Consider the following 44905-nt stretch of genomic DNA (forward strand, 5'->3'; position numbering starts at 1 on the left):
CGCCCACATGGCGCGCCAGACCGGCTTTGCGCCGGAAAAGATCGTCGACATCTCGGCGCGCTACGGGAACCAGATCGCCGCCTCCATTCCCTTCGCGCTCGATATCGCGCGACGGCAAGGCCGGGTCGAAGCAGGCGCGAAGCTGCTGTTCCTGGGCACATCGGCCGGCGTGTCCTTCGGCGGCATGGCGCTGGAAGCATGAGCATGGGACATGTGCTCGTCACCGGCGCCAGCGGCTTCCTCGGCGCTCATGTCATGGCGCGGCTGGCGACATACGGCATCCCGGCACTTGGCCTTGGTCGTGATGCGGCGCGTTGTGCCATGCTGGAGGCAGAAGGCCATCAAACCATTCGTCACGACCTGTCGATGCCGTTCGACGTGAAACTCGATCCGCGACTCGGCAAGGTCGACCGGATCGTCCATTGCGCCGCGCTCTCGGCGCCGTTCGGACGCCTGGCGGATTTCGAGGCGGCCAATGTGACGGCAACCCGCAACCTCCTCGATTTCGCGACGCGGCAAGGCATCGGCCGCTTCGTCCATATCTCCAGCCCTTCGGTGTGCTTCGCCTATCGCGATCAGCTCGATCTTGCCGAAGACGCGGCCTTGCCCGACCCGGTCAACCACTATGCCCGCACCAAGCGTGAGGCCGAGAGGCTCGTGCTGGCCGCGCCTGTCAGCCACCCGGTGGTGTTGAGACCGCGCGGCATCTATGGCGCCGGCGATCGTGCACTGCTGCCGCGCCTGCTCAAAGCCGCAAAAAGCCGCCCGCTGCCGCTGTTTCGCGACGGCCGGGCGCGCATCGATCTCACCTATGTCGGCGATGTCGTCGACGCCGTGCTGGCCGCCTTGTCGGCGTCGGGCCAAGCCGAAGGCCAGATCTTCAACGTCTCCGGCGGCGAGGTGCTGCCGGTGCGCCGCATCGCCGACACGGCCTGCGCGCGGGCCGGTTTTGCGGCGCGCTGGCGCAAGATGCCGCTCTGGCCGGCGATGCTGGCGGCCGGTGCGATGGAGGCCGTGGCGCTGCGACTGCCCGGTCGTCCCGAGCCGCCGGTGACGCGCTACGGCCTCGGCCTGTTCGCCTATGCCCAGAGCCTCGACCTTGCGAAGGCGAAGCGCGTGCTGGGCTGGGCGCCGAAAATCTCCTTCGAGGCAGGGCTCGACCGTACCTTCACCGGGGGAGGCCTGGCGTGAAGATCGTCTTTGCCAACAGCGCCTGGGTGAGTGCGGCCGAACGGCTGATCCTGCGTGGCGGCACCTGGAAGAGCGTGCGGCTGCGCGTCCGCTACGGGCTGATCCTGCATCCCGTCGCCGGGCCGGTGCTGGTCGACACCGGCTACACGCCCGAAGCGGTCACCGGGTTGGGACGCGGCACGATGCTGCGCCTTTACGGCGCGCTGCTGAAGCCCGAACTCAATGCGGCCGAGCAGGTGCTGCCGGTGCTGGCGCGCTTTGGCCTCGCGCCCGGCGACATCAGCGCCGTCATCGTCACCCATTTCCATGCCGACCATATCTCGGGCCTGTCCCTGTTTCCAAAGGCTCGCTTCATCGCCAGCGATGCGGCCTGGGCGCGGCTGAAGGCGCGGACAGCCTGGCAGAATTTGCGCCATGGCGTATTCACCGAACTGTTTCCGGCGGATTTCGAGAGCCGGCTCGATGGATTGTCGTCCAAGCGGCAGGTAGCACCCCATGATGACGTGCCCGGCGGGGCCGACCTGTTCGGCGACGGCAGCGTGGTGGCGGTCGACCTTCCCGGCCATGCCGACGGCCAGTTCGGCCTGCTCTTCCCCAACATGGAGCGTCCGCTACTCTACGCCGTCGACGTGCAGTGGTTGCTCGGCGCGCTGAAGCAGGAACGCACGCCGGGTTTTCCGACAAGCCTGCTGGCCGAGGATTTTGCCGCCATCGAGCCGACCAGCGCCATGCTGCGCCGCTTTCTGGCGGCCGGCGGCGAGGTCATGTTCTGCCACGATCCGGCGCCGACGAAATATGATCTGGGCGGCGAGGGCGGATGAACGGGCTCGCCGAAGCGCTCCGGTCGTTTGCCGTCACCCGATGGGTGTCGCGCAAGAGCCGTCCCGCCTTCGAGCGCTGGCAGGCGCGCACCTTGCGCCGTTGGCTCGACCGCGACCTGCCGCTGGCACCATTCTACGGCAAGGTACCGCATCACCTCGGCGAGCTGCCGGTGACCGACAAGGCGCAGCTGATGGCGAATTTCGAGCGCTTCAACATCGGCGGTGTGTCGGCCCGCGATGCCTGGGCCGCCGCTTCCGCCGATGGCCGCCTCGGCGACCTGACGGTCGGAGCAAGCACCGGCACATCGGGCAATCGCGGCCTGTTCGTCATTTCCGAGGTGGAAAAATACCGCTGGCTGGGCACGATCCTCGCCAAGGCGGTGCCGGACCTGCTCTGGCGCGGCATGCGCGTCGCCGTCATCCTGCCGCAGAACACCGGCCTCTACGACAGCGCGCGCAAATCCCGGCGTATCGACTTGCGCTTCTTCGACCTGACGCTCGGACCCGAACATTGGCGCGCAGCACTCGAGGATTTCGCGCCGACGGTGATCATCGCGCCGCCCAAGATGCTTCGGCATTTTGCCACTACAGGCTTTCGTCTCGCGCCGCAACGCATCTTCTCGGCGGCTGAGACGCTGGATCCGGTCGATCGTCCTGTTATCGAGGCCTTCTTCCGGCTACCGCTCGACCAGATCTACATGGCGACCGAAGGACTGTTCGCGGTGACCTGCCGGCAGGGCGGGCTGCACCTTGCGGAAGACTCGGTCTTCTTCGAATTCGAGCCGGCTGGCGACGGTCTGGTCACGCCTCTGGTCACCGCCTTCCGCCGCCAGACCCAGATCATGGCGCGATACAGGATGAACGACCTGTTACGGCTGTCGGATGCCCCATGCCGTTGCGGCTCGCCGCTGCGCACCGTGGACGAGATCGTCGGCCGCATGGACGATGTCTTCCGGCTTGCCTCGGCGGATGGACCGATCCTGCTGACGCCCGACATCCTGCGCAACGCCGTGCTCAAGGCCGACCGCCGCATCGATGATTTCCGCCTGATCCAGATCGCGCCCGATGCGATCGAGCTCAGGCTCGCGCCCGATCTCGATGACGAAGCCGCAGCCGCCGCGCATCACGCTGTGCAGGCGCTGCTGGCGGCGCGAAAGTCTGCCGCGACGGTCGCTCTTATCCGCGTGCCGCTGCTGCTCGAAACCAGCCGCAAGCTGCGGCGCGTCGAAATGCCGGGTGCCGCCGTGAGCCGGCCGGATGCTGCCACGTTGGACGGCCCGCTTCAGCAGGCGGACCGCGTCGAGAACAGCCCCGCCAAAGTCCGGGCATTCGTCGAGCTTTTCAACGGCATCCCGGTGCATGATCTCGTTGCCAATCTGACGGTCTCGGTCGAGACGCTGGAGATCGTCGGCCGCACCTTCCCGCTGACGCTGAACGATGCCAGCGAGGCGCCGAACTGCTACATCTGCTGCCCGTCCAGCGCCTACATCGACTACGCCGTCGACGAGACACGCAATTTCGTCGCGCAGCCCTTGCTGCGGCGAGCGCTTCGAGCGCTGATCGGCGCCTGCGCGCCGCTGGTCAGGGCGAGCGGTCTCGACCATCAGGTGCAGGTCAACAACTGGCTCTATTCGACCAATCCGGTGCCCATGCTCGACCGCGCCGCGGTCATCGCACTACGCGCCAACCTTGCTGCGCGGTTTCCCGACCGCGCGATCGTCATCCGTTCGTTGAACGAGATCGCCGATCCCGCGACCATCGCGGCGTTGAAGGCCGAAGGCTTTCGCATGCTGGCGGCGCGCCAGATCTACATCTTTGCCGACCGCAGCACCGCGCCGGCCATGACAAACGACATGAAGCGCGACCGCAAGAGGCTGCGCATGACCGGCTTCGAGAGGGTAAACGATGCCGGTTTCGGCGAGGCCGACTATGTGCGCAGCGAAGAACTCTACCGCATGCTCTATCTCGACAAATACACGCCGCTCAATCCGCATTACACCGCCCGCTATATAGCGGAGATGCACCGCCGCGGCATCCTCAGCCTGGCAGGTCTGCGCCGGCCGGGTGGCGAGCTCGTCGCCGTCACCGGCCTGTTCGAGAACGGCCGCACGCTGACCCAGCCGATCGTCGGCTACGATACCGGCCTGCCGATCGAGGAAGGCCTCTACCGCATGGTGATGGCGATGGCGCAGGACCATGCCACGGCGCGCGGCCTGTTCTTCAACATGAGCGCCGGTGCCGCCGACTTCAAACGCCGGCGCGGCGCCGTGCCGGCGATCGAGTACAACGCCGTCTATGCCGGCCATCTGCCGCGCCGTCGCCGCATGGCGATCCGCATCATGGAAACCGTGCTGGCGCGGATCGGCATCCCCCTGCTCAGGAGGTTCGAACTATGAGCGAGCGCCAAAAAAGCAAGAATCATTGGCAGGCGGTGGCGCTGTCAGCCGACATCAGGGGCAAGCCGAAGCGCATCCTGTTCGACGGCGCGCCGCTGGTGCTGTTCCACTCGGCGCAAGGCATTGCAGCGCTTTTCGACCGCTGCCCGCACCGGCTGGTCGAACTGTCGACCGGCAAGGTGGTCGGCGGCGAGATCGAATGCCCCTATCACGGCTGGCGCTACGATGGCGAAGGACGCTGCACCGCCATTCCCGGCCATGTCGGCGAGATGCCGCATTACCGGGTGCGCAGCTTTAGCGCCATCGAGCGTGACGGCGTCGTCTTCGTGTCGTCGGGCGCGCCGGAAAGCGAACCCTATCTCCACTGCATGCAGGGCAAGGACATCGTCGTGCGGCGGGTGCGCTCCTCGACCCAATCGACGGTCATCGACGCGGCCGAGAACATCCTCGACGCCACCCACACCCACTTCACCCACAAGGGCCTGCTGCGCGGCCTGAGTTCGAAGCGTCATCTGGTCCGGGTCGAGATCACCGGCGGCGAGGGCTGGGTCGAGGCCTGCTACACCGGCGAGGAGCGCCAGCAAGGGCTGATCAGCCGGCTGCTGGAGGGAGAGCGGGCGAAAACCATCGGCCGCTTCCGCCACCCCGGCATCGCCGAGCTGGAATATTGGGGCAAGGGTGGGCTGGCGCTGGCCACGACCTTCCATTTGCGCCAGGTCGACGAGCGCACCGTCGAGGGCGTCGGCTGGCTGATCGGCCCGCGCCAGGGATGGCTCGGCGAGATCAAGGCGCTCGCCTTCAAGCCGCTGTTCAACATCGCCCTCGAGCAGGATCGCCGCGTGCTGAAATCGGCAAGCGACAATGCCCGCTTCGAGCCGCCGGCGCGCCCGGCGATCGGTCCGCTCGATTTCTTGCGCCGCGACATCGCCGCCATCATCGACGGCGAGATGCCGGCATCCGCGGCCAGGCCGCGCATCCACCAGATTGAACTCTAGCAAGGCCGGATTTTGGAATGACGCCTGTTTTCGAGTCTCCGACTGGTGCTAGCCTCGTTGGCAATGTCCTTCCTGGAGTGCCCAAGACGTGATCGATCACATAACCATCGCGGTCAGCGACCTGCAGACGAGCAAGCTCTTCTACGAGCGAGCGCTTGAGCCATTGGGTTATCGCCTTTCCTTCGGCAAGGAGGGCGTGTTCTGGGCCTTTGACGTTGGCGACCGCGCCCTGTTCGAGATCCAGACATCGGACAGCAGACCACCTCTGACGCATTTGCACGTGGCTTTCCGGGTCAACAGCAAGGCAGAGGTCGAGGCGTTTTATCGGGCTGCTCTCGACGCGGGTGCCACCGACAATGGCGCGCCGGGCCCGCGCCCGGACTATGCCGCGAACTACTACGCCTGCTTTGTTCTCGATCCAGATGGCTACAACATCGAGGCCATGGTCAATGAGCCTGTGACGCCGGCGTGACCGAAACCACTTGCGGAAAAATCCAGACGCGGCAATGGGATAGCCTGGTTTCCTGATTCAGCTGATTCAAGTCTGGAGCGGGCCGTTCCATTCCATGTCGCGGGTCGAGGCGGTCTGCAGGCTGATGCGCTCGCGCCATGCCGTGCCTGCGATCTCCGCCAGCGCCCGCCACTGCGCTTTCTTCGGCGCGGGGTCGTCCGGCCAGTCGAGCAGGTCGTCGGCCTCGCGCATCGCCTGGCGGAGGCCACGAAGCCCACCGGAACGCAGCGCCGCCGGCAGCCCGTAGATCCACATGGCCAGCCGCACCGTCTGCGGAGCGACAACATCGGGCTTCACCTCCGCGCCGTCCCCCAGCATGGCGTCGGCAAAGCGCGACGGGTCGCGAAAGAAATGCAGGCCGCTGACGGCGCGCGGATTGCACTCCAGCGGCAACACCCGGCCATCCTCCGCGCGCATCAGGTCGAAGGAGATCTGCCCGTTCCAGCCCGTTGCCGCGACGATGAGTTCGACCAGGTGTCGTGCGGCCGCATCCTCGACCCGCTCGAAGTAGATGCCGGCGCCCCTGCCGGCGCGATAGAGCGAGCGGTAGAGCGAGAACGCCTTGAGGGCACCGTCGCGCGCCACCGCATAGGCGCTGATCTCGTCGCCGGGCACGAAACGCTGCGCCACCCAGGGTGCGGCGGGCGACGGGCTGATGGCGTCGAGCGCGCCGGGCGAGGGGCGGAGCAGCACCTGGCTGGCGAAGCGCGACCAGACCGGCTTGAACACCAGCTCGCGCGAGCGGCCGCGCACCGCCTCCAGATCGGCGGTCGATTGCAGCAGCGTCGTCTCCGGCACGGCCAGGTCAAGGCTCTCGGCCAGGCGGATGAAGGCGTGCTTGTCATGCACCTGTGCAAGCCGGTCGATGCCGGGCGCGAAGAGGCGGGCAGGGATGGCACGCTCGCGCCAGGCAAGGGCGAGATAAAACACTTCCTCGCAGGTCGGGATGACCAGATCGACGCCTTCGGCCCGCACCAGCACCTCGACCGCTTCGGCATAGGCCGCCGGCTCGAAGCGCGGCGGCGGCAGGCGGTGATAGCGCGCGCAGGCGCTGCTCGCGGCGGCGATCGGGTGGGCCGGGCTGTCGGCCAGGATCACCCGGCGTCCTGCGCCGTGCAGCAGACGCGCCAGATGCAGCGCCACCGGCGCGCGAGCCCCGGTGACGAGTATGGTGTTATCGGGCCCCGGCATTGGCAGGCTATTCGCAATCGTTACGGTCGCCGCGAGGCTTGCTCGAAATCCGAGCGCTTGGCAACGGGCGCTTGCCGGTTCAAGCCACCCGCGACGTTGTCATCCGCCAGGGGGCAGCGCGCGCTCGACGACGTTGAGGAAAAAGCGGATGCCGATCGGGATGACGGCGTCGTTGAAGACGAAGCGGTCGCCATGCAGCCCGGCGCCAGGGCCGACATCGCCGGCGCCGATCCAGGCATAGGCGCCGTCGCCGACGGCTTGCAGCAGATAGGCAAAATCCTCGCAGCCCATGCTCGGCTGGAACTCGGTAAGGACACGATCCGCGCCGACTGTGTCGGCGGCGGCTTGCGCGGCAAGTGCCGCCCCATCGGGCGAATTGACGACTGGCGGATAGCCACGCTTGTAGGTGAGCGCGGCGCTCGCCCCATGCATTGCCGCGCAGGCCTGCGCCACGCGCTCGATCTCCGCGGCGCAATGATCCGACAGCGCCTGGTCGTAGAAGCGGCAGGTGCCCTCGACCTTCACCTCGCCTGGTACGAAATTGTTGAAGCGGCCGCCATGGATTTGCGTCACCGACAGCACAATGGGCGACAGCGGATCGACGCTGCGGCTGACCAGGCGCTGGATGGCGGTGACGAAGCTTGCCGCCGCCAGCAGCGGATCGTCGCCCAGATGCGGCATCGCCGCGTGGCAGCCGTTGCCGCGAAAGGCGATCTCGAAATCGTCGACCGCCGCCATTTGCGGCCCGGCTCGCACGCCGACATGGCCTTCCGGAAAGCCCGGCCAGTTGTGGACCGCAAACACCTGTTCGACCGGAAAGCGGGTAAGCAACCCGTCCTCGATCACCTTCTTGCCGCCGCCCAGCACCTCTTCGGCCGGCTGGAAGACGAACACCACCGTGCCGTCGAAACTGCCGCTCTCGGCAAGCAGCTTTGCGGCGCCGAGCAGCATCGCCATATGGCCGTCATGGCCGCAGGCATGCATGACGCCGTCCTTGCACGAGGCATAATCGACACCGGCGGCTTCCTTGATCGGCAAGGCGTCGAGCTCGGCGCGCAGCGCGATTGACCGTCGGCTGGTGCCCTTGGTCAGCGTGGCCACCACAGCGGTGGCGCTGACGTCGGTGTGGACAGCGAGGCCGAATTCTCTAAGCTTTCCCGCGACGAAGGCCGCCGTCTCGATCTCGGCAAAGCCCAGTTCCGGATTGGCATGGATGTGTTGCCGCCAGCCGATCGCCTCCGGCACGATTGCCGTCACCCTGTCGTTCTCGTGCATTGTCGCTCTCCGCGTCATCCTGTGTCACCTGGGATATCCGGTTGCCTGGTTGCCGGTCTTGAACGGGATTGACGGGCCGCGTGCTTTCGAGAAGGCTGGGGCACCATGAGCGACGCCACCGAACAGAGAGAACGCCAAGCAGCGCGGCTGACGCGGCATGCTGGCCTTGGCGGTCTCGAAATGCTCGCCGCCCGCTACCGCGACCATGCCTATGCGCTGCACACACACCCGACCTATGTCTTCGGTGTCGTCGTCGGCGGCGTCGAAAGGCTGAGGATCGGCCGCCGCAATCATCTGGCGCCGGCGGGCTCGATCATCGCCGTCAATCCGGAAGAACCACATGACGGCGAAAAGGGCTGCGCCTCCGGCTGGGCCTACCGCACCTGCTATCCCGATGCGGCCCTGATGCGCGAGATCGCCGACGATCTCGGGCTGCAGGGATTGCCGATGTTCGCCGAGGGGATTTTGCAGGCGCCCGACCTGGCGCGCGGCTTCGTGCGTGCGCACCGTCTGGCGGGGCAGCCGCTTGAGCTGGAAGCAGCGATGCTGGTGGTGCTGCGCGAACTCGTCAGCCGCTTCGGCGACGGCAAGGGCAACATTCATCCATCGGACGGCGGCGAGGCGGTCAGGCGCTTCCGGCTCTATGGCGAGTTGATCGAGTCCGATCTCGCCACCGGCTTCGATCTCGCGCGCCTGGCCAGCGCCGCCGGCGTCAGCCGCTTCCAGGTCATCCGCGATTTCCATCGCGCAACTTGCATGACGCCGGGACAATATCTGCGCGACCGCCGTATCCGCGCCGCGTCAGCGCTGATGCGGTCCGACATGCCGCTGGCCGAGATTGCCGTCGCAACCGGCTTTGCCGACCAAAGCCATCTCACCCGAGTGTTCAAGACCATCAAGGGCCTGTCGCCGGGCGCCTGGCGCGCTGCCGCATAAGGCAACAACCACAAGTCGAAAATGAACCAGCCGATATAGGGAACCCAACACGCATCTTCGCAGTTCAATGCGGGAGAGGGCGGGGCGCGTCGTGAGCAGCCGGGATGGTCAGGCATGGCCTGTCCGTTTGGTCGACTGCCGGAGGAGACCCGCCGCCATGAAGTTCTTTCACGCATTGCTTGCGTTTGCCGTCGCCGCTGTGCTCGCTGCCAGCCCGGCACGGGCTGTCGACCTCTCCATCGTCTCGGGCGACACAGGCAACGGCCTGAAGGTGCTTCGCGACATCCTCGACCAGTACGAGAAGAAAAGCGGCAACAAGGTCACCATCATTCCGATGCCGACCTCGACCACGGACCAGTTCGGCCAATACAGGCTCTGGCTCGCCGCACACAACAGCGACATCGACGTCTATCAGACCGACGTCATCTGGGCGCCGCAGCTAGCCAGCCAGCTTGTCGACCTGACCGCGGCGACCAAGGATGTCGTTGCGGCCCATTTCCCGTCGATCATCCAGTCGCAGACCGTCGACGGCAAGCTGGTGGCGCTGCCGATATTCACCGACGCGCCGGCGCTCTACTACCGCAAGGACCTGCTGGATAAGTATGGCGCCAAGCTGCCGGGAAGCTGGAGCGAGCTTGCCGCCACCGCCAAGCTGGTCATGGACAAGGAACGGGAGGCCGGCCACAAGGACATTTGGGGCTTCGTCTTCCAGGGCAACGCCTATGAGGGGCTGACCTGCGACGCGCTCGAATGGGTGATGTCGAACGGCGGCGGGCAGATCATCGAGCCGGATGGCACGGTCTCGATCAACAATCCGAAGGCGGCTGCCGCCCTCGACATGGCCAAGGGCTGGGTGGGCACCATCGCGCCTCCGGGCGTTCTCGCCTACCAGGAGGAAGAGTCGCGCGGCGTCTGGCAGACCGGCAACGCGGTCTTCATGCGCAACTGGCCCTACGCCTATTCGCTGGGCGAGAGCGAAGGCTCGCCCATCAAGGGCAAGTTCGACGTGACCACGCTGCCGCCCGGGTCGGGCGAGGGAGCCCGCTCGGCGGCGACGCTCGGCGGCTGGAACCTTGCCGTTTCCAAATATTCGAAGAACCCGGAGGCCGCGATCGAGCTGGTCAAATGGGTCGCCTCACCCGAGATGCAGAAGTACCGCGCGCTGAAGGCGTCCTATCTGCCGACCATCCAGGCGCTCTACGACGATGCCGACATCGCCAGGGAGCAACCGGTCATCCCGCGCTGGAAGGATGTCTTCCTCAACGCCGTGCCGCGTCCCTCGAATGAGGCCAAGGTCAGGTACAATGAGGTGTCCAACGCGTTCTGGACCGCCGTGCACAAGACGCTCTCCGGCGAAGGCACGGCCGCCGACAACCTCGCCGATCTCGAAGTGACGCTGACGAAGCTCAAGGGCGCCGCCTGGTGATGCAGGCGCGTTCCAGGCTGATGCGCCAGCGCGTACGCGCGGCGTGGCTGTTCCTTGCCCCAACGCTCGTCGCGCTCGCCGCTGTCGCCGGCTGGCCGCTTCTGCGCACCATCTATTTCAGCTTCACCGACACTTCGCTGACCGACCTCGAGGCGGGGCGCTGGATTGGCTTTGCCAATTATTTCTCGGTGCTCAGCATGCCGAGCGGCCGGGTTCTTTACGACGGCCTGCTCGTCGACCCAGCCTGGTGGCGCGCCGTCTGGAACACGGTGCGCTTCGCTCTGATCTCGGTGACCTGCGAGACGGTCTTCGGCATGATCGTCGCACTGGTGCTCAACGCCGAGTTTCCAGGCCGCGGCTTCGTGCGCGCCGCTGTCCTCATCCCCTGGGCGATCCCGACGATCGTCTCGGCGAAGATGTGGCAGTGGATGCTCAACGACCAGTTCGGCATCATCAACGACGTGCTGCTGAATCTTGGCCTGATCAGCACCAAGATCGCCTGGACCGCCAGCGCCGATACGGCGATGGTCGCCGTCCTCATCGTCGATGTCTGGAAGACAACGCCATTCATGGCGCTTCTCATCCTCGCCGCGCTGCAGATGCTGCCGCGCGAGATCTACGAGGTCGCCCGGATCGATGGCGTGAGCCCCTGGCGGGTGTTCTGGAAGGTGACCTTGCCGCTCATCCGGCCGGCACTGATGGTGGCGGTGATCTTCCGTGGCCTCGACGCGCTGCGCATCTTCGACCTGATCTATGTGCTGACGCCGAACAATGCGCACACCAAGTCGATGTCGGTGTTTGCCCGCGAGAACCTGTTCGAGTTCGACAAATTCGCCTACGGCTCCGCTGCCTCGACGCTGCTTTTCCTCATCCTCGCCTTGCTGACCATGCTCGTGTTGTGGCTCGGCCGGGTCAGGCTGGACAGGGACTATTGATCATGTGGCCATCGATCATGCGGATCGTCAGGAGCGCTGCTTTCTACCTGCTCGTCGCGGTCATCGTCATTGTCGCGGTGTTCCCGTTCTACTACGCCATCGTCACCAGCCTGAAATCGGGGACGGCGCTGTTCGAGGTCGACTATTGGCCGAAGATGATCAGCCTCGCCAATTACCGGACCGTCCTCACCGACGGGACCTTCCCGCGCAATCTCCTGAATTCGCTGGTCGTCTCCGGCGCCGTCGTCGCCATCTCGCTGTTCCTTGGCGTCACCGCCGCCTACGCGCTGGCGCGCATCCGCTTCCGCGGCCGCTCGCTTCTGCTGTTCGCCATCCTCTCCGTCTCCATGTTCCCGCCGGTGGCGCTGCTTGCCGGCCTGTTCGAGCTGATCCGCACGCTTGGCCTCTACAACTCGCCACTGGCGCTGGTCTTTTCCTACATGATCTTCACTTTGCCGTTCACCGTCTGGGTTCTCACCGCCTTCGTTCGCGACCTGCCGCTCGAGATCGAGGAGGCGGCGATCCTCGACGGCGCGACGCCCTGGATCATCATCACCCGCGTTTTCCTGCCGCTGATGTGGCCGGCGCTGGTCACCACCGGTCTGCTCGCTTTCATCGGCGCCTGGAACGAATTCCTCTTCGCGCTCACCTTCACCTCCAGCAACGAACAGCGGACTGTGCCGGTCGCCATCGCACTTTTGTCCGGCAGTTCGCAGTTCGAGATCCCGTGGGGCAACATCATGGCCGCCTCGGTGATCGTCACCGTGCCGCTTGTTGTCCTCGTGCTGATCTTCCAGCGTAAGATCATCTCTGGCCTCACCGCGGGTGGGGTGAAGGGGTGAACATTCTTTGGTGACGGCTCTCGTTTTTGCGCCGCTGAGTCCTCGGCTAGTGTCACCGGATACCTTCATCGGTAAGTTAGTGCTCGAATGCATCAAGATGTCTCGATCGATTCCGACCTCGTTCGCCGGCTGATTGCCCGGCAGTTTCCTCACTGGTCGGACCTGCCGGTGGAACCGGTCGAGCCGGGCGGCTGGGACAATCGCACCTTTCGTCTCGGCGACGACATGTCGGTGCGCCTGCCGAGCGCGGCGTCCTATGCCGCGCAGGTCGAGAAGGAGCAGCGCTGGCTGCCCCGGCTCGCGCCGCATCTGCCGCTGCCGATCCCGGTGCCGCTGGCCAAGGGTGCGCCCGGGCAAGACTATCCCTGGCCCTGGTCGGTCTATGGCTGGTCGCGCGGAAGGCCGGCCGCAAACGGCGGGATTGCCGATCTCACGGCCTTTGCCCGCTCGCTGGCCGATTTTCTGCTCGCCCTCTACCGCATCGATGCCACAGGCGGCCCGCCGGCCGGCCAGTACAATTTCCATCGCGGCGGCCGGCTTGCGGTCTACGACGCCGAGACCCGTACAGCACTGTCGGCACTGACTGGGCGCATCGACACGGATACCGCGCAAGAAGTTTGGGCAAGCGCGCTTGGCTCCGAGTGGCAGCGTCCGCGAGTCTGGGTCCATGGCGACGTCGCCTCCGGCAATCTGCTGGTCGCGGACGGAAAGCTCTGCGGCGTCATCGATTTCGGCAGTTCGGCCGTCGGCGATCCCGCCTGCGATCTGGTGATCGCCTGGACCGAGTTTTCCGGGGAGAGCCGGCAAGCCTTCCGCGATGCGCTCGCCCTCGACGAAGAAACCTGGGCACGCGGCCGGGCCTGGGCGTTGTGGAAAGCCCTGATCACCGCTTCCGGACATGACGGCAACCAGCGCGAGGCCGCGAAATCCTGGGCCGTCATCGACGAGGTGCTGGCCGACCATCGGCGGGTTTATCGTCGATAGACCGACTTGGTCACGCCAGGAGAACTTTCGCGGCGATCAGGCTACGCGCCATACCACATGCGCCGGAGCAGCCCGTCACGCCGAATGAACTGGTGGTAAAGCGCCGCGCCGGCATGGAACACCAGCAGCGCCACGAGCAGCAAGGCGCCGAAGCCATGCGGCGCGCGCGGCGGATAGTCGGTGAAGTTCGGCAAAGTCGCGTTGATCTGGCCGAAGATCACCGGAGCAGCACCACTCAGGACCATCATGCCGATGCCGCTGGCGGCCATGCCGAGAATGACGATGTAGAAAGCGACATGCACAAGGCGTGCGATGCGTTCCTGCCAGGCTGGCGATCCTTGCGCGGGAAGCGGCCGCAGATCGAAGCGCCACCACCAGACAATGCGGAACGCCGTCAGCAGCAAGACCACGACCGCCACCGGAATGTGGAAACGAAGGAGGTCGGCCTTCGCAGCCGCATCCATCGCATTGGCGGCCCTGAAGCCGGAGCCGAGCAGGGCCAGGATCAGGATGGCGCTCAGCCAGTGAATGGACACCGCTACAGTGCCGTAGCGGTCAGCTCTGCTCTTCCGCATCCATGTCTCCTTCGAGTTTCCGGCGCAGCGCCGTGATCACGGCGTGCATTGTGTTGAGATCCTTGACCACGAGCCCGTCGGCGAGCCTGTTCACCCAGGGCGCCTGCAGGCGCATGGCTGCGTCGAAGGCCTGTCTTCCCTTGTCGGTCAGGACGACGAGTTGCGCCCGCTGGTGATGCGGGTTGGCCCCGAATGCGACGAGCCCTTCCTTGTGCAAGTCGTTGACGATCCGCTGCACGTTCTGGCGGTTGGCGCCGAGATCGCGCGCCAGCCAGGCGACCGGCTGCGGCCGCTCGGCGATGACGATGGCGCCGAGGACCTGCCAGCGGGCGCTGGTCAGGCCAAGGTCGGCGACCAGCCTGTCTCCGGCGGCGAGCATTCGGCTGTTGAGCCTGAACAGGTCGAGAACAAGATCGTTCAAGGCTTCACCGGCCGGGGTTCGAATGGGTTGGCTCACTTGTCATCCTATATCGTTATTGACATCATAGTGTCAAGTTGGTATGTATGCATCATAACAGAGTGACACCATAACACCAATTAGATGGAGCCTTATGATGACTGCGATACGCCCAATGGACCCTGCCTTCCCCATCGACCGTCAGGTCGCGATCGACGCCAGCGCCGTCGTGCTGGTCAATCTTTTCACGCTCGACAAGGCCGACGAGCAGACCTTCCTCCAGGTGTGGCAGGATGATGCCGCCTTCATGAAGCTGCAGCCGGGCTTCATCTCGACCCAGCTCCACCGCGCGCTCGGCGACAGCCAGACCTATTTGAACTGTGCCGTGTGGGAAACGACCGCCGCCTTCCGCGCCGCCTTCACGCATCCGCAGTTCAGGGCCAAGATCTCGGCCTATCCGTCCTCGGCTGTCGCGTCCCCGCATCTGTTCCAAAAGGTCGCGGTGCCCGGCATCTGCGTCGCCTGATGTGAGCTCATCGCATGAATGCGGTGAGGCGGAGCGCTTGAGCCGATCAGAGGCGATCGAAAAATTGTTGTGCGACCGATGAATTCCGGCGCATGTCGAAAAGATGGTTGAGCGGCATGCGTTTGGAGTATTCATTGTCGGCACCGGTGTCGGTTCGCTTGGCGGACTGATCGGCCTTGGCGGGGCGGAATTTCGCCTGCCGTTCCTGATTGGTCTGTTTCGCTTTGCTGCTGCGTTGGAAGCCGTGATCTTGAACAAGGCGACGAGCTTGGTTGTCGTCGCCAGCGCGCTGCCATTTCGCGCGGCAACGGTGCCGTTCGGCGATGTCGCCGCCAACTGGCCGACCATCGTCAATCTCCTGGCAGGCAGCCTTGTGGGTGCCTGGTTCGGCGCCGGCTGGGCAACGCGCCTGAAATCCGGCACGCTTTACAAGGTCATCGCCGCCTTGCTGCTGCTGATCGCGGTCGTCCTCGTATTCGGTCATGGTCCCGGCACGACGGCCCATGCCCTGTTCGAGGGGACAGCGTTGGTCGCCGTAGGCATCATCGCCGGTTTCGTGATTGGCGTCGTGGCTTCGCTGCTGGGCGTGGCCGGTGGGGAGCTACTTATCCCGACCTTGGTCCTGCTGTTTGGAGCCGATGTCAAACTCGCCGGCAGCCTGTCGCTTGCGGTGAGCCTGCCGACGATGCTCGTCGGCTTCACGCGCTATAGCCGCGATCAGAGTTTTTCCGTGCTGGGCAGGAACAAGGCATTCCTGCTTGTAATGGCGGCCGGCTCGATCGTCGGGACATTTATCGGAGGACGATTGCTGGGCGTCGTGCCGGAGCAAATTCTGTTACCTTCCCTGGCTGCCATTCTTGTCGTCTCAGCCTACAAGGTCTGGCATCACAAATAGCTCCTAGTCTGTCATCCAGTTGTCATATGGCGGGGCTAAACATCCTTAAATCCGGATTTATGGATAGATGGATAAAGAAACCGCTCTTCTCGCGCTCGCAGCCCTCGGCCAGGACACGAGGCTCGAGGCCTTCCGCCTGCTGGTGCGTGCCGGCGCTGAAGGTTTGCCCGCCGGCGAGATCGCTGCGCGGCTCGACATCGTCCAGAACACCATGTCGGCGCATCTGAAGGTGCTCGATCACGCCGGGCTGGTCAGTGCCGAGCGTGAGGGGCGCAGCATCCGCTACATCGCCGACATGACCGGCTTTCGCGACCTGCTCGCCTATCTGATGGAGGACTGCTGCAACGGCGCGCCGGAGCTCTGCCAGCCCATTATCCAGGCGGTGACCTGCAAATGTTAGACCATGATCCCGAACCGAAGGACCGCGTAAGCGAAAAGAGGGAACCGGTTTTCGGAAAAGATCATGGTCAGACAAGAAGATAGGGAGGAATTGATGAGCGATCAGATCTACAACGTCTTGTTTCTCTGCACCGGCAATTCGGCGCGCTCGATCCTCGCCGAGGCGATCCTCAACCGGGTCGGCGCCGGCAGGTTCAAAGCCTATTCCGCCGGCTCGCATCCGAAGGGCGCGGTCCATCCATTCACGCTGCAGCTCTTGAAGACGCTCAACCACGACACCTCCTTTGCCCGTTCGAAGGACTGGGAAGAATTTGCGGTCCCCGGCGCGCCAGAGATGAATTTCGTCTTCACCGTCTGCGACAACGCCGCCAATGAATCCTGTCCGGTCTGGCCGGGCCAGCCGATGACCGCGCATTGGGGCGTGCCCGATCCGGCCGAAGTCGAGGGCACCGATGCGGAAAGGCATCTGGCCTTCGCCGAAGCCTACCGCATGCTCAGCAACCGCATCTCGATCTTCGTCAGCCTGCCGATGAGCATGGTCGACAAATTGGCCCTGCAGAAGCGGCTGGATGAGATCGGCCGTGATCTCCCAAGGGCCGGCTGAGCATGACCCTTGATCTGCCTCGCCGTCTGGTCGCCGAAGCCCTCGGCACCGCGATGCTGGTCGCCGCCGTCATCGGTTCGGGCATCATGGCCGACCGGCTCACCGACGATGTGGCATTGGCCCTGCTCGGCAACACCATCCCGACCGGCGCGATTCTGGTGGTGCTGATCACTATTCTTGGGCCGGTCTCCGGCGCCCATTTCAACCCGGCGGTGACGCTGGTGTTTGGGTTGCGGCGGGAGATCGAAACCAAGGCTGCGTTGGCCTATGTCCTGGCCCAGATCGCGGGTGGCATTGCAGGCACGCTGATCGCGCACGCCATGTTCGGCCTGCCTCTGGTCGAGCTTTCCACCACGGTGCGAAGCGGCACGGGGCAGTGGATCGCCGAACTGGTCGCCAGTTTCGGCCTCGTCTTCACCATCCTTGCCGGCTTGCGCGCCCGTCCGGACTCGATCCCGTGGCTGGTCGGCCTCTACATAACCGCAGCCTACTGGTTCACCGCTTCGACCTCCTTCGCCAATCCGGCGGTCGCCGTCGCGCGCGCCTTCTCCAACACTTTTGCCGGCATCCGGCCGCTCGATGTCCCGGCCTTCATCGTCGCCGAGCTTGTTGGCGCGCTGCTGGCCATGGCGCTGGCCGGCTGGCTGCTTGCCGAACCGAAACCGTTGCCTCAGATGAGATCCGCTAAATGACCATCACCATCTATCACAACCCTCAATGCGGCACCTCGCGCAACACGCTGGCCATCATCCGCCAGTCCGGCGAGGAGCCGGAGGTGATCGAATATCTGAAGAACCCCCCGTCGCGGGAAAAGCTCATTGAGTTGATCGCCGCCATGGGAATGACGCCGCGCCAGCTATTGCGCGAGAGCGGCACGCCCTATGCCGAGCTGAACCTTGGCGATGCCAAATGGAGCGACGACGAGATCCTCGATTTCATGCTGGCGCACCCGATCCTGATCAACCGGCCGATCGTGGTGACGCCGTTCGGCGCCATGCTGGCGCGGCCGTCGGAAGCTGTTCTCGACATCCTGCCCAATCCGGATATCGGCCCTTTCACCAAGGAGGACGGCGAGGTGGTGATCGGCGCCGACGGTAAGCGGGTCGTCTGAGTTTATTTCGAATTTCTTCGAAATTCAGTTGACGACCGGCTGATTCTAGGCGTACGGATATTTCCATGAAACTCGAACAAGCAGCAAAACAGCTCGAGGCGCTGGGCAACCCGACGCGGTTGAAACTCTACCGCATCCTGGTCCGGGCAGGCGAGGCGGGCAGGCCGGTCGGCACTCTGCAGGAAAGTCTGGGCATCGCCGCCTCGACGCTGTCGCATCATTTGCACCGCCTCATCCTGACCGGCCTTGTCTCGCAGGAGCGGCAGGCGACGACGCTGATCTGCCGCGCCAACTATCCGATCATGCGGGATCTGGTCGGCTTCCTCGCCGACGAATGCTGCGCCGATGCCACCAGCAATCGCGCCGCGGGAGAAGCGGCGGCGTAATTTTTTTGCCTTATATTTCGATAATCCCGGAATTATGGAAGGTAGCAAAATGAACAAGCATAACGATCTTCCGGTAGCAGTCATCGGTGCCGGCCCTGTCGGCCTGGCGGCAGCCGTCCATATGCTTCGCCAGGGCCTGCCAGTGAAGCTCTACGAGGCCGGCGGCGACATTGCCACCAACCTTCGCGATTGGGGCCATGTCAGGATTTTTACGCCCTGGCGCTATTGTGTCGATCGTGCGGCGAGGGAACTGCTGGAAGAGCATGGCTGGAACATGCCCGATCCCGAGGCGTTTCCCACCGCCAACGAGCTTATCGATCTCTATCTCGAGCCGCTCGCGAAACTCCCCGAGCTGGCGCCGGTGATCGAAACCGGCGCTCGAATTGTCGGCATCTCGCGCTGGGGTGCTGACAAGGTGCGGAGCAGGGGGCGTGAGGCACGGCCCTTCATGCTGGTGGTCGAAACTGCCAATGGCACCAGGCGTGACGGTGCCCGCGCCGTCATCGATGCTTCGGGCACATGGCAGTCACCGAACCCGCTCGGTGCCGGCGGCCTCGCGGCCGAGGGCGAGATGGAATTCGCCGATCGCATCGCTTACGGCATTCCCGATATTCTCGGTCGCGACCGCAGCGTTTACGCCGGCCGCACCACGCTGGTCGCCGGCTCCGGGCATTCGGCGGCCAATGCCTTGCTCGATCTTGCCAGGCTGGCGGATGCCGAACCTGGGACGGCCTCCATCTGGACGGCTCGCGGCACCGACCTCGTGCGCATCTATGGCGGCGGCGATGCCGACCAGTTGCCGGCGCGTGGCGAGCTTGGCGCCGATGCGCGCGAACTTGCCGAAAGCGGCCGCGTCACGCTGGTCACTGGTTTTGCCACCGTGGCCATTCGCGACGAAGGCGGTCGCCTGATCGTCGAGGGCGAGACAGAAGACGGCTTGCGACGGATCGGCCCGGTCGACCGTATCATCGCCGCCACCGGGCAGCGGCCCGACCTCACGCTGACAAGGGAGCTTCGGCTCGATCTCGATCCGTGGCTGGAAAGCGTCAAGGCGCTGGGGCCGCTCATCGATCCCAACGAGCATTCCTGCGGCGACGTGCCCCCGCACGGACACCGCGAACTCAGCCATCCCGAGGCAGATTTCTACACGGTCGGCATCAAGAGCTACGGCCGGGCGCCGACTTTCCTGCTTTTGACCGGCTACGAACAGGTGCGCTCGGTCGCGGCCGCTTTGGCAGGCGACACCGCGTCCGCCGATACGGTGCGACTGGTCCTGCCCGAGACCGGCGTCTGCGTGGTGCCGGGATCGCTCGCCTCGGCCGAAAGCGCGTCTGAAGGCTGCTGCGGCGGCCCGGCGCCGCAAGAGGCGGATGCGTGCTGCGTCGCCGATGTCGAGGCGAAGACCGCCGGCAAGAGTGGCTGCGGCTGCGGCGTCGCCGCATGAGCATTCAGTCGGGCATGCGTAGCCGCGGCACGATCATCACCGTGCTTGGGCTGACGCAGATCATGGCGTGGGGCTCTTCCTACTATTTGCCGGCGGTCATTGCGCCGAAAGTGGCCGCAGAGACCGGTTGGCCGCTGGCTTGGGTGGTCGGCGGCCTGTCGCTCGGGCTTCTGGTCGCCGGCTTGATCTCGCCGCGTGTCGGCTCCTCGATCGAACGTCATGGCGGCCGCAATGTGCTTGCTTTCAGCGCCGTCTGCATCGGCGCCGGCCAGATCGGCCTGGCGGCGGCGCCCAGCCTTGCGGCCTATGTCGGCGCGTGGCTCGTGATTGGGCTCGGCATGGGGGCAGGGCTCTATGACGCGGCCTTCGCGACGCTTGGCCGCCTGTACGGCCACAGCGCGCGTTCGGCGATCACCACCTTGACCCTGTTCGGCGGCTTCGCCAGCACCGTCTGCTGGCCGATTTCCGCCTTCCTGATGGCCGAGATCGGCTGGCGCGGCGCATGCCTCGTCTACGCGGCGGTGCAACTGCTTGTCGCTCTGCCGCTCTATCTCACGCTGCTGCCGCGCGGGGTGCCACCGCGCGGCAGCAGAACCGAAGCGGAAGGAAACGCCAAACCCGCGCCTGTGGGCGATCCGTCCCTGGCGCTGATGATCGTGCTCGCCGCCACCATCACGCTTGCCGCGGTGATCTCCTCGACGATGTCGGTGCACCTGCTGGCGATTCTGCAGGCCGGCGGCCTGGCGCTTGCCGCCGCCGTCGGTCTCGGCGCCCTGGTCGGCCCGTTCCAGGTAACGGCACGCGCCATCGAAATGATGATCGCGCGCTACCATCATCCGATCTGGACCAAGCTTGCTTCGGCGAGTTTCGTCGCCATAGGCATCTCTGCACTCTGGATCGGCATGCCGGCCGTGCCGGTGGCGCTCGGCTTTTACGGCGCCGGCATCGGCCTTGAATCGATCGCGCGCGGCACCTTGCCGCTCGCATTGTTCGGTCCGTCGGGCTACGCGAAATTGATGGGCCGCCTGGCCATGCCGAGCCTGATCGCCCAGGCGGCCGCGCCGTCGATGGGCGCGGTGCTGATGCAATGGACGGGAGCGCAAGGCACGCTCGCCGTACTTGGCGGCCTTGCCCTGTTCAATGTCGTGCTGGCATGCGGCCTGCGCTGGTTATTGGGCCGCAACAGGGGCATTCTGCTGCAGCCGGGGTAGCCGATCGCTCGAGAACGCGCGGTGAAGGCGCCAGCCCGATCCAGACTCCACAAGCCACTACATCAGGGACGCGGTCGCCAGACGACTGGTCGCGACGTTCGGCTTCTTGTCGCCTACGTACTCAACGTTCGTGTCGATGAGCCGGTCGCTGTCGATCCCGGCCGCGGTCAAAATATCCACGATCGCCTTCACGCGCTTCTTGGCCAGTTCCTTGTTTTTCTTTGCGGCGCTGGAGCCGGTGAATTCCTTGGCAGCCAGGCCCGTCAGTTCGACATTGCAGCGCGAGTCTCGGATGCTGGCGGCAAACTTGTCGAGGTCGTCCTTGATCTGCTGTGAAATCACGGAGGACTGGTTGTAGAAAAAGAGGTGAACCTGGACGGGGTCGCGCTTCTCATACTGCCGGCACGATATCCCTTGCTTCGGGAGAGTGTATAGGATGGCGCTCCGCGCCGTGTTGGTGTCGGCGGCGCCGTCGTCGACCCAATGCGAAAGCGCCAGCACCATTTCCGGCTTGACGCCTCGCGCCTTGAGAAAGTCGCCGGTCGCACTCAGCCTGCGGCCGGCAATGTCGTAGGCCTTGTCGTAGCCACCTTCCTTGCTCGCCGTTGCATAAAGCCTATAACCGCAATCGTGCCCGGCCTCCTTGATGAAAGCCGTCAGCGCGTTCGCAGCTTCGTCCGATATCTTGCCGTCTCCCTTCTTGAACAGGACACGGAAGGAATTCCACTGGGTGCATTTAGGGCCCACATCAGGTTCCTGGGCGGCCGCTCCGAAAGACAAGATGCTCCCGGCAACGACAATAAATGCCAGGACAAGACTGAATGACATCTTCATTTTCAAGGCGCCTCCTGTGCACATACTGAACCTACTGCTTCCCATGATTTCGACAGGTTAGAGCAATTCCAGGAAAAGTGCGTAGCGGTTTTCCTTCGGAATTGCGTAAAAACAAACATCCAGGTCTGCGCCGTCGACGATGCCGCCGTTAGTCCCACACCAGCAGCAGCTTGCGCCAAAAGGCGTTGGATGGCATCGGCTTCGAGCCGCGCGGCAACCGGATGGCCAGATAGATCGTCAGCCATTTGCGATCGATCTCCCGGATTGAAACCTTCAAATCATGCAGCTCGAAAGGTTTCGAAACCCGTGTCCATCCGGAGAACGCCAAGGCACCGACCGGGGCATCCCCTTTCCATACGAGCTTTTCTTCCTGCCTGCCCAGCGCCATGGCGAACTCGAATGGAGACGCTTCCTCATGAGCGATCTCTACTGTTGCGATGACACTTCTGGCGAAGGCCGGGAAAGCAGAGTTGAGGGCGGCAACAACCGGGCCATGCGTGCTCGGCCGCAGGAATATGCCGCCATTGTCGCTGGCGACAAGCAACGCCGGCAGATCGGACGGATGGTCGGTCACCAGCGTTGAATGCTTCAGCTCGTCACTGGTCATTCGGCGCATGCGTCGGCGTTGCTGCGGCGCGCCGAGGCGCGGACGCCTCGCGCCGGTCGAAACGACATGGCGGATCTGGATGCCCGAAAAGCCGCCGAGCACCCGTGCATTCGGGAGGCTGCCGCCGCACCTGACCGCGAGCAGCAGATCTCGCCTGTCGGTCGCCGGCGAACTGACAGTCGCCATGATCTCTCGCGACTCGTGCGGTCGGCTGACATCGGCCCAGCCACTTCCGCCATCACTCTCAAGGAGTTGGGCGAGATTGCCGAAGGTCTGGTTTTCCGCATCCACGATGGCGAGCTGAAACTGCGCACGACCGGTCAGTTCCTCGTCGAGGTAGATCCAACAGGTCGCGCCAGTGACGCCCGGCGGGCAGACGCCCTTCAGCAAAGCCATGGTGATATTGCTGCCCTTGGCTTCGAGAAACAGCTGGTCCGGCGATTGCTCGACATAGCTCAGCAGGGCCGGATCGTCATCGGGATACGAACCGACATGAGCCAGGCGCAGGGGTTCGGCGGAGAGATACTGCTCGCGGTAGAGCGAGGAATGCAACTCCGGCACGGTTTCCTCGGCCGCTGCGTTGAGCATTTCGACGACACCCAGGGTGAAGTCGGGGCGCCCAGCATGGGCGAGCAGCGAAACTGCGGTATCCGCCCTGCCTTCGCGTGCCGCGATCTCGGCCAGCAACTGCATCGCGTCCGCGCTATTGGGGGAACCTGCGCTCAACCGGAGATATCGTTCGTCCTTGACCCGAAGCTCCAGATTCCAGAGGTTGAGTTCTTTCTCATGATTGGCGGTGTTCGAGCTGATGCCGAGTTGCACGAACATGTCCGTATTCGCGAACTTGTGCTTTCGGAAGACGTTGATGATCGGCTTGCGGTTCCGCAGCCACTCGGCATTTCGGTTCATGCCGGTCGGCGATGAGCGATACCAATAGAGCGGCTCCGGGACGGTGACAATCTCCAGGCCGGCCTGGTCCGCCCGAAGGAAGAATTCCCAATCGCTGGCCGAAAAGCCTCGCTCCTCGTTGAGGTAGCCTATCTTGGCGAAAACCTCACGCCGGAACATCGCGTTGGCATCGCCATACGGATTGGTGATCAGGGCGATGTCCGTAGGTCCGCCGACCGGGAAATAGAGCATGTAACCGCTCTTCGTATCCGGCGGCACGAAAGGTTCGTTGAGCCACTTGGCGAAGGTCGTGCAGATATCGGCACCGGACTTTTGCATGCCGGCAACGAAGGCACTGACGGCGTTCGGGAACAGCACGTTGTCGTCGTCCAGGAACAGGATCAGCGAACCCTTGGCCGCGCGGATTCCGGTGTTGCGCGCCTTGCCGAGGAAACCGTTCTTCTGCCGGATGATCCGCCAGCCGCGCTGCACGAACTCCGGCTCGATCTCGGCCAGCAACTGGACGGCAGCTGGATCGGTGCTGCCGTCGTCAACGAGGATCAGTTCGATGTTTGGGTAGTCCTGGCGCCGAACCGAGGCAATCGCCTGGGGCAGCAGGCTGGCGCGATTGTAGTGCGCGGTAATGATTGAAACGAGCGGTGGCCGGCTCCGGCTTCGGCTTGGGGCCTTGCCGGGTTCCCTGCGGAATTTCGCGTGCAGCCTGCTCCAGGCTTTCTCACGCACGTCCCGTTTGTGCAGCGGCTTGGCCGGGCCGAACGATCGGCTTTCCAGCACTGACGCAATCTTGGCCGCGATGGCCGACGCGGACGCCTCCATCATGATGGCATCGGCCGATCTCGGATGGAGCAAGTCGCGAACGCTGCCGACATCCGTCGCGACAAACGGGATCTCCTCATCGAGGCATGTCACCACATCGAGCGGAAGCTGAGCAGCCGTGTGCGTAATCGCCACCAGTGCATGGCTTTGCCGGAGATATCTGAAGATCTCAGGTTCGTCTCGAATGGGCAGGAGCTTCAGCTTGAACGGCCACTGCTGCGCCCGGCGAACGATCATGCCGCCCGAATGTTCGCCCAGCACATGACCAAACGCGCCGACGACCGTCACCGCCAGGTCGGCCACGCCGCTATCGGCCAGGCGGTCGAGTGCATCGCAGAACAGCGTCAGTCCGCTGCGCGCCTCCGTGCCCGAGAAATGAACAATTTCGGCTGTCGGCCGCTCGCGCGGCCGGTAATGATCGACGGCGAAGTTCGAACGCCACTCCTCAGGCTCAAGGGGCGCGGCAATGTGACGGCTGGCGGGCAGTTTCCATCCCGCCTTGGTCATCCAGTCGAGCAGGGACTGGCCGGTGACGACAAGATGGTCGCACGTCTCGGCCGACGTCTTTTCCATGTGCGCGACGGTCATCTGGTCCTTCTGTTCGACCGCGCGGGCATTGGCCTCCAGCTTCCACATGAGCGGCTCATGGGCGAGCACGACGATCGCAGGCGGAGCGGGAAAAACGCCCGTCCGCTTGGCGACGGTGGGGAAATGCGCCAGGCCGCCCTCGAGCGAAAAATAGACGACGTCGAAATCATTCTGCTTGAGGTAGTGGTAGACAGCGACCGAGTTCTTGTCGCTCGCCTCATTGCCGCGCAGCAACTGGGGCGATGGCGGCAGCAATTCGAGCCGCACCAGGAAATTGTCGAAGCACCATTTGCCCAGCCTGGCGATCTCCTTCGCATCAGGCTGGCTGCCGAGCGGGCTTGGCACCCAGAGCAGCGTCACGGTGTCGCCGGTTCTCGCCAGATGCTGCGCCAGCGCGTAGCTTGCCGACCCGGGATCCGCAGTCACCGTCGAGCCGAACTCAACCTCCGAAACGATACACACGTTGCGAGGCTTCTGATTTGCTTGTCGCTTGCCCTTGGGCGTCGCGCCTGCCTTAGAACCAACGCTCAATCAGTCCCCCGATTAGTCCGTCTTGTCAGCCTGCCCCGCTCGAAACAGTCTTGCCAACAGTTGGATAACACTTTGATAATTGTCTTGCGGGCATAACGCACGTGTCTTTCGCGCGCAAACGGATTGAAGACGTTCGGATGATTGGCCTTCTACCCCCAAGACATCTCGCGCGGCTGGATGATCGGCAGATCGACATAGCCGATGGCGAGATCCTGTGCTTTGTCGGCCTGCGCAACGAAGCGACGTTGTTGCCGCATATCCTCGACCACTACCGCGGCCTTGGCGTCGACCGCTTTTTCTTCCTGGACAATGGTTCGACGGACGGCACCCGTGAACTGATCCTGGAACAGCCGGACAGCCACTGCTTCCACACCGAGGGATCGCATTTCGCGGAGAACATCGATCCGCCGCGATGGATCAACACGCTCATGAACGTCTTCGGCACCGGCCATTGGTGCCTTTCGGTCGACGCCGACGAGCTTCTCGTCTATCCCGATCTTGAGCGGGTAAACCTGCGCCAGCTTTGCAGCTATCTCGACTCGACCGGCGCCGAAGCCGTGATCGGCTCGATGATCGACATGTATGCCGACGGCCCGCTGGCCGAATGCAGCTATGACGGCACGATACCGCTCATCGAGGCTTCACCCTACTTCGATCCGGAGCCCGGATGGCTGCGAGCCCGCGACGGCTTGTATCCGCCGGAGCAGATGTTCGGTGGCGTGCGGGAACGTGTTTTCTGGCACGGCCGGTTCAAGCAGACGTTTCCCCCGTGCCTGACGAAGGTGCCGATCGTGCGATGGGGACGGGGCACGCATTATCACGTGGCGCAGCACACGATCAGCAAGGTCCGGTTCAGCGAACTGCGCGTCGCGTTGCTTCACTTCAAGTTCGTCTGGGGGTTCCGCCAAAAGTCAGCGTCGTCGCTGAGCGAGAACACGCAACTGAAGGAAAAGACGCTCGAGGAGCGCGCTGCTTACATGGAAGCGTTGGAGCGCGATCCGAAACTGGCGCTCCGCAACCATCGGTCTGTGCGCTATCGCGGCGACGCCACGCAGCTCGTCGATCTCGGCTGGATGAGAACCTCGGATCGCTATGCCGAATTTGTGTCGAGCCTGGCTGCGCGGCGCCTTGACGGCGACGCGACCACCTGACTGCCAAAACGGGAAGACGCAGCTAAGACCTATCCGCCGTAGCGGCCGCCGCCATCACCACCGTTTCCATTCCCACCTTCCGCCGCAAACTGGGACAGGCTGTTGAGCGCAAGCGCCTTACAGGCCGTCGGAGCATTCGGATAACGGTGCAGATAGTCCTCGAGCGCCTCGATGGTGCCGATCTTAAGGGCCTGCTCGCAAGCAAGCTCGGCCTCCTTGACGGGAGCAACCGCCATTTGCGCCTGCGCCACGTTGGAAAAAGCGACGCTCACGCCCAGAATACTAAGTCCACCCAACAGTAGCGATTGGATTTTACGCATTACACACCCCTTCCACTACGAACCCCATAGCCCATAATAATATTAGTTGTTAGTAATTTGTCAACCATAACAGCGGCCAAGCGGCCGTTCTCTTGGGGGATGGTTAACGGGCTCGGGGCCTGCTCGCCCGCTGGATTGCTATTCGCTGAACAGCGTCAGCTTTCGAAAGAAAGCATTGGTCGGAAAACCATTGGGCGCCCCCGCAAAACGCACCGCAAGAACGATAGAAAGCGGCATCTTGCGCCTGGCGTAAAGCATCACCACCAGGGGGTGGCGCACGAATTTGTCTTTCACGGTCATCCACCCCGAAAAGGCAATCGTTTGGGCAGCGATGTCCTGCTGCCAGTCTATGGTTTGATCGGGGCGGGCGAGAGCCAGGGCGAAGTCCGTTGCCGGTGCGTCGGCATGCGCGACTTCGACGATTGCTTCTATCTTGCGGAAGAAGGGCGGAAACTGATGATCAAGCGATGCGGCGACCGCACCCTCCAGATGCGGACGCAGGAACACTCCACCGCCATCCGGTGCGACCAGCAGCAAGGGGAGAGGCGAGGGGCGCGGTGTGAGCAGCCGTGCTCTCCTCAACATGTCGAAGCCGAGAGTGTTCGAGCCGACATCAGCGCGGTCCGGGTCACGGCGCTCATCGGCTTGGGGGCGTCCAAGCAAGGTGGCTGCCGTGTCGGGGCGACCGATCAATGCGGCAATGGCGGCAAGTTTCGCCATGGCGGCATCGCTGTTCGGCTCGACGTCGCAGAGCTCCAGATATTTCTGATTGGCGGGTGTATACTTCAGGTTTTCGCGCGCACTTTCGATCTCGGATTGCGCCGTATTCTGGGCGATGGCCAACTTGTAGAGCTGCCCCAAATCACCGAATTGGCTTGACCTGAACGCTTCCATGACGGGGAGGCGATTGTCGTACCAATTCGACGTCCGGAACATTCCGTCAGGCTTCGAGCGGTACCAGTAGAGCGGTTTTGGAATAGGCCTGAGCTTGAGCCCGGCAAGCGAGGCTCGCGCAAAGAATTCCCAGTCGTGCATGGCGTAGCCCGGTTGCTCGATCCAGAACCCGATCTGTGCAAAGACGGATCGACGCACCATCGCATTGGCATCGCCATAGACATTGTGGATCAGGCCAAGCGCGTCGGGACCACCCAATGGCAAATACTGGATCAGCCCATCGGCCCGGTCCCCGGGCACGAAATCCTCATAGAAGATCAATTGGAACGCGGTGCAGATGTCCGCGCCTGAAATTGCCATGGCGCGCACGAAATGGTCGACAGCCTCCGGAAACAGCGCGTTGTCATCGTCGACGAACAGGATCAGCTCGCCATGCGCGGCACGGATGCCGGCATTTCGCGCCGCGCCGAGATGCCGGTGCGGCCGCCGCAGGATCTTCCATCCGCGCTGACGGAAGGTCGGCTCCAACGCATCCAGCAATCGCCTGGCTTCGTCCAGGTCGCTTCCGTCGTCGACCAGCACCAGTTCCAGGTGATCGTAGGTCTGCGCTTCGATCGCCGCGATCGCCTGTTTCAGATAGAGCGGCCGGTTGCGATGGGCCATGACGATCGAGACCAGCGGTGACGATCCGGCGCCTTTATGGATGCGCCTCCGCTTGGCCGGCGTCGGCAAATTGCGTGTATCCAGCCATGACTGACGGCATTGGCTGAGGCTATCGATCGGCAATGGGCGAGGGGGATCCTTGAGCGCCGCCAGGATCGCCTGCGCCAAAGCGGCAGCGTCGGCATCGACCAGTCGCGGTTGCCTTGCCTGCGGCTTCCAGGTCTCGGCGTGCGCGCCGACATTGGTTGCAACGAATGGCAATCCCGCCTCGATGCATGCGGCGACGGCTCCGCCGGTCGATGCGGCGCGGGCGGGTATGACGGCAAGCGCGCCGGCGCGCGTGGCGTAGTCGAGCTTTGCCGCAAAGTTCGCGCGCGGCAACATGTTGAGCTTGAACGGCCACCGCTCGGCGCGTCGCAGAAGCAGGCCACCACTGTGCTCGCCCATGATCTTTCCGAATGGTCCGAATGCGGTGACCGTCAGGCCTTTGGGCGCCGTCGGCGCCAGGATGTCCAATGCATCGCACAACAGCGTCATGCCATCGCGAAGGTGCCATCCGGCAAAGGCGACAAGTTCTTTTGAGCTTTGTTTCCCGACCGACGATCGCGCGCCTGCCTGGTCGATCCGATCCTGGAGCAGCGGCGTCACCACCGCCTTCTTCACCTTCCAATCTTTCGACAACATCCACTTGCGCAGTGCGGCAGACGCGCAGATCGTGCTGTCGGCCATCTCCGCGCAATATTTCTCCATGTAGGTCACGGCAATTGCGTCGGTGCTTCCCATGAACGCCCTGTCGGCTTCATGTGCCCATTCCAGCGGCGCCTGGGCAATGACCACAACCGGCGGAGCGGCAAAGGCCCCGGTCTCGACCGCCAGCAGCGTATAGTAGGGCAGTCCGCCCTCGAGGGGCGCGTAGACCAGATCGTGGCCGGACCGTTCGAGGTAGTGCAGCAGCGCAGCGGACTGGCTCTCGGGCGTCGCCAGCGAAGGAAGCAGCTGATCGGACTTGTCGAGCACTTCCAGTCGGACAGAGGCCGCCTCAAACTCACGGTGACGCGCTGCCACCTCCTCGGAGGAAGGCACATCGCTCCCGGGAACCCATAGCAGGGTGACCTCGTCACCGTCCCCGGCGAAAAGCCTGGCCAGTTCGGCCATGGCTGTGTCTTCGTCGTCGCCAAGCCCGATCGCCCGCGTCACGACACAGACACGGCGAGGCCTGCCTTGCGGCTCTAACGGCCTCCGCTCCTTGCCACCAACGGCCATCGAAGTTCCTCTGATCCAATTCCGCCGAGCGCGCTTCCGCAGCGTGGTCCATCGACAATGATGCCTGCGCCGGGTTTACTTTTCAGTGATCATCCTTCAGCGCCATTGGTAAACCAAATCGTCAAGCAGGTTCTAAAACACCTGTACAATCAATCGACTGTTACAACTTTAGCGATACGGAATAATCAATCTTTACGCCTCCCAGCTAGGCATTGACGGCATAGCAGGAGGCGCAAATGAAAACGACAATGAAGTTTCTCGGCGCGCTCGGTTTGATGGGCGCACTGGTCTCGGCAAGCACCGCAGGTGAATTGCTGCGCCCAAGCATCAAGCTCGGCACTGCCAACGTCAAGACGATCAGCGGCGATCGCGGCGGCTATGTGATCGACTATGCCATCCGTGTGCTGAAAATGCGCCGCAGCGGCGGCTTTGTGCGCTTCAACGGCGCGTGCGACTCGGCCTGCACCCTTTACCTGGCCATGCCCAAGGGCAAAGCGTGTGTCACACAGAGGGCGTCATTCGGCTTCCACCTGCCCTATGGCGCCGGGGCGCGGGGCAACCAGGTAGCCGCGAATTTCATGATGAAGAACTACCCAGGCTGGGTTCGCAGCTGGATCGCGAAACGCGGTGGGCTCAAGGGCTCCATTGCGACCATGACATACGCGGATGCCAGCCGCTACCTGCCAACCTGTCCGTCCGAACAGCGTATGGCCATCGCAAACCTGGGTCCGACACGCCTGCGTGGCGGCTGATCGCAAGAGCCGGTGCTGAAAAGTATCGCGACGGCGGGCGAGCTCGATAGCGCCCGCCGTTGTTGATTCATGTGCAGCTGAGAATTGAATGAACAGGTCATTTGTGTATTTTCGGGCACGTCTTCGTTGTATCAGGGCCTGGTGCGAATGCAGTCTCGTCAAAAGTTCGTGCTGATCGCATCGCCAAGAACCGGTTCCCAGGCACTCAACCGCCATCTCAACCAGTATGACGGGATGGTGATGCACGGCGAGGTCTTCAATTCTGGTTTCGTCGGACTGCGCCACGACTACCACGAGAAGATGAACCTGCCGCGGGAAAGCGTCGACGTGCGGGATGCCGAACCCGAGCAGTTCATTGCGCGGATTTTCGACGATCCGGCGGCCCGCTTTGTCGGCTTTCACATTTTTCCCGAGCAGACGCGCCCCGCCATTCTTCCCGTGCTCGAAGATGAGAGCATCAAGAAGCTCTGGCTCTTCAGGAACCCGGTGGCATCCTTTGTTTCATTGCTTGAGGCCGAGGCTTCCGGAGTCTGGGTTCTTCATGCCTCGGAACCGTTGCCAGCCGGCGCCTACCGGCAAAAAGTGCATTTCGACATCGACCGGTTCAATGAGTATCTCCGCGACCTGAACCTGTTCCGGACCAAGATCAAATCCGTCCTGTTCGAAACCGGGCAGCCGTATTTCCCGATCCACTATAGTGATATCGCCGACCCTCTGGTTGGCAACGCGATCATAGCCTATCTCGGCGGCGACCAGCGCCTGGACCATTTCGAGATCGATATCGTGAAGCCACCACCGCGCCCGTTTGTCGAGCGCATCGAGAATTACTGGGAATTCACCGCTTATTTCAGAGCCATTTCTTCGGAAGCTCTGTACGCGTTCGGGTGAAGTCCGGGCGGCGACGTCCATCGGCGAGGGCACGATCGTCGCGCATGTCTTGCGGTGTCGGAAATTCGCCGGCTTTCCAATTCCTGCAGAGGCTTGAACCTGCCGACGGCCGCAAAAACACATCGGCATTCAACGCATTCGGTTAACCAGTTCTCAAGAGACGTGGTTAACGAACACTTGATTTTGTTGACTCTTTTTTAGCTCGGGCGGATTCTGGCAGCGGGGGTTTGAACGTATCGGCCGTGAATGGGCCGGAGCGCAAACTGGCGGCGGGTATTTGTATGAACATCGGCGGCAGCATGGGGTCGGCGAGCCGACCTGAGAGCGGCTTGACGGAATCGAAGGCGGACAGGTCTTTGTCGCGAGACATGCGCTTCCAGCGCATGTGCCTGCAAATTATCTGCACGGCCCTGTTGTCGTGGTTGCTTCTGGGTGCCTACCGAAGCGCCATCGTCGATCCGCAGACAACGATCCAGGGCCTTCTGGCGTCCATTCCGAAGGGGCTGGCAGCAAGCTACTACGATCTAATCGTCATTGCCTCGCTGACCGCTGTGGCCGTGTTCCTGCTTTTCCTGGCAAAGGCCAGCCGCCTCGCTTCCACCGTCGTCGCCTTCCTGTTCTACCTTGTCATCCTGGTGTCACTCGGCTGGGGATTTGCCAACATCAATCTCGTCAAGATGCTGGGCGAGCCATTCACGTTCCAGTGGCTGGTCTATGGCGACTTCCTCCAGAATGCCGACGCCAGGAACGCCATGGGCGACGCGCTTAACATCCGGGACTTCGCGACCGTTTCCGGGTCCATCGTTCTGGTCCTCGTTCTTGGCTACGCCGCGGCCCGAGTGTGTCTGCGCCTGAGCGCCACCGGCCACAGGGTCTTTCTGGGTGCGCTCGTCCTGGGTGTCGGCGCGGCGTTGGTCGGTACTGGATACCACGTGCGCGCGGAGGCGCTGCCGGCGGCCAAGATCGACAATCCGATCCTGTATTTCGTTGAATCGGCCCTGCTCAGTCCGACGCCAGTCGTGCTGACCATGAACGCTTCCACCAACGACCCGGATGTCGCCAGCGTCGGTGAGCGTCCGCCGGAAACGTCGAGCTTCAAGGCGCCGACGCCAAACCCGATCAAGAACGTGCTGATCTTCATGATGGAGTCGGTTCCGTCCAAATATATCGAGACGTTTGGCGGCCAATATCCCGTCACTCCAAACATAAAGAGCTACGCAGGGGACTCCATCCGATTTGACAATATATACGCGCATGCCCCTTCCACGCATTACTCGATATTTTCTCTGCTCACCTCGATGTACAACGACATTTCATACTATGGCATGACCACCAGGTATCCCTACCTGCCGCTGGATTCGATCTCCAATACGCTCTCCGCACACAGCTTTCGCACCGGGTTTTTCTGGAGCGCGGATTCCCGCTTCCAGCGGGTCGATGAGTTTCTGCTGAACAAGGGGCTGGACACGATTCAGGATTACCGGGGGCAGAAATGCACCACGCCGACCTTCAAGCTCAGCTCCGAGCAGTGGAAGAACATGGACTACAACAGTGATCTCTGCACGGCGCAGTCGATCATCGACTGGATGAACAAGGATTCGGGAAATCCTTTCTTCGGCATCATGTTCACGGCGATGACCCACTATCCTTACATCACCGACAGCCCGATGTTTTCGAAGATGGCGCCTTCCAGCCACGACAACGGGCTGGTCCACTACTCGGATGATGAAAAATTCAATGCCTACCTCAACGCCCTGAAGGTCGGTGATACGGCGCTTGGCGAGATCCTTGAATCGCTGAAGCAGTCCGGCAAGCTCGATTCGACGCTTGTCGTCATACTGGGCGACCACGGCGAGGCGTTCGGGGAGCACGGCGACTATGTTCATGCCAGCGCGATCTACGATGAGAACGTCCACATTCCGCTCATCATGATCAACAAGCATCTTTTCCACGACGAGGTCGCGCATCCGGTCGGCGGCATCGTCGATGTCGCCCCGACCATATTCGACATACTCGGACTTCCGCTGCCGAAGCAGTGGCAGGGGCGCAGCCTGTTCAGCCAGCAACGGCCGAACAAGACCTTCTTCTTCAATCCCTGGGCTGGTTTCCTGTTCGGCTATCGCGAGAATGATCGAAAGGTCATCTTCAACGCCACCACCGGCAAGGTCGAGGAATATGACCTCAAGGCCGATCCCGACGAACGAACCAACCTCTTCAAGGTCGATGCGGGCGACCGCAGCGCACTGCTGCAGCCCATCGCCGGATGGGTGCAGTCGCAGCGGCAGCGCGTGGCCAACCTGGTCGCGGACGCGGCGAAAGACGCTGGGCGTTGCACCGTCACCAGCCTGGAGATCGACGCTGCCGGCACCGAATTCCAGGGGCCGCCGCGCCTGGACGTTCTGGTCGACGGCAAGCCCGTGGCCCAGATTGCCGTTTCGGGCAGGCAGAGCAAGGCCGTAACGCCCGACGAGATCGGTGCGGAGATGCAGGCGGCGTCGACCGATGCGCAGCCATTCTTTGTCGACCTCAGCGCAGTGCCGAGCCCGCATTTCATCGAGCTTCGTTTTGCCAATGATCTGTGGGCGGGGCAGGGCAACGGGGGCGATCGCAACCTGTTCATCAAGAGCATCAAGGTGAACGGTCAGTTGGTGCCAAACAGCAGGCTGCACGTCGACAAGGAAACGACAGGTCGCACCGACGGCAGCGGGACCAGCATGTACAACAGTGGCTCGCTATGGATCAACGGCCCCTTCGTCGAGGGATGCGTGTAGAACTGGGCACACCTGAAGCGCGTCGCACGGATCGCGTTTTGAGGCGCGCAGCAAACCAATCGATCGCATTTTAATAATATCCGGCGCAGCGGCGAAGGGCCGTGCTCACCACGCCGCTTGCCTGAATCTTAATAAGCGTCGTCTAATATTCTCGCGGAAGGAAAGGGCTGTTCACACGGCGCAAAAGGCGATCAGCGTGAATCTGTCGCCGCTCGCCATGGATCTGCAGCCCGAGCGGCTTTGGCCAGCGGTCGAGCTGCCGTTCACGTTACTGATTTTCAGCCGGGGGGCGCGAGCCGGGGGCAAGAGGTTGGCGCAGGCTCTGCCCGCTACCTCTTGCCCTCCGGCCGCCATTCCTGGCGATACCAGTCGACGAAATTCCGCAAACCTTCCTCGATCGGCACCTTCGGCTTGAAGCCGAAATCCCGCTCCAGCGCACTGGTGTCGGCATAGGTCTTCTCGACCTCGCCGGCCTGCATGGGCTCGTTGTGGCGTATCGCCTTGACCCCGAGCAAGCTTTCCAGCGTGTCGATGAAACGGCCGAGATGGACCGGCTGGCTGTTGCCGATATTGTAGAGGGCGTGCCCGCCGATTGGTGGCTTGTCGAGGACGGCGACGACGCCGTCGACGATGTCGTCGACATAGGTGAAGTCGCGCCACATCTCGCCATGGTTGAAGACCCGGATCGGCGTGCCCGCAAGCATCGCCTCGGTGAAGATCCAGCTCGCCATGTCGGGCCGGCCCCACGGGCCGTAGACGGTGAAGAAGCGCAGGCCGGTCTGCGGCAGGCCGAACAGATGCGAATAGGTCGAGCTCATCAGCTCGTCGGCCTTCTTGGTCGCGGCGTAGATCGACACCGGGTCGTCGACGCGGTCGCTCTCCGAGAACGGCACCTTGGTGTTGCCGCCATAGACCGAGCTCGACGAGGCGTAGACGAGGTGCTCGATGTCGGGCGCAGCCCGGCAGAGTTCGAGAATTTCCAGATGGCCGGCAATGTTGGCATGGATATAGGCGCGCGGATTTTCCAGCGAATAGCGCACGCCCGCCTGGGCTGCCAGATGCACGATCTTGCGGACCGGCCGCTTGCCAAGCACCGCGGCCAGGACGCCCGGTTCGGCAACGTCCAGCTCGTGGAACGAAAATCCCGTCCTGCCGGAAAGCCGGGCGAGCCTCGCTACCTTCAGCGCCGGATCGTAATAAGCGTTCATGTTGTCAACGCCGACGACCTCGTCGCCGCGGTCCAGAAGCCGCTGGCAGACATGACTGCCGATGAAGCCCGCGGCACCGGTCACAACTATCGACATAGAACCCCCCAGAGCTTTGCGATCGGGTCACCGGCTGGGGCGATACCAGCCGTCGCCTTCATTTTCACCGGGCGCCGATTGCGGACGCGCGACATAGGCCGACGACCCGTTCGCCTCGTGATAGACGCGCGCCAGCATTTCCGCCAGCACGCCCGACGTCACCATCTGCACCCCGGCGATGAGCAGGAAGAAGCCGGTGAACAGCATCGGGCGCGTTCCGATGTCCTGGCCGAAAAACAGCTTCAGGCCGAACAGATAGGTAAGGATCAGCGAGCCCAGCGCGCCCAGCACGATGCCGATGCCGCCGAAGAAATGCCCGGGCCGCGTGCGATAGCGCATGAAGAAATACATGAAGACCAGATCGAGGACGACCCTGAAGGTGCGCGAAATGCCGTACTTGGACTGGCCGTGGATCCGCGCATGGTGCGTCACCACTTCCTGCGCGATGCGCCGTGGTGTCGTCACTGTGGCGAGCCAGGCCGGGATGAAGCGGTGCATCTCGCCATAGAGCCTGACGCTGCGGATGACGTTGCCGCGATAGACCTTGAGGCTGCAGCCATAGTCCTTGAGGCGCACGCCGGTGACGCGCGCGATCAGCGAGTTGGCGATGCGCGAAGGCAGCCTGCGCATCAAAAGCCCTTCCTGGCGGTCCTTGCGCCAGCCGACCACCAGGTCGAGATCCTCGGTCAGCAGCCGGTAGACCATGCGCGGGATGTCGAAGGGGTCGTTCTGCAGGTCGCCGTCGATCGTGGCGATGACCTCGCCGCGTGCCGCGTCCATGCCTGCCTGCATCGCCGCCGTCTGCTTGTAGTTGCGCACCAGCTCGACCGCATGCACATGCGGGCCGTAATGCGCCGCCAGGCGCTTGATCTCGCCTGGCGTCGCGTCGGTGCTGCCGTCGTCCACCAGCACTACCTCCCACGGTTGGCTGTAATGCTCCATCGCCTGGTGAATGCGCGCCAGCAGCGGCTCGACGTTTTCGGCCTCGTTGTACATGGGAACGACGATCGACAGCGTGTGGTCCGGCATGACCGCGCCCTCGGGCAGTCCCGAAGCGGGGATGGGCAATACGTTCATGGCGATGACTTTCTTGCAGAGCCGACGGCCGGGTTTCCCGGCACGGTCGATTTCGAGGGGAACAGCCATGCGATCGCGCCCGTCGCGATGGCCGAGCAGAAGATGAACAGATGCAGTGCCAGCGCCGCCTGCAGGCCACTCTTGATGGCAATGCCGGAATAGAGCAGCGCAGCCGCCGCTCCCGCCTCATAGGTGCCGAAGCCGGCGACGCCTTGCACTGGAAGAATGGCTGCGGCCTCGGCGCCGACGGTCCCGGGAAAGGCAGTCTGGAAAGACGTGCCCAGCAGCATGGCCAGCAGCCAGCCCTGCACGGCAAGCTTCAGCGCCCAGTTGGCGACCGTCCACCACCAGCCGTAGCGCGACCGCCCAGTCGCCTCGGTGAAAATGTCGCGCAGCATGCCGAGCTTCGCAACGATCCTGCCGCGTGCCGCCCAGTCATGCGGCGCGCGCGCCCATCGCGGTAGATACCAGGCGGCCGCGATCAGCGCCGCGATCCCCGCCGCCCTCAGCGCGGGATTGAGGCCCGGCCACACCAGGCAGGCGAGCACGCCAACGACGAAGGCGTCCTGCAGCCTGAACCACAGCAGCGAGGCGCTGGCGCGCATGAGCGGTATGCCGAAGACCTGCCGCAACAGCAGTGGAAAGGCGGTCTCGCCGCCGCGGAAGGGCACCACGTTGATCATGGCATTGTGGATCAGAATGACGCGCAGGCAGGCGCCGAAACGGCCGTTCACCTCGTCGCGGAACTCGTCGCAGACGCGCAGCGCCCGCAGCACATAGGTGACGAACAGCGCCAGCGCGACAGCCGCGAATGCGCCGGGTGTGATGCTGGCGAAGGCATCGCCGACCATCTTCCAGCGCGAGTCGCTGGCGAGCCAGGCCAGCAGCGCCAGCGTCACAGCAATCGAGACTATTCTTTTCAACCAATTCTCCGCCGCTTGCGCGGGCCTATAGTGCTCGGCGGCGCCGGACCCATTGTTTTGCTGCACCCGTACCCCGCACTGCTCGTTTGTTGAGTGCACTGGCAGATCCGCGGAAGCAACCATGAGCCTCGACGTTTTCGGCCGCGTTGAAGTGTGGCGGTCTTATAGATCACCAGACTACGCGAATCCACCAACTTGGTCGTCGACGGATTTGGGGCATGCCGACGGGGCGTCGACAGTATCGGCATGCACCGCAAATCCTTGATTTTGCAGTCTGTCACGAGAGTTCGCCACGTTCGCGACCGGCCTTCCCGGAAAGGTTGACATCGTTCTTCGCGCGGCGATTAATAGTGTGCAGGTAGTAACGGCAGTGCCTTGCAATCCCCGGGCACTTCCAGGAAATATTCGGCCAACTCCGCCCCATTGAGAAGCGAATACCGAAATGCGATCGCTCGCCATGACAACCAAAAGGGGATCTGGGGCGCAACCCCATCGCCGTGCCGCATCCCTAGCGCCCCTCCTGGCCATCTGCTGTCAGATTGCGCTTCTCGGAACCGCGAATGCGGCCGCCAAGGACAAAGCGCCTGCGGAGGCAGATGCCTCGGCCACTGTTCCGTCCGCCTATGAGCTGCAAGTTCTTTACCAGAACCGCACCTGGGTCTGGAAGGATGGCGCGGCCTACTTTGCCAAGGACAACAGGCGCCTGCAGGCCTGGACGTCCCAGGACTCGGCGTGGGTCGCGGAAGGCAGGTGGTTGGTCACAAAGGACGGCAAGATGTGCATGGAAGCCGCCTGGCGGTCCAAAGACTACGCCGGCAAGCTTGGGCGCACATGTTTTAGCCACCGTATCAACGGCGGCAACATCGAGCAGCGCAAGGATCCGGATGGGCGGTGGTACAGCTTCAAACACTCTGCCGAAGAACCCAGCGACGAGTACAAGAAATTCGAGCAAGGCGACACCAGAGGCGCGCAATTCGAAGAGACCCGCAAACTGGTCGATTCCAAGAGCTAGCCCCCGGCTGGAATAAGGCATTGGATCAAGCATAAATCAGGCTCGCTGAGACTAAAGCCCTCACTCCAGCTCAGCGAGCCCTCGCCCCGACAAGCTACATACAGGGACGACAACCAGCCTTGCGGGCTGGTATTTCTGACCGGCGCATTTCACGTGCCATGCGGCCCATAAGGCCGTGGCAAGTACCGGGAAAAACCATTGCAGTGACATCATCGGACTGCCTCCAGCCCGAAGAAGGGCGCGGCCGTCCTGACGATCGTATCGATGTCGGAAAGTTCCGGCACGAAGCCTAGATGTTCGCGTGCGTTGACCGGGTCGGCATAGAGCTCGGCCGGGTCCCCCGGTCGCCTGGTCCTGTAGACAGCCGGAACCGATTTCGAGGTCATGCGGCTGACCGCCTGCAGGATCTCCTTGATCGACACGCCGCGGCCGGTGCCGAGATTGACCGACAGGTTTTCGCCGCCGGCCTCGAGATGCATGAGCGCCTTGAGATGCGCGCGGGCGAGGTCGCTGACATGGATGTAGTCGCGCACGCAGGTGCCGTCCGACGTGTCGTAGTCGGTGCCGAAAACCTCGATCTCGTCGATCATCCCGGACGCGGCCATCAGCACCCTGGGAACGAGGTGGGTTTCGGGTGTGTGCCACTCGCCGAGCTCGCCGTCGGGATCGGCGCCGCAGGCGTTGAAGTAGCGCAGGATCGCGTATTTCATCCCGTAGGCCGCCGCGTAATCGCCGATGATCTGCTCGCCCATCAGCTTGGTCCGGCCATAGGGGCTGATCGGATTTTGCGACGACGTTTCGCGCACCGGCAATGCTTCGGGCACGCCATAGGTTGCGCAGCTGCTCGAGAAGATGACGTTCTGGATGGAGCCTGCGCGCGCCGCGTCGAGCACGGCGATGGTGCCGGCCACATTGGTCGAATAGTATTCGGCCGGCTCGCGGACCGACTCGCCGACATATGCGAGCGCCGCGAAGTGGATGATCGCCTTCGGCCGGTAGGTCGCGATCGCCTGCCGCAGCGCCTCGCCGTCGCGGATGTCACCGACGACGAGCGGGCCCCAGGCGACGGATTTCTCATTGCCGCGGCTAAGATTGTCGTAGACCACGGGCAGGTAGCCGGCGGCCGATAGCAGCTTGCAAGTGTGGCTGCCGATGAAGCCGGCCCCACCGGTCACCAATATGGGGCGGCGTGTCATGACATCGCGGCCTCCTTAACGGGCCGGCTGCCGTAGATCAGGGTGTCGAAATACTCCACCGTGTGCGCCAGGCCCTGGCTCAGGCTGACCTGCGGCTCCCAGCCGAGATGCTGCCTGGCGAAGGAAATGTCGGGCTTGCGCTGCCTGGGATCGTCGACCGGCAGCGGCCGGTGCACGATCTTCGAGCGGGAATTCGTGTAGTCGATGACCAGCCTGGCCAGCTCCATGACGGTGAATTCGACGGGATTGCCGAGATTGACCGGATGCGCTGGCGCATTGGGGGCATTCATCAGCCGGATGAAGCCTTCGATCAGATCGTCCGCATAGCAGAACGAGCGCGTCTGCAGGCCGCTGCCGTAGACGGTCAGGTCCTCGCCGCGCAATGCCTGGACGATGAAATTCGACACCACGCGGCCGTCATCGGGCTGCATGCGGCGGCCATAGGTGTTGAAGATGCGGGCGACGCGCACATCGATGCCGTAGGTTCGCGAATAGTCGAAGAACAGGGTTTCGGCCGAGCGCTTGCCTTCGTCGTAGCAGGATCGCGGGCCGTGCGTGTTGACGTTGCCGAAATAACCTTCGGGCTGCGGATGCACCAGCGGGTCGCCATAGACCTCGGAGGTGGACGCCTGGAATATCTTGGCGTTGTGCCGCCGGGCAAGTTCCAGGAGGTTCAGCGAGCCGAGTACGCTCGTCTTGAACGTGTGGATCGGGTCGGCCTGGTAATGTGGCGGCGATGCCGGGCAGGCGAGGTTGTAGATTTCGTCGACCGGGAGGTCGCGGGGCAGCGGATCGATGATGTCGTGCTCGATGCACAGGAAGCCCGGATCGCGCTGCAGGACGTTGAGATTGTATCGCTTGCCGGTGTGGAAATTGTCCACCGCGATGACTTCGTAGCCATCGCGCAGCAGCCGCTCGCACAGATGCGAGCCTAGAAAACCTGCGCCTCCGGCGACCAGAGCGCGGCCGCGATTGAAACTGCCGCCCCGCCGGCCGGTCCCCACACCGGGCTTCAGAACCTTGATCACTTTACTCATGGCATCCCCCTTACGCGCCCCAAACGCTACCCCGAGGCCGGGACAAAGCTTCGCCCGGCCACGTCCCAAAGAACGTGGCGAAAACCTCCGCTCGCGCGGAATCGCCATCAATGATGTGCGTAAATAGTCTGAGTTAGCGGAGATCGTGCCGCACGGCTTATTGGCTGCCGCTCAGCATTCAATACCCCTGAATCGCGACCACGCGTCTGGTTGCCACCATCGCGGATTGCTCGCCCAAATTGCACACCCAACGCAGATAAAAATATACCTGTGGACAACATAGTCAACTAAATTAGAGATTCGTTAACCGTATTCATTGGCGAGTGGTTAATCATGGGCGAGGTCGACCGTCTCTCCCTCGGTGCAAGCATCGCATTGGCAGGAGACCTGGAAGACGGAAGTGGTTGGTGCGCATTTGCCAGGCTTGCAAAGCAGCGCCTGAAAATTCGCCAGGGGAAGTCAAGGTTTGGCGACTTTCGTGCATGGAAGAGTTTCCAGATACGCCCCCGGCGGCGCGCGATCTGCTTGGGAAATGATAAAATTTTAAATATTCTCGGCCGGGGTCTGGCTTTGGACCCGCAGGAAGCAGTGCGATTGCTGCCCGAAACCGCTCGGGCTGCAAATATGCGTGGCGGCTCCGAGGTATGGGTTCATGCGCTTTTTGGTGATCGGGCGGGCCACAGGTCTGGTTTGAATTTTGGGATATGACTTCACGCTGACCAAAGCTGCGCTTCCGGTTTGAGATGAGTTGAAAGAAAACAATTCGCCTGAAGTAAAGTATTGTCGCCAAGATGTCGCCAGAAAGCTCCCCATGACGAGCGCTCTGTACACAAATCTATTCACGCTGTCGAAATTTAACCTGCATTGGCGGCCTCTGTGCTGCTCATGAACTTCGCGCATCAAAAAACCCCTCATTCAATCACATGCGGGGCCATACCCCGGATCATTGGGCAGGCGCTGACACATTCCATTATGCCGAGGTCGGTTATTTTAGCGATAGCTGTTTGATCGAAATGCAACGTTTACGGGAACTGCTTCACGAAGCTTGGCACGCCGCTCGACTGGATGTCCTCGATGGCAGCGTCATAGTCGTCGGCCTGGGCAGGTGCGGCGGCCAGCGTCAGGGTGAGTGCGCAGGCAGCGGCAAGCACGGATGCGGACGCATAGCGAAGGCAGGAATGCGCGGATGAAACTATGAGATAGGCAGACATCGTTTTCTCCTCTGGTGTTTGTTAGCCTTACGATGTAAGGTAATGCGGAAAATTAATCTTACAGTGTAAGTTGTCAAGCGGCACCATGGACTCATCGATCAAGAAAAAGCGAACGCGCGGGCGGCTGTCCCGCGAGATGATCGAGGATGCGGCTTTCGGGGTGATCGAGAGGGAGGGCCTTGCCGGCTTTTCGATGCGCAAGCTGGCGGCCGACCTCGGCTGCGAGGCGATGAGCATCTATCACCACTTTCCGTCGCAGGCGCATCTGCACGAAGCCTTGGTCGACCGGCTGATCGGCTCGCTCGAAATGCCCGACGCCGGTCTGCCCTGGCGGCAAAGAATGCACATCGCCATGCACGACTTCCTCCGTATCGGCAGCGAGCATCCGGCCTTCGCGCCGTTCCTGGTCACCTACCGGATGAATTCGCCGACTTGCCTCGCCTGGCTGAGTGGCATCCTCGGCCTGTTCGAGGCCGGAGGCTTCGGTCCCGAACTGAGCGCGCGGCTGTTCCGCACTGTCGGCTACTATCTGATGGGTGCGATCCTCGACGAGACCGCCGGCTATGCCAAGGGCCCGTCGGCGGTCACCACCGTCAGCGACGAGCAGCTGGCGCGGGATTTCCCGAATGTCGCCGCCGCCGGGCGCTATTTCGGCGCCGCCGATTTCGACCGGACATTCGATCTCGGCCTCGATATGCTGCTCGACGAGATGGAGCGCGCCCTTGGCGGCGCCAATTCGAGGTAGCCTGGCGCATGCGCTTTCTGTTTGTTCTGATCCTGCTCGCCGGGGCCGCCATCGGCGTCGCCTATCCCTGGGCGATGAGCAACTTCTCCGGCCATGAGATCGGCACCTGGCGGGTCTATGAGAAGGGCCGGTTCAGGCCGGTGACAGTGCCGCTTGCCGCAAGCGACGCGCCGGTCAGGGTGCTGGTCGACCTGACCGCAAGGGTCGAGCGCATCGTCTCGCAGCAGCGCACCGTGCTGACGCTGACCGCCGCGGCCGGCGGCCGCACGGCGCTCGCCTCGACGCTGCAGTTCAACCATACCGACAATCCGCGCCAGCCCAGCCCGCAATCGCCGGACAAGATCTTTCGCGACGAGGCGGGCGTGATCGAGACGGTCAGCCCTGGCGCCTACCTGTTCACCGTCGGCCCTGGCGATGCCGAGAACATTCCGATGCGCGCGGTCGACCTCGTGCTGCGCGCCGGCGCCGGCGAGATCGACAACCGCGCGCGGCCGGTCGGCTTCTCGCTGATGGCGGCCGGCCTGATCGGGCTGGTTCTGGCGATGGTCATTGGTCGTGGCGGCGGCCGGCCGGAGAACCCGAACTCGCAGCCGCCACCGCCGCGCTGGGGCAGGGGCTCGAAGTGAACTACCGCCACGCCTACCATGCCGGCAACTTCGCCGACGTCGTCAAGCATGTCGTGCTGACGCGGCTGCTCGAATATCTCAAGCAGAAGGACAAGGCGTTCCGCGTCATCGACACCCATGCCGGCATCGGCCGCTACGATCTGTCGTCGACGGAGGCGCAGAAGACCGGCGAATGGCAGGGCGGCATCGGCAGGCTGATCGGCGTAAACCTGGATGCCAAGGCAGCCGCCCTTCTGGCGCCCTATCTGGAGGCGGTTCGCGCGCTCAACCCCGACGGCGGCCCAGATGGCGGCATAAAAAAATATCCGGGCTCGCCGCTGATCGCCAGGCATCTGCTGCGCAAGCAGGACCGGCTGACAGCGATCGAATTGCATCCCGACGATGCGAACCGGCTCAAAGCGGTCTTCGCCGGCGATTTTCAGGCGAGGGTGATCGAGCTCGACGGCTGGCTGGCGCTCGGCGCGCAATTGCCGCCGAAGGAAAAGCGCGGCCTGGTGCTGATCGATCCGCCATTCGAGGCGGTGGGCGAATTCGACCGTCTGGTCGACGGGTTGGTCAAGGCCCACAAGCGCTGGCCGGGTGGCATCTATGCGCTGTGGTATCCGATCAAGGACCGCAAGGCGGTCATCGCCTTCAGGAAGGCGCTCAAGCAGACAGGCATCCCGAAGCTGCTCGACATAGAATTCGAGATTAGGCCGGCCTCGTCGGAGCCCAGCCTCGACGGCAGCGGCATGGTGGTGGTCAACCCGCCCTTTACGCTTGAGGGCGAGTTGCGCCTTCTGCTGCCGGCCCTGCACAGATTGCTCGTGGTCGGGCGACCGGCGGACTGGTCGCTGCGCTGGCTCGCTGGGGAAGCGGGGTAAGGCGGCAGCGGTTTCCCGCCTTGCGAAGCCATCTCTGGCGGATGGCGAGTTCGAAGCTGGAAACCATCATCATCACAACCGCTTGACCGCCGACCGGCGAATCCGCACAGTGCGCGCAATCGACCTTGAGAGGCTGTCATGACTCGCTTCGCCAAATCCGCCCTTGCCGCACTGATTTCGCTTTGCACGCCGCTCGCCACCTCGCTCGGCTTCACCCAGGCGGCGCACGCCGCCGATCTTTCCGTCTATTCCGACGAGGACGGTGGTGTATGCGGCGAGGCCTGGGTGCTGAACAAGATCACCAGCCGCTTTTCCTACCAGGTGCGCCACGTGCCGCATCTGCCGGATGTCGCGATCACCGATTTCCGCCGCATCCACCAGCACCGCTATCTGCCGGCCAGCGAACAATGGCCGATTGGCCGCCGCTATTGCGGCGCCACGGTCGCCCTGTCGGACGGCCACGACCGCACCATCTGGTACCTGATCGAGGAAGGGCAAGGTTTCGCCTCGATCGGCGACAATGTCGAATTCTGCGTCGCGGGCTTCGACCGCTGGATGGTCTACAACGGCCGCTGCCGCGTCCTGCGCTGAACGCAGCTTTCCGATCCCGGACATTTTCGCGCCTGCGGCCAGATCGGTCGCGGGCTTTTCGGCCTGGCATGTTGCCGGCAGCAGCCCTGTCGCGAAGATCCTGACTTTTCCTTCTATCGCCGGCCGGCAAATCGGCTAGAGCGGAATGAATTGAGGCTGAATCGGCTGGGATTCCCTAAGGCTTGGAAATCTGATTCAACGTGCTGGCTGGACAAGGAGGCCGGCACGGATGGGCAAGCCTTACTCGATGGATCTTCGCACCCGGGTTGTCGCGTCTGTTGA

The 44905-nt window shown here is 63.2% G+C and carries 45 protein-coding genes (1 of these 45 only partly in view); 30 read left to right on the forward strand and 15 right to left on the reverse strand.

Annotation, left to right across the window (positions count from 1 at the left end; translation table 11 throughout):
- The 6 genes from AC04SI_RS21795 to AC04SI_RS21820 all read left to right on the forward strand — a co-directional run.
- Positions 1-202 carry the 3' end of a 3-oxoacyl-ACP synthase III family protein gene (locus AC04SI_RS21795; RefSeq protein WP_488474854.1) on the forward strand. The gene continues 788 nt to the left of window position 1, outside the view, so the window shows 202 of its 990 coding nt (coding positions 789-990); its start codon lies beyond the left edge, outside the window; the stop codon is at positions 200-202.
- Positions 199-1191 (forward strand): NAD-dependent epimerase/dehydratase family protein, encoded by a 993-nt coding sequence (locus AC04SI_RS21800; protein ID WP_488474855.1) that lies wholly within the window; start codon positions 199-201, stop codon positions 1189-1191. The genes AC04SI_RS21795 and AC04SI_RS21800 overlap by 4 nt, the downstream gene beginning before the upstream one ends.
- Positions 1188-2012: an MBL fold metallo-hydrolase gene (locus AC04SI_RS21805; protein WP_488474856.1), complete on the forward strand. Its 825-nt coding sequence runs from the start codon at positions 1188-1190 to the stop codon at positions 2010-2012. The genes AC04SI_RS21800 and AC04SI_RS21805 overlap by 4 nt, the downstream gene beginning before the upstream one ends.
- Entirely contained in the window at positions 2009-4408 is a 2400-nt protein-coding gene (locus AC04SI_RS21810; RefSeq protein ID WP_488474857.1) for a F390 synthetase-related protein, read from the forward strand. Before AC04SI_RS21805 ends, AC04SI_RS21810 begins: the two co-directional genes overlap by 4 nt.
- Positions 4405-5403, forward strand: coding sequence for a Rieske 2Fe-2S domain-containing protein (locus AC04SI_RS21815; RefSeq protein ID WP_488474858.1), 999 nt, complete (start codon positions 4405-4407; stop codon positions 5401-5403). The genes AC04SI_RS21810 and AC04SI_RS21815 overlap by 4 nt, the downstream gene beginning before the upstream one ends.
- A gap of 88 nt (positions 5404-5491) precedes the next feature.
- The gene (locus tag AC04SI_RS21820) at positions 5492-5875 is read left to right on the forward strand and encodes a VOC family protein (protein WP_488474859.1); all 384 of its coding nucleotides are present in this window, start codon (positions 5492-5494) and stop codon (positions 5873-5875) included.
- A gap of 66 nt (positions 5876-5941) precedes the next feature.
- Here AC04SI_RS21820 and AC04SI_RS21825 read toward each other — a convergent pair whose 3' ends face one another.
- Positions 5942-7105 (reverse strand): ATP-grasp domain-containing protein, encoded by a 1164-nt coding sequence (locus AC04SI_RS21825; protein WP_488474860.1) that lies wholly within the window; start codon positions 7103-7105, stop codon positions 5942-5944.
- A 99-nt stretch (positions 7106-7204) separates the two neighbouring features.
- Positions 7205-8380 carry an amidohydrolase gene (locus AC04SI_RS21830; protein WP_488474861.1) on the reverse strand — a complete coding sequence of 392 codons (1176 nt, stop codon included), beginning with the start codon at positions 8378-8380 and terminating at the stop codon, positions 7205-7207.
- A gap of 105 nt (positions 8381-8485) precedes the next feature.
- On the opposite strand from AC04SI_RS21830, the gene AC04SI_RS21835 reads away from it, so the two are divergent.
- The 5 genes from AC04SI_RS21835 to AC04SI_RS21855 all read left to right on the forward strand — a co-directional run bounded on the left by AC04SI_RS21835 (position 8486) and on the right by AC04SI_RS21855 (position 13503).
- Positions 8486-9316 carry a helix-turn-helix transcriptional regulator gene (locus tag AC04SI_RS21835; protein WP_488474862.1) on the forward strand — a complete coding sequence of 277 codons (831 nt, stop codon included), beginning with the start codon at positions 8486-8488 and terminating at the stop codon, positions 9314-9316.
- A gap of 157 nt (positions 9317-9473) precedes the next feature.
- Positions 9474-10742 (forward strand): ABC transporter substrate-binding protein, encoded by a 1269-nt coding sequence (locus tag AC04SI_RS21840; protein WP_488474863.1) that lies wholly within the window; start codon positions 9474-9476, stop codon positions 10740-10742.
- A complete protein-coding gene (locus AC04SI_RS21845; RefSeq protein WP_488474880.1) occupies positions 10742-11677 on the forward strand; it encodes a carbohydrate ABC transporter permease in 936 nt (311 codons plus the stop codon). The genes AC04SI_RS21840 and AC04SI_RS21845 overlap by 1 nt, the downstream gene beginning before the upstream one ends.
- 14 nt (positions 11678-11691) lie before the next feature.
- A complete protein-coding gene (locus AC04SI_RS21850; protein ID WP_488474881.1) occupies positions 11692-12519 on the forward strand; it encodes a carbohydrate ABC transporter permease in 828 nt (275 codons plus the stop codon).
- 87 nt (positions 12520-12606) lie between these two features.
- Positions 12607-13503, forward strand: coding sequence for an aminoglycoside phosphotransferase family protein (locus tag AC04SI_RS21855; RefSeq protein WP_488474864.1), 897 nt, complete (start codon positions 12607-12609; stop codon positions 13501-13503).
- A 41-nt stretch (positions 13504-13544) separates the two neighbouring features.
- On the opposite strand, the gene AC04SI_RS21860 is transcribed toward AC04SI_RS21855, so the two are convergent.
- Together AC04SI_RS21860 and AC04SI_RS21865 are read right to left on the reverse strand one after the other, a co-directional pair.
- Complete coding sequence (locus AC04SI_RS21860; RefSeq protein WP_488474865.1) at positions 13545-14078, reverse strand: cytochrome b; 534 nt, start codon at positions 14076-14078, stop codon at positions 13545-13547.
- Positions 14059-14535, reverse strand: coding sequence for a MarR family winged helix-turn-helix transcriptional regulator (locus AC04SI_RS21865; RefSeq protein ID WP_488474866.1), 477 nt, complete (start codon positions 14533-14535; stop codon positions 14059-14061). The genes AC04SI_RS21860 and AC04SI_RS21865 overlap by 20 nt, the downstream gene beginning before the upstream one ends.
- Before the next feature lie 97 nt (positions 14536-14632).
- Here AC04SI_RS21865 and AC04SI_RS21870 point away from each other — a divergent pair, with 97 nt between their 5' ends.
- From AC04SI_RS21870 to AC04SI_RS21910, 9 genes are all read left to right on the forward strand, one after another.
- The gene (locus AC04SI_RS21870) at positions 14633-15001 is read left to right on the forward strand and encodes an antibiotic biosynthesis monooxygenase family protein (protein ID WP_488474867.1); all 369 of its coding nucleotides are present in this window, start codon (positions 14633-14635) and stop codon (positions 14999-15001) included.
- A gap of 103 nt (positions 15002-15104) precedes the next feature.
- Positions 15105-15896: a sulfite exporter TauE/SafE family protein gene (locus AC04SI_RS21875; RefSeq protein WP_488474868.1), complete on the forward strand. Its 792-nt coding sequence runs from the start codon at positions 15105-15107 to the stop codon at positions 15894-15896.
- 67 nt (positions 15897-15963) lie between these two features.
- Positions 15964-16296 carry an ArsR/SmtB family transcription factor gene (locus AC04SI_RS21880; RefSeq protein ID WP_488474869.1) on the forward strand — a complete coding sequence of 111 codons (333 nt, stop codon included), beginning with the start codon at positions 15964-15966 and terminating at the stop codon, positions 16294-16296.
- A 93-nt stretch (positions 16297-16389) separates the two neighbouring features.
- Entirely contained in the window at positions 16390-16899 is a 510-nt protein-coding gene (locus tag AC04SI_RS21885) for an arsenate reductase ArsC (protein ID WP_488474870.1), read from the forward strand.
- Positions 16900-16901: 2 nt separating this feature from the next.
- On the forward strand, positions 16902-17591 hold the full coding sequence (locus AC04SI_RS21890; RefSeq protein ID WP_488474871.1) for an aquaporin: 690 nt from the start codon (positions 16902-16904) through the stop codon (positions 17589-17591).
- Entirely contained in the window at positions 17588-18010 is a 423-nt protein-coding gene (gene arsC / locus AC04SI_RS21895; RefSeq protein ID WP_488474872.1) for an arsenate reductase (glutaredoxin), read from the forward strand. Before AC04SI_RS21890 ends, arsC begins: the two co-directional genes overlap by 4 nt.
- 65 nt (positions 18011-18075) lie before the next feature.
- On the forward strand, positions 18076-18396 hold the full coding sequence (locus AC04SI_RS21900) for an ArsR/SmtB family transcription factor (RefSeq protein WP_436248390.1): 321 nt from the start codon (positions 18076-18078) through the stop codon (positions 18394-18396).
- 49 nt (positions 18397-18445) lie between these two features.
- Positions 18446-19840 (forward strand): NAD(P)-binding protein, encoded by a 1395-nt coding sequence (locus AC04SI_RS21905; RefSeq protein WP_488474873.1) that lies wholly within the window; start codon positions 18446-18448, stop codon positions 19838-19840.
- A complete protein-coding gene (locus AC04SI_RS21910) occupies positions 19837-21051 on the forward strand; it encodes an MFS transporter (protein WP_488474874.1) in 1215 nt (404 codons plus the stop codon). The genes AC04SI_RS21905 and AC04SI_RS21910 overlap by 4 nt, the downstream gene beginning before the upstream one ends.
- A 57-nt stretch (positions 21052-21108) precedes the next feature.
- On the opposite strand, the gene AC04SI_RS21915 is transcribed toward AC04SI_RS21910, so the two are convergent.
- From AC04SI_RS21915 to AC04SI_RS21925, 3 genes are all read right to left on the reverse strand, one after another.
- Positions 21109-21885, reverse strand: a complete 777-nt coding sequence (locus AC04SI_RS21915; protein WP_488474875.1) for an OmpA family protein — start codon at positions 21883-21885, stop codon at positions 21109-21111.
- 148 nt (positions 21886-22033) lie between these two features.
- On the reverse strand, positions 22034-25267 hold the full coding sequence (locus tag AC04SI_RS21920) for a DUF6212 domain-containing protein (protein ID WP_404280821.1): 3234 nt from the start codon (positions 25265-25267) through the stop codon (positions 22034-22036).
- A 218-nt stretch (positions 25268-25485) separates the two neighbouring features.
- Complete coding sequence (locus tag AC04SI_RS21925; RefSeq protein WP_488474876.1) at positions 25486-25788, reverse strand: hypothetical protein; 303 nt, start codon at positions 25786-25788, stop codon at positions 25486-25488.
- On the opposite strand from AC04SI_RS21925, the gene AC04SI_RS21930 reads away from it, so the two are divergent.
- Positions 25765-26487, forward strand: a complete 723-nt coding sequence (locus AC04SI_RS21930) for a hypothetical protein (protein WP_488474877.1) — start codon at positions 25765-25767, stop codon at positions 26485-26487. The genes AC04SI_RS21925 and AC04SI_RS21930 overlap by 24 nt on opposite strands.
- Before the next feature lie 29 nt (positions 26488-26516).
- Here AC04SI_RS21930 and AC04SI_RS21935 read toward each other — a convergent pair whose 3' ends face one another.
- Both AC04SI_RS21935 and AC04SI_RS21940 read right to left on the reverse strand, forming a co-directional pair.
- On the reverse strand, positions 26517-26807 hold the full coding sequence (locus AC04SI_RS21935) for a hypothetical protein (protein ID WP_404280825.1): 291 nt from the start codon (positions 26805-26807) through the stop codon (positions 26517-26519).
- A 138-nt stretch (positions 26808-26945) separates the two neighbouring features.
- The gene (locus AC04SI_RS21940; RefSeq protein WP_488474878.1) at positions 26946-29519 is read right to left on the reverse strand and encodes a glycosyltransferase family 2 protein; all 2574 of its coding nucleotides are present in this window, start codon (positions 29517-29519) and stop codon (positions 26946-26948) included.
- Positions 29520-29863: 344 nt separating this feature from the next.
- Between AC04SI_RS21940 and AC04SI_RS21945 the strand changes: the two genes are divergently transcribed.
- From AC04SI_RS21945 to AC04SI_RS21955, 3 genes are all read left to right on the forward strand, one after another.
- A complete protein-coding gene (locus AC04SI_RS21945) occupies positions 29864-30379 on the forward strand; it encodes a hypothetical protein (protein WP_404280830.1) in 516 nt (171 codons plus the stop codon).
- An 84-nt stretch (positions 30380-30463) separates the two neighbouring features.
- The gene (locus tag AC04SI_RS21950) at positions 30464-31267 is read left to right on the forward strand and encodes a hypothetical protein (protein WP_404280832.1); all 804 of its coding nucleotides are present in this window, start codon (positions 30464-30466) and stop codon (positions 31265-31267) included.
- 752 nt (positions 31268-32019) lie between these two features.
- A complete protein-coding gene (locus tag AC04SI_RS21955) occupies positions 32020-34038 on the forward strand; it encodes a sulfatase-like hydrolase/transferase (protein ID WP_488474879.1) in 2019 nt (672 codons plus the stop codon).
- A gap of 329 nt (positions 34039-34367) precedes the next feature.
- Here AC04SI_RS21955 and AC04SI_RS21960 read toward each other — a convergent pair whose 3' ends face one another.
- Genes AC04SI_RS21960 through AC04SI_RS21970 form a run of 3 tightly spaced genes read right to left on the reverse strand, consistent with a single transcriptional unit; the run spans position 34368 to position 37342 of the window.
- Positions 34368-35342 (reverse strand): NAD-dependent epimerase/dehydratase family protein, encoded by a 975-nt coding sequence (locus AC04SI_RS21960; RefSeq protein WP_404280836.1) that lies wholly within the window; start codon positions 35340-35342, stop codon positions 34368-34370.
- A 27-nt stretch (positions 35343-35369) separates the two neighbouring features.
- A complete protein-coding gene (locus AC04SI_RS21965) occupies positions 35370-36419 on the reverse strand; it encodes a glycosyltransferase family 2 protein (protein ID WP_404280839.1) in 1050 nt (349 codons plus the stop codon).
- On the reverse strand, positions 36416-37342 hold the full coding sequence (locus AC04SI_RS21970) for a lysylphosphatidylglycerol synthase domain-containing protein (protein WP_404280840.1): 927 nt from the start codon (positions 37340-37342) through the stop codon (positions 36416-36418). Before AC04SI_RS21970 ends, AC04SI_RS21965 begins: the two co-directional genes overlap by 4 nt.
- A gap of 442 nt (positions 37343-37784) precedes the next feature.
- Here AC04SI_RS21970 and AC04SI_RS21975 point away from each other — a divergent pair, with 442 nt between their 5' ends.
- The gene (locus AC04SI_RS21975) at positions 37785-38354 is read left to right on the forward strand and encodes a DUF995 domain-containing protein (RefSeq protein WP_404280843.1); all 570 of its coding nucleotides are present in this window, start codon (positions 37785-37787) and stop codon (positions 38352-38354) included.
- Between the two features lie 209 nt (positions 38355-38563).
- Here the strand turns inward: AC04SI_RS21975 and galE are convergent, their stop codons facing one another.
- Positions 38564-39550, reverse strand: a complete 987-nt coding sequence (gene galE, locus AC04SI_RS21980) for a UDP-glucose 4-epimerase GalE (protein WP_404280846.1) — start codon at positions 39548-39550, stop codon at positions 38564-38566.
- On the reverse strand, positions 39547-40587 hold the full coding sequence (locus tag AC04SI_RS21985; protein ID WP_404280849.1) for a UDP-glucuronic acid decarboxylase family protein: 1041 nt from the start codon (positions 40585-40587) through the stop codon (positions 39547-39549). The genes galE and AC04SI_RS21985 overlap by 4 nt, the downstream gene beginning before the upstream one ends.
- A gap of 333 nt (positions 40588-40920) precedes the next feature.
- On the opposite strand from AC04SI_RS21985, the gene AC04SI_RS21990 reads away from it, so the two are divergent.
- On the forward strand, positions 40921-41295 hold the full coding sequence (locus tag AC04SI_RS21990; protein ID WP_404280851.1) for a hypothetical protein: 375 nt from the start codon (positions 40921-40923) through the stop codon (positions 41293-41295).
- A 314-nt stretch (positions 41296-41609) separates the two neighbouring features.
- Here AC04SI_RS21990 and AC04SI_RS21995 read toward each other — a convergent pair whose 3' ends face one another.
- Positions 41610-41798, reverse strand: coding sequence for a hypothetical protein (locus AC04SI_RS21995; protein ID WP_404280853.1), 189 nt, complete (start codon positions 41796-41798; stop codon positions 41610-41612).
- Positions 41799-41883: 85 nt separating this feature from the next.
- Here AC04SI_RS21995 and AC04SI_RS22000 point away from each other — a divergent pair, with 85 nt between their 5' ends.
- The 4 genes from AC04SI_RS22000 (at position 41884) to AC04SI_RS22015 (ending at position 44623) form a co-directional block, all read left to right on the forward strand.
- Positions 41884-42543 carry a TetR/AcrR family transcriptional regulator gene (locus AC04SI_RS22000; protein WP_404280855.1) on the forward strand — a complete coding sequence of 220 codons (660 nt, stop codon included), beginning with the start codon at positions 41884-41886 and terminating at the stop codon, positions 42541-42543.
- 8 nt (positions 42544-42551) lie between these two features.
- Positions 42552-43169, forward strand: a complete 618-nt coding sequence (locus AC04SI_RS22005; protein WP_404280857.1) for a hypothetical protein — start codon at positions 42552-42554, stop codon at positions 43167-43169.
- Positions 43166-44032 carry a 23S rRNA (adenine(2030)-N(6))-methyltransferase RlmJ gene (locus AC04SI_RS22010; protein WP_404280859.1) on the forward strand — a complete coding sequence of 289 codons (867 nt, stop codon included), beginning with the start codon at positions 43166-43168 and terminating at the stop codon, positions 44030-44032. Before AC04SI_RS22005 ends, AC04SI_RS22010 begins: the two co-directional genes overlap by 4 nt.
- Before the next feature lie 138 nt (positions 44033-44170).
- The gene (locus tag AC04SI_RS22015; protein WP_006202602.1) at positions 44171-44623 is read left to right on the forward strand and encodes a hypothetical protein; all 453 of its coding nucleotides are present in this window, start codon (positions 44171-44173) and stop codon (positions 44621-44623) included.
- Positions 44624-44905 lie beyond the last annotated feature (282 nt).

Source organism: Mesorhizobium sp. CNPSo 4689 (assembly GCF_057784325.1).

What these genes read in the sequence shown, in the direction of transcription:
- AC04SI_RS22015 (WP_006202602.1), top strand. Translation starts at nt 44,171, where the DNA reads ATGACTCGCTTCGCCAAATCCGCCCTTGCCGCACTGATTTCGCTTTGC.
- AC04SI_RS21925 (WP_488474876.1), bottom strand. Translation starts at nt 25,788, where the DNA reads ATGGCCGGTGCCGAAGACGTTCATGAGCGTGTTGATCCATCGCGGCGG.
- AC04SI_RS21935 (WP_404280825.1), bottom strand. Translation starts at nt 26,807, where the DNA reads ATGCGTAAAATCCAATCGCTACTGTTGGGTGGACTTAGTATTCTGGGC.
- AC04SI_RS21915 (WP_488474875.1), bottom strand. Translation starts at nt 21,885, where the DNA reads ATGAAGATGTCATTCAGTCTTGTCCTGGCATTTATTGTCGTTGCCGGG.
- AC04SI_RS21830 (WP_488474861.1), bottom strand. Translation starts at nt 8,380, where the DNA reads ATGCACGAGAACGACAGGGTGACGGCAATCGTGCCGGAGGCGATCGGC.
- AC04SI_RS21855 (WP_488474864.1), top strand. Translation starts at nt 12,607, where the DNA reads ATGCATCAAGATGTCTCGATCGATTCCGACCTCGTTCGCCGGCTGATT.
- AC04SI_RS21860 (WP_488474865.1), bottom strand. Translation starts at nt 14,078, where the DNA reads ATGCGGAAGAGCAGAGCTGACCGCTACGGCACTGTAGCGGTGTCCATT.
- AC04SI_RS22000 (WP_404280855.1), top strand. Translation starts at nt 41,884, where the DNA reads ATGGACTCATCGATCAAGAAAAAGCGAACGCGCGGGCGGCTGTCCCGC.
- AC04SI_RS21845 (WP_488474880.1), top strand. Translation starts at nt 10,742, where the DNA reads ATGCAGGCGCGTTCCAGGCTGATGCGCCAGCGCGTACGCGCGGCGTGG.
- AC04SI_RS21975 (WP_404280843.1), top strand. Translation starts at nt 37,785, where the DNA reads ATGCGATCGCTCGCCATGACAACCAAAAGGGGATCTGGGGCGCAACCC.
- AC04SI_RS22005 (WP_404280857.1), top strand. Translation starts at nt 42,552, where the DNA reads ATGCGCTTTCTGTTTGTTCTGATCCTGCTCGCCGGGGCCGCCATCGGC.
- AC04SI_RS21885 (WP_488474870.1), top strand. Translation starts at nt 16,390, where the DNA reads ATGAGCGATCAGATCTACAACGTCTTGTTTCTCTGCACCGGCAATTCG.
- AC04SI_RS21810 (WP_488474857.1), top strand. Translation starts at nt 2,009, where the DNA reads ATGAACGGGCTCGCCGAAGCGCTCCGGTCGTTTGCCGTCACCCGATGG.
- AC04SI_RS21940 (WP_488474878.1), bottom strand. Translation starts at nt 29,519, where the DNA reads ATGGCCGAACTGGCCAGGCTTTTCGCCGGGGACGGTGACGAGGTCACC.
- AC04SI_RS21900 (WP_436248390.1), top strand. Translation starts at nt 18,076, where the DNA reads ATGAAACTCGAACAAGCAGCAAAACAGCTCGAGGCGCTGGGCAACCCG.
- AC04SI_RS21905 (WP_488474873.1), top strand. Translation starts at nt 18,446, where the DNA reads ATGAACAAGCATAACGATCTTCCGGTAGCAGTCATCGGTGCCGGCCCT.
- AC04SI_RS21800 (WP_488474855.1), top strand. Translation starts at nt 199, where the DNA reads ATGAGCATGGGACATGTGCTCGTCACCGGCGCCAGCGGCTTCCTCGGC.
- AC04SI_RS21870 (WP_488474867.1), top strand. Translation starts at nt 14,633, where the DNA reads ATGACTGCGATACGCCCAATGGACCCTGCCTTCCCCATCGACCGTCAG.
- AC04SI_RS21985 (WP_404280849.1), bottom strand. Translation starts at nt 40,587, where the DNA reads ATGAGTAAAGTGATCAAGGTTCTGAAGCCCGGTGTGGGGACCGGCCGG.
- galE (WP_404280846.1), bottom strand. Translation starts at nt 39,550, where the DNA reads ATGACACGCCGCCCCATATTGGTGACCGGTGGGGCCGGCTTCATCGGC.
- arsC (WP_488474872.1), top strand. Translation starts at nt 17,588, where the DNA reads ATGACCATCACCATCTATCACAACCCTCAATGCGGCACCTCGCGCAAC.
- AC04SI_RS21875 (WP_488474868.1), top strand. Translation starts at nt 15,105, where the DNA reads ATGGTTGAGCGGCATGCGTTTGGAGTATTCATTGTCGGCACCGGTGTC.
- AC04SI_RS21840 (WP_488474863.1), top strand. Translation starts at nt 9,474, where the DNA reads ATGAAGTTCTTTCACGCATTGCTTGCGTTTGCCGTCGCCGCTGTGCTC.
- AC04SI_RS21835 (WP_488474862.1), top strand. Translation starts at nt 8,486, where the DNA reads ATGAGCGACGCCACCGAACAGAGAGAACGCCAAGCAGCGCGGCTGACG.
- AC04SI_RS21890 (WP_488474871.1), top strand. Translation starts at nt 16,902, where the DNA reads ATGACCCTTGATCTGCCTCGCCGTCTGGTCGCCGAAGCCCTCGGCACC.
- AC04SI_RS21955 (WP_488474879.1), top strand. Translation starts at nt 32,020, where the DNA reads ATGGGCGACGCGCTTAACATCCGGGACTTCGCGACCGTTTCCGGGTCC.
- AC04SI_RS21995 (WP_404280853.1), bottom strand. Translation starts at nt 41,798, where the DNA reads ATGTCTGCCTATCTCATAGTTTCATCCGCGCATTCCTGCCTTCGCTAT.
- AC04SI_RS21880 (WP_488474869.1), top strand. Translation starts at nt 15,964, where the DNA reads ATGGATAAAGAAACCGCTCTTCTCGCGCTCGCAGCCCTCGGCCAGGAC.
- AC04SI_RS21945 (WP_404280830.1), top strand. Translation starts at nt 29,864, where the DNA reads ATGAAAACGACAATGAAGTTTCTCGGCGCGCTCGGTTTGATGGGCGCA.
- AC04SI_RS21930 (WP_488474877.1), top strand. Translation starts at nt 25,765, where the DNA reads ATGAACGTCTTCGGCACCGGCCATTGGTGCCTTTCGGTCGACGCCGAC.
- AC04SI_RS21960 (WP_404280836.1), bottom strand. Translation starts at nt 35,342, where the DNA reads ATGTCGATAGTTGTGACCGGTGCCGCGGGCTTCATCGGCAGTCATGTC.
- AC04SI_RS21965 (WP_404280839.1), bottom strand. Translation starts at nt 36,419, where the DNA reads ATGAACGTATTGCCCATCCCCGCTTCGGGACTGCCCGAGGGCGCGGTC.
- AC04SI_RS21815 (WP_488474858.1), top strand. Translation starts at nt 4,405, where the DNA reads ATGAGCGAGCGCCAAAAAAGCAAGAATCATTGGCAGGCGGTGGCGCTG.
- AC04SI_RS21825 (WP_488474860.1), bottom strand. Translation starts at nt 7,105, where the DNA reads ATGCCGGGGCCCGATAACACCATACTCGTCACCGGGGCTCGCGCGCCG.
- AC04SI_RS21990 (WP_404280851.1), top strand. Translation starts at nt 40,921, where the DNA reads ATGGGCGAGGTCGACCGTCTCTCCCTCGGTGCAAGCATCGCATTGGCA.
- AC04SI_RS21910 (WP_488474874.1), top strand. Translation starts at nt 19,837, where the DNA reads ATGAGCATTCAGTCGGGCATGCGTAGCCGCGGCACGATCATCACCGTG.